Origin of the sequence: Nocardia fusca NBRC 14340, assembly GCF_001618425.1 — a bacterium.
Lineage (GTDB): Bacteria > Actinomycetota > Actinomycetes > Mycobacteriales > Mycobacteriaceae > Nocardia > Nocardia fusca.
This window is the reverse complement of the sequence record NZ_BDCU01000053.1, coordinates 57,672-115,342: the sequence shown is the minus strand read 5'-3', so window position 1 is coordinate 115,342 and position 57,671 is coordinate 57,672. Positions and strand designations below refer to the sequence as shown.

The following is a 57,671-nucleotide window of genomic DNA, read 5'->3' as shown; positions in this document are numbered from 1 at the left end:
CCGGGTATCCCTCACCGTTGTCGGACCGTTGCTGCCCGATATCGAGCGCACAACCGGCATGACTGCGATCTGGGGAGGCGCCCTGAGCACGTTGCCTCTCCTTACGTTCGCAGCGACCTCACCGTTCGTCGGCCGTGCTTCCCATCGGTTCGGGTCGGCTCGGGTACTGACCGTCTCGCTGGGGGTGCTCGCGATCGGCACGATTGTGCGGTCGATACCGTCGGCAGCCTGCCTGTTCCTGGGCACGGTAATCCTCGCCGCGGCGATCGCATTCGGTAATGTGCTGTTGCCCTCCGTGATTCGCCACCATGTGCCACCTGCGCACATTCATACCGTCAGCGCCCTCTATGTCACGGCTATGGGCCTTGTCGCCGCGATTTCTTCCGGTATCGCAGTCCCCTTGGCCGACGCATTGCCCGGCTCGTGGCGGAGCTCGCTCGCCTGGGGTGCCATTTTCGCCATCGCCGCTATCGCCGCATGGCTACCGCGCGTACGCGTCGACAGACCACACGCAGCCGGCGGCAACGCGCATCATCGGACCCCGTGGAGGTCCTGGCTGGCCTGGCAGGTCAGCGTCTTCATGGGCTTTCAAGCCCTCTGCTTCTACACTGCTCTGGCCTGGCTACCCAGTATCCTCGCTCAGCAGGGCATGAGCACGACACAGGCCGGATGGATGCTCTTCATCTACCAGGTAGTTGCCCTGGTCTCGAGCCTCGCTCTTCCGCTCATGACAAGGGGGCGCCAGGACCAGCGCTACACGGCAGCCATCGCCTCGGCTCTCGTCGCCGGCGGATTTGCGCTGTTGCTCACCAGTTGGGGTTTGGCGATTCTCGCCTGCACGCTCATGGGTCTGGGCGGCGGCGCCCTGCTCGTCCTCGCCCTGAGTTTCCAGTCTCAACGCGCCAACGGTGCCGCGGAATCCGCAGCGCTGGCAGGTATGGCCCAGTCCATCGGCTACCTCATCGCCGCGGCCGGCCCGCTGCTGCTCGGAATTCTCCACGACACGACGCACAACTGGACCGCCTCCCTCGTGCTTCTCGTTGCCACGAGCCTTGCTATGGCCGCCTTCGGCTACGGCGCCGGCCGGAACAAGCACATCCAGAGCACACCCGCTGCAGCGCAGACGGGCTGATATGCCGCTCTTGAAATCCCTGGGTGATCGGCAGATTCGGCGACGGGTCGGTCGACTGCGGGCCCGCGGGTCGACAGTGGCCAGGACGCCGCATCGGGAGTTGTTGCCGGGTTGCGGGGGCGACGACATAGACGCAGGCCGGTGCGACGCCGGATCGCACCGGCCTGCGCCGTGCCGGGCGCGCTCGACACTCACGGTACGGCCGACGTCGGCGGGCCGACCGTGACGGTGCGCATGGGAAGGGGCAGGGTCATCGAGTCCGGGCAGGCCGGGCCGACCGGCGAACTACCGTTGCGGAGAGGTCAGCGCCTGAATTGCAGCCGTAGACATCGTTTTGACTATGGACTCCCGATCGAGGCCCTTGTTCAGGGTGGCCACGCCGTTCAGCATCGAGAATACCGAGTGCGTGAGTAGGCGTACCTCCGGCTCGGAAAGGTCCACCCTCAATTGGGAAACCGTAGAAATCCACTCTTCTGCATACAAATTCATCTCTCGCCGGATACGCCGGCGATCCAATTCGGGAAAGGCGTGCTCGTTCTTGAGGAAGATCAGCGGTGTGGGAGGCGAATCGATGACCGACTTGATATGGAAGTCGATCATCGTTTCCAGTGCCGCCCGTGGGTCGGGTTCGGCTTCCACAGTTCTGCGAGCGAACCGGTGAAGTGACTGCAACCCCTCCTCCACCACCGCGATGAGCAGGGCCTGCTTGTTCTGGAAATGGCGGTAGAGACCCGGACCCGATATGCCCGCCTTCGCGCAGACCATCTCCACCGTCACCGAGTCATAGGGATGGTGCAGGAACAAATCGGCAGCGACCGTCAACAGCAATTCGCGACGCGAGACCCGAGTGTCCGGGGTCTCCAGTTGCACCTTGCCAGTCGTCATGACTCTCTACGATACCGCACCGAAGGTGCCCGAATGCCCGGCCGGGGCGCGGGCAACCTGCCTCGCCCAAGTGGAGATCCAGAGCTTCACGCGATCCGGGCTAGTTAATACAGATTAACGAATCTGCCACCCGCTGGGCGGATGGAGCTCCTTGCTGAGTGCACGTCCCACAGGGGGGTGGTCTTCGCTAACCGGCCTGAACTGTGGATTTAAGGAATCTCGCCCCCCGGTCCGGTGGGCTTGACGGGCTGTTGACAACGTCACATCGGCTGTCTAGGTTAATGACCACTCACATATTGAAGGGCTGTGACTATGCGATTCATCTTCATGAGCGAGGGCGAGACGGCTCCAGGCCATACCTACGAGCACCGCTACCGCGAGCTCGTCGACGAGGTCCTTCTCGCCGAAGAGGTGGGGTTCGATGCGTTCGGGACGTCGGAACAGCACGTGGCGGTCGGTACGGCGACAACCTCCGCGCCGGAGGTCCTCTACCCCTATCTGATGGCCCTCACCAACCGCATCCGGTTCGTCCATCTCGTCACTCTGCTGCCGACACGGATCAATCACGCGCTCCGGGTGGCCGAACGGCTGGCCACGGAGGACATCTTGTCCAATGGCCGAGTGGAACTCGGCGTGGGCCGCGGCAACACCACCCTCGCTCTGCGCGCCTTCGAGGTTTCGCCGGCAGAGAACAAGGCGCAGCAGATCGAAGGACTCGAAGTCATCCGCCGCGCACTGCACAACGATGTCTTCTCGTTTGTCGGTGAGCACTACAAGATCCCGCCACGAAGCCTGGTGCCCAAAGGAATCCAAACGCCGTATCCGCCGATCTACATGGCAACGGGAAGCCCGGAATCGGTGCGTTCGGCAGCAGAACTGGGTGTCGGTGCGATCGTAGGGGGCTTCTACCTCGGCTTCGAGTTCCTCGAGAACATGTTGCGCATCTACGACGAGGCACTCGAAGGGGCGACCCATACCTATCCGGTTCAGGCGCAAAAGCTCGTCGCAGTGGGCGGTGGCATGCATTGCGCCGAAACGCGCGAGGAGGCGGTCTCCTGGGCACGGCATCTCACCGAAACGGTCGCGCTTTCGACGGACGCCTACCAGCGGCTGTCGAAGCTCTCCAGCGACTACCAGTACATGGGCGCGGTCGAACATCTGAACTTCAGCGATGAGCGTTACATGTTGGAGGACTCGTCCGGATTCATCGTGGGTGATCCGGACGACTGTGTCGCACAAGTGCAGCGTTTCGCCGATCTGGGTGTCGATGCCCTCGTCATGCGAATCGATGGACTGCCTCATAAGGAGCTCATGAAGTCGATCGAACTCTTCGGTAAGTACGTAATCCCCAAGTTCAAGAATCCCCGCGCCGTCGTGCGTAGCCCGGAAGAGATTCTGAACGATATACGCGCCGCGCGCCCCGCTCACTATGCCGAGCTCGAAGCGTTTACGGGTGCGGCGTCTCGAGCAGCAGTAGTCAACAGCAGCACTAAGTAGGAGAAGCAATGAGCACACTCGCGGCCGACGACATTTTCGCACGCTATCCCGACGAGATCCTGGTCGAGCGGAAACCGAACGGGGTACTTCTCATCACCCTGAACCGTCCCGATCAACTGAACTCTCTGACCCCGCCGATGTTCGAGCACATGTCCGAAATCTGGGTGGACATCGATCGTGATCCACAGACGCGGGTGGCTGTCGTCACGGGCGCCGGCCGTGGATTCTGCACGGGCATGGACGTAGCACAGCCCGACCCGACTCTCGATGACGCGATTGCGCTCATGGAGATCGAACGGCGTCGAATCACTGCCCTGCTGAACATGGACAAGCCGCTCATCTCGGCAATCAACGGCCCCGCAGTCGGCTGGGGGCTGTCGCTGGCGCTCTTGGCAGATATCAGCGTTGCGGCCGAGGATGCAGTGCTCATGGACGGCCATACCCGAGTCGGAGTAGTTGCCGGGGACCATTCCTCGTTGATATGGCCGCTGCTCGTCGGAATGGCCAAAGCCAAGTACTACCAGCTCACTTCAGCAAGGCTGACAGGAGCGGAAGCCGAACGAATCGGCCTGGTCAGTCTCACCGAACCGCGAGAATCTGTGCTCGAGCGCGCGTTGGGGATCGCAAACGACCTCGCGCAAGGTTCGCAACAAGCCATTCGGTGGACGAAACGGTCACTCAACACCGGCTGGCTGACGAACGCACTGCCCCAGCACGAACTATCGGCGGCATTGGAGACCTTGAACTTCGCGGGTGCCGACTATCTCGAGGCCAGGCAGGCCTTCCGCGAGGGCCGGGAGCCACACTTCCCTTCCGCACATGACGAAGGCCACTCCGTCGTGCGCTCTTCGTCACGGCAAGAAGCTCGGGTGCACTCGTGACGGAACTTCACACCTCCCAGTACCCGGGGATGACGGTCGCCGATCGCACCGGCGTACTTGTGGTCACCCTTGACCGGCCGCCGGCGAATGCACTGAACCGCGCGCTCATCAGGTCGTTGACAGGTCTGTTCGCCGGCTTCGCCGCCGAGCCCGATGCACCGCCGGTCATGCTTACCGGACACGGCGACCGATTCTTCACCGCCGGTGGCGATATCAAGGAGCTCGAGGGAGCGGCACACACAGAAATCGGCGCCAGGATGAGGGATTTCCATGCACTACTCGTAGCTATGGACAGATTCCCACGCCCAGTGGTGTGCGCTGTCAATGGTCACTGCGTAGGCGGCGGAATGGAGATCGCGCTCTTCGCCGACAGGGTGCTGGCCGTCGAGCATGCACAATTCGGCTTTCCCGAGATCAATCACGGCCTGCTTCCGGCCGACAAAGGTATCCAACGGGCCGGCCAGGTCCTCGGTACACGAAGGGCCGGGAAGATGCTGCTGTCCGGAGAGCTGTTCGATGCACATCGCGCACGCGAGATCGGCCTCGTGGACACGATAACCGGCCCTGGAGAACTTCTCGATCAAGCTGTCGCCTGTGCGCTTGCCGCCGGATCCAAGGCGCCGGTCCTGTACGGGGCACTGAAGCAGAGCCTGAATGCTCCGGACGATACTCGTGATGAGGCGTATTTGCATCGAACGATCGCCTCCGCTGCTGCATATTTCGACGACCCGGCCGCCCGTGAAAGGCGCGAGAACTGGAAGAAGAACTGACCAGTCGAGTCGAATGGCACGAGTAGAAAACCCGATGAACCATCACCATTGAGGATCGAGTTTCGCGGCGCAGTCCTGCGACCCGGATCCCCGGGCTTGCGCGCAAACTCATCAAGGACGAACGACATATTGGCTGAGGAATGGACTGACCAAGGTGGCAGGACAACCATCATCGACAAACTCGCCCAGCGGCGATAACGCAGAAACGATACCGGTGCTTCACAGCACGGCGGGATTCAGCGCGGTGGATCGAACTTTCGCCCAGATGCTGTGCGATCGTGCCGAGTACGAACCCGACACGGTGGCCTTCTACAGCTGGGAGGGCGGAGTTCAGCGCTCGACGAGCTGGCGTGAGTACGTGGAGGAAGTGAGAGAGGCCACTCTCGGTCTTCACAGTCTCGGTGTACTACCAGGCGACCGCGTCGGCATCATGTCATCATCACGCCGGGAGTGGATCATTGCCGCACTCGCGATCCTGAGCATGGACGGGGTGATCGTCGGGATCTTTCCGACGAGTTCGACCTCCGAACTCACACACTCACTCGAGAACAGCCAGGCGACAGCAGTCTTTGTCGAGACAGCTTCAGAGATCGCCAAGGTGACCTCTGCAGCGCTGGAACTACCGCAGCTTCGCGCGATCATCGGCTTCGACAGCCGGCCGACCAGTCATCCGGAATCCGTCACAGCAACGAGCTGGCGCTCACTTCGCGACGCCGGCGCCGAACGTGCAAAGTCCGAGCCCCGCCTGTTCACCGACCTGGTCGAGTCCGGCAACATCGACCATCCAGCGGCGCTGTTCTCCACATCAGGATCAACGGGCGCACCGAAGGGTGTGGTACACACCCACCGCACCCTCCAATACTCGGTCGACGCTTTCGCTATGTCATACCCCGAGATCGGCCGGAAGCGCCACGACCTGGTCGGCTTCCTCGGCCTTTCGCACGTCGCTCCCGCTCTCGTCGGCGTATTCGCGCCCATCATGACACGGCTCGTCATCACCTACTGCACTATGGATCAACGAGTCGAGGCACTCATCGGTGTGCGGCCCACAGCCGTGGTATGGCCGCCGCGGATGCACGAGAAGCTGGCAAGTGAAACCCTGCAGGCACTTTCCGAATCAAGTCGTGGATTCCGGTTCAAGTATTCGATTGCCATGAAGGTCGCCCGCAAGGTCAATGCCTTCCGATGGCGAGGACATACAGTCCCGAGGTATCTCGAGGCGCTCTATCGGCGCTGCTCGAGAGTTGTATTCCTCCCTCTTCGAGCGAAGGTGGGCATGGACCGTATCCAGGTCAGCTGGACTGCCTCGGGAAGTATGACGCCAGAGGTTGCCGCGTTGTGGCAGATGTGGGGCGTGGACCTTCGAGAGCTCTTCGGAACAACCGAGACCTGCGGCTCGGTGGTTGCCCAGTGGGATCGCCCCTTCCCGAAACCCGGAACCATCGGCAAATGTATGCCCGACCCCCGGTGGGCCGTCCGCGTCTCCCACGAGGGAGAGCTGCAATTGCGCAGCCCAGGTCTGTTCACCGGATACTGGCGCAACCCCGAAGCCACCTCAGCCGCCCTGAAAGATGGCTGGTACGGCACCGGGGACCTGGTCGAGCTCGCCCCTGACGGGGAGGTGAAGATCATCGGACGGATGAACGATGTCTTCAAGACCAGTGGCGGAAAAGCTGTCAGCCCTCAGCCGATCGAGGTCAAACTCAAATCGAGTCCACTTGTCGACGAGGCCATCGTGGTGGGCGACGGCCGCAAGTACCTCACCGTCCTGCTCGCGGCTGGCGACAAGGCACGAGAAATGGGTTCGGATGAACGGGACGCGGCCATCGCCCGGTGGATCGACGAGGTGAACTCCGAGCTCGCCCGGCCTCTGCAGGTAAAGAAATTCCGCGTTCTCCCACGCGAATTATCGGCAGCAGGAGGAGAACTGACTCTCAAGGCCACGATCCGCCGGGCCAACGTCCTGGCTTCGTTCTCCGATCTCGTCGACGAGATGTACGACGCCGACGAGTACGACCAGATCGCTCGTCACACACGGATTCCCGGGACCGGCCATGAATAGCCCAGCGCAGGCGGGCGGGTCTGTGAGCAACGAAATCCGAATCGAGTACATGACGAGCGCCGAGATCGGTGCTGCTATCGGTGGTGGCGCTCGGACGGCCGTCCTGCCTCTGGCGGCAATCGAACAGCACGGCCGGCACCTTCCCCTGTCGATGGATGCCGACCACGCAGACGAGCTCGCGGTGCGGATCGCGCGGCGCTTAGGAGGCGCTCTTGTTCTGCCGACCGTTCGTGTCGGCTACTCGCCGCATCATCTCCGATTCCCGGGAACGCTATCGCTTCGAGCATCGACTCTCGAAGCGACTTGCGAAGACTACGGTGCGAACCTCACCGCGGCCGGTTTCGAACGAATGGTCGTGTTCTCCGGCCACATCGGAAACTGCCCCGTCATGAGCGAATTCACGCCACGCCTGGAGCGGAAACTGAAACCGTTGTCGGTCATCGTCTTCACCGACGGTGAAGCCATCATCGGTGCGTGGCGTCGGGCCGCCGAAGACGTTGCCTCCCTCGGTAGCAATGTCGGTGGTCACGCGGACGTGGCCGAAACTTCGGTCATGCTGGTGCTACACCCCGACAAAGTACGCACTGACCACTTCACCCGCGGGTACACAGGCATTGTGGACAAGGAGCTGCTGGCTCGGACTTTCCACGATGGAATCGACTCGGTAACCCCGAACGGCATCCTCGGCGATCCGGAGGGCGCGTCCAAGGCGATCGGGGAAGCCTGCCTCGATGCTGTCACTTCCCTCATCGTCGACTATGCACAGACCAGGGGAGCATGAGATGAACAACATCAGTCACCACGAGGTGTGCGCTGTCGAGTGCACGAGTGACCGTTCCGGCAAAGGCGTTGCACGATGACAACGTTCACCCCGGTCAAAACCGGTAACACCGAGCACGATACCTCCAGGCTGCGCCGGCTTTACGGCCGCTACCCGACCGGCGTCGCAGCCCTGTGCGCGTTGCGGGCGGGCAAGCCCGTGGGCATCGTGGCCACCTCGTTCACACCGGTTTCGATAGAACCGCCGCTGGTGTCGATATGCGTCCAACACACCTCATCGACCTGGCCTCTGCTGTCGGAGATCGGTCACCTCGGTATCTCTGTCCTCGCGGAGGACCACGAATACGTGTCCCGGCAGCTCGCTGCCAAGAACGCGGATCGATTCGCCGAGGTCTCGTGGTTTGCGAGCGATTCCGATGCGGTATTCGTGGACGGCGCCGCAGCCTGGCTCGACTGCGCGATCTCACAGGCGATCCCCGCCGGTGATCACGACGTCGTTCTCCTGGAGGTCGGCAGCGCCGCCGTCAACGAGTCGGTCTCGCCGCTCGTATTCCACAATAGTATGTTTCGAACGCTCTCGATCGGTGTCTAGTGATGGCGGACATGCTGTGCAACGCGTTGTGCTCCGTCGAATTCGCCGCCGAGACCATAAACGCAGGCCGAGCGATACTGATCGTGAACGGCAATCACGGTCAGGAAGTGGCCGAAATTCTGATACCGGCTGCCTTGGCGGAGCCACTGTCCGTAAGTTGGGCAGTCAGACACACTTCGGGGTTCCTGTGTGCCGCGATGCGGTCAACACGCGCAGATGAACTGAACCTGCCCGACATGGTGAGACCCAGCAGCTCGAGCGCAGATGCACCGAGGTTCGGGGTAGGGGTGGACGCGGCCGTCGGAATCGGTACCGGTATCAGCGCAACTGACCGCGCCCACACAGCGAGGCTCCTGGCCGACGAGCTGACTCGCCCAGACGACCTGGTCCGCCCAGGGCATATCTTACCGCTGAGAATCGCTTCCGCGGGGGTGCTCGAGCGCCGAGCGACAGCTGAAGCGTCGGTGGACCTGTGCGAGATCGCCGGCCTTCCCCCGATCGCCATGGTCGCGACACTCCTCGCCGATGACGGTGATCTACTGCAGGGAGCTGCGTTGGCCGCATTCGTCCGGCATCACGACCTCGTGTCGATTCACGTTGACGATGTTCTGAATCACCGCCTGCACCATCATGGGCGGGTGGTGCGGGTATCGACGCGACTTGCCGAGGTCTCCGCCGAAGCGATGTCTGTCGTCGACTTCGCAGACAAGCTGACCGGCGCACAGCACACGATATTTGTCGGCTCGCCGGTGGACGCCGATCCATCGGCTGTGCATGTGATCACCGAATGTTCGCATCGCGATCCACGTGAACCGGCCTGTGAATGCCGGCAACAGTTCGAAGCCTGTCGATCGCTTGTTGCCGCAGAAGGCGGCGTAATCATCTACCTGCGGCCCAATCCTGTTGCGGGCAGCCGGTACACGGTGGACGACCGCGAGCTCCTGCGCGGATGCATCACCGCGATGCTCAGCCACCTCGGGCTCGACGACCTTCGAGTACCTTGTCCGCAGCTCGGGACCGGTTCGTCCGCTGTGCCATACCTGGCACCGAGACTTGTCGGTCTGACATTCGGAACCGCAGACCTTTCTCCGTAGCTTCGACTATCACCGTCTGCCGAAGCATGCCCGGCTTCTGTCCTTCCGTTTTCCTGGGACTGCCGCAATACGCACACACCCTGGGCAGCTGACGAGAGCACACCGGAATTTTTGAGATATCAAACGGTTCATCGGCGCATAGCGTCATCGATTTGGAGGTTAACCCCGTGACCGGTCTCGACGTCCCATTGACACCAGTCCGCTTCCTCGAGCGAGCGGTCGAAGTAATGCCGGAGAAAATAGCGATCATCGACGGCAATCGCCGATGGAGCTACAGCGAGTTCGGCGCGGCCGTGCAGACTCTGGCGCGAGCGCTGCGCGCGTCGGGAATCTCGGATGGTGAGAAGGTTGCTTACCTGGCGAGCAACTCCGCAGAGATGCTCATCGCGCATTTCGCGGTCCCACTGGCGCGCGGGGTCCTCGTCCCGATCAATACACGCCTGGCACCACCTGAGGTCGAATACATCTGTACGCATTCCGGCGCACGGATATTGTTCGGCGAGGCCGAGCTGCTGCAACCGCTTCGCAAGCCGGTCCTCGACTTTCCCGCGGTCGATGAGTGGATCGAATTGCCGACGATCGACGATCGATACGGGAACCAGGGTGAGTTCGTTTCCTATGAAACGTTTTTGACACGCGACCGGGGGCCGGACCTACTCTGGGAGATCGACGATGAGACACGGACGATCTCCATCAATTACACGTCGGGAACCACAGGTAAGCCGAAGGGGGTGATGTATTCCCATCGCGGGGCGTACCTCAGTGCCCTCGGCGGAGTGCATCATTCGAAGTTCGGGCAGGCCACCAAATACCTGTGGACACTTCCCATGTTCCACTGCAACGGATGGTGCACGACCTGGGCTGTTACCGCCTCGCTCGGCACACACGTCTGCCTTCGGTCGGTTCGTGCGGACAAAGTGTGGTCGATGATCGATGAGCATCAGATCTCGCACCTCAACGCAGCGCCGACAGTTCTAACCATGCTGGCCAACGCGGAGCAGGCACATACCGTCACCACCCCGCTGACCATCACCAATGGAGGGGCGCCTCCGAGTCCCACCATCATCGCCGCGGTCCAGGCCCTGGGCGCATCGCTCGTGCATGTCTACGGGCTTACGGAAACCTACGGCCCGTACGGCATCTGTGAACCGAAGCCGGAGTGGGCCGAGCTGGAAAGCGGGCAGCAGGCGAAGCTCATGGCGCGACAAGGCGTCGGCATCATCACGGTGGATCGCATGCGGGTAGTGCGCAACCAGCTTTCGCCGGCCGGAGTGTTGATCGATGTCGACGCAGACGGTGAAGAAATGGGTGAGATCGTCATGCGTGGTAATGGCGTGATGAAGGGGTATTACGAGGATGCGGAAGGGACGCAGAAAGCATTCGAAGGTGGTTGGTTCCACTCCGGCGATCTGGGCGTTATGCATCCTGACGGGTACGTGCAGCTACTCGACCGTGCAAAAGACGTCGTGATATCCGGCGGCGAGAACATCTCGACAATCGAAGTCGAACACGTCATCCTATCGCACCCGGACGTACTCGAAGTCGCCGTGGTCGGGATACCTGACGAAAAATGGGGGGAACGACCGAAAGCATTTGTTGTGCCCAAGGGTAAAAAGCGCATTGCCGAATCCGGGATCATCGCTCATGTTAAGTCACATATTGCATCCTACAAGGCCCCGGGTTCGGTCGAGTTCGTAGACGATCTTCCCAAGACATCTACCGGAAAGGTCAAAAAGAACGAGCTCAGGGATGCGGAATGGGCATTGCACAAAGCCAAGATAAATGGATGAACGGGTCGATTCACGCACTAGCATCCCGGATCGCCCGAGGGGGCTCGAACCGGTATATCAGACATAGAGGAACGGCAAAATGAAAAAAGCGGCAAGCCCAATCCCCGAGCGTCCGCATCGTCGGCGCGAGGCGTGGAGGGCAGGTGTTGTCGCGGCCGCGACAACATCGCTCGAATGGTATGACTTCTTTATCTATGCGACAGCGACCGCTGTGGTATTCAATGTGACATTCTTCGCGACCGAGGATCCCACCACGGCAACCATCAACTCTTTTGCGACGCTGGCCGTCGGCTCTGTGGCGCGTCCACTCGGCGGGATTGTGGCCGGCCACTTCGGCGATCGGGTCGGTCGCAAGCCGGTTCTTGTGGCGGGGACAATCCTGATGGGTGGCGCAACCACTCTGGTGGGCTTTGTGCCGAGCACTCAGATCGTCTGGTTGGCGCCGCTTATCTTGGTGGTCCTGCGTCTTTGTCAGGGGTTGGCGGTTGGCGCTCAGTGGGGCGGGGCCGTTCTGATGGCGACCGAGTACGCGCCTCCGAACCGACGTGGGCTCTACGGCAGCTTCGCTCAAATCGGTATACCCATCGGATTGGTTCTCGGCAATGCCGTGTTCATGATCGCCAGCAGTACTCTCGACCCTGATCAGTTCCTGAGTTGGGGATGGCGAATCCCCTTCTGGCTGAGTGCGCTTATTCTCGTCCTTGCCTACGGCATCCACCGATATATGGAGGACACACCCGAGTTCAGAAGCGTCGAGAGATCGCTTGCGCAGAAGCCGAGGCAGAAGTCGTCGGCTCTTCAGGTTCTCCGCAAGCACCCGATGCTCATCATCGCCGCCGCGGGAACCTACCTGGTGGGTATTGTCGTCTTTTATACAACTGTCACGTCCGCCTTGCAATACGCGACTGTAATTTGTGGCGTTGATCGAAGCACCGCCCTTCTCATCGTTCTCGTCTCGACAGCGGTTTGCATCCCGCTGACTCCACTCTGTGCCTATCTCTCCGACATCTATGGTCGGAAGCTGATCTACGGGATCGGAATCGTGGCGATGTCTGCGTGGGCAATTCCCGCATGGCTCCTACTGGCCCAATCGTCCCAGTCGAACCTCTGGCCCATGATCCTCGCAGTTGGAGTATCGACCGTCACGATGAGCTTCCAGCAAGGGACGCAGGCCGCGCTTTTCGCAGAACTATTCCCACCCGAGATTCGGTTCAGTGGTGCGACGATCGGCTATTCACTGGCATCCCTTCTCGGCGGCTTTTCTCCAATGGTCGCGGTCATCCTGGTAGACGGGCAACCTCAAAACGGCTGGCGAGTAGGGATATTCATCTCGGTGCTCGGAGTATTCGCTCTCGCCTGCCTCCGCGCCATATCGACCTTGCGCCAGGGCCGATTCGTGCCGGCTTCAACACCGAACATTTTTGATTCGCAACGGGTGTAGATCAGCCGACACGATATGCATCCTGGGCGGCGACGGGGGTAAGCAGATCTGCCATGCCGCTCAGGCCATATACGTGGAGTGGAAATTTGGCGAAGGTGAGCTGACCTGCCCTGACCCCGATGTTTCGGTTCGGGTGATGTGAGAGTCTGATTTCCCAGGGTTGGGGGGCGGGAAGGCTCGGATATGTTGGCGGAGAATCGTTCCGGAGGGATATGAATGGCCACGCTGGATCGCTGAGACCTCCGGCGGCGCGCGGACCGCCGGAGCGGCCGTCTTGGCTGAGCCGGGTTCTGCGCTGATCGGGTGGGTCGAAGCTGGCGGAATGGCGACCACCCTGGCAACTCACGGTGCGTCCGTGGCCGCGGTGGTGGCGCTGTGGTACTCGGGCCAGTCGCTGAAGATGTCCAATGACCAGCAATCCACGGCTCGGCAAACAGCGACACGCGGACCGTGGTTCTGCGCAGGGCCCCTGCGCATCAGCCGGTCCGGTCCGGCTCTCGACGGAGTGCTCGCCTTCGGCTGCTGACATGGTCTGTCGGACCAGCGACGCGGCCTCATGCCCGAGCGTGATTTCGGGTCCAGACTCCAGGCGGACACCCGGTGTCGGGCGTCGTAAAGCCATCGCCGCGATAACGAGACCGGCCTGATTCCGGTCACCGAGACTGTCCAGGCGGGGCAGCAACCGTTCGACCGTGCCGATATCGTCGAGCTTGCCCTGCTCACGCAGCCAATTCTCAACGCCCACCAGGGAGAAATGCGGACCGACATCCGTTCCTCCGATTGGGGTCCGCGTCTAGGTGTGGGCGCACCGGCCGTAACTTGTCGGCCACATCGGCGGGATCGCGGCAGTGGGGCGAAGCGGTTGCACAGAGCGGCGACGTTCGCACTTACAGGGGACGGCAGGTCCTGAGGTAGCTGAGGAACGATGCCTGCAGGCCGGTCACGTGCGTTTCGTGCAGGATCTCGCTGGTGACGGCTCGGCTGCGTGAGGTGAGGCGATGAAGGACCGTAGCCGTGTTCTTCGCGAGGTTTTGGTAGATGGCCAGGCCTCCGAGAAGCTCTCGGTCGTTGAAGGTCACGTGAAGCTTGGCGGCATGCTGGCAGTCGCCCATCGCTTGGAGCTGGGCGAAGACCTGGCTGTCTTCAGCGACGACGCCGGGGCTGCCCGCGCCGATGCTCTCGAATGGCGTGGCGCCGGTGAGCCAGGTGTAGAGGCTGAAAAGTCCGCCGTAGGAGTAGCCGAAGAGTCCGTGACCGCTCGCGGCTGTGCTGTAGTCGCGTTCGATCCGCGGGTGCAGTTCCGTGGTAAGGAAACTCAGGAAGGCATCGGCGTGGGTGTCGCGTAATTCGGTGAGGTAGGCGTCGGCTTCTTTGCGTGTCCTCGCGCCCGCTTGCACTCCCATCTCCACGGCATCGACGAGTTCCTTGGCGATAGGCTCGCCGGGTGGCACGAAGTCTCTGTTGCGCAGCCGATCCCAGTCTTGTGCCTCCTCGCCCGCGTAACCGACGCTGACTTGGATGTAGGGCTGGATCCGTTGCATGGGGTCCATCTGCGTGACGATGAGCGGAGCCGTCATGCCCACAGCCCAGTTCCCGTCGAGCACATACACGGCAGGTGCTTGCGTCGTGGCGCGGTTGTAGCCCGGCGGCGTGGTAACCCAGATACCGTAGTCGCGCCCACCGCTGGAGCGAATCTCGAAGTAGTCGGTGTCGGCGAGACAGCCTTGCCACATGGCGCTCATCGGAGGTCCTTCACAACTCGGCCGGCCTCGCAGCACGGCGCCGTCAATAGTTCTTTTCCAATGGATAAACTGTGGGAGTGATCTTGTCAAACACGGGACGCAAAGGCGCCGCACGCGAGCGTCTCCTGGCTCGGCTTCTCGACGCCTACGAGGAGGCCCTTCCCTCGCCGGAAGTGTCGCTGCGTGAGGTCGCCGCCCGGGCCGAGACCAGCCACGCTCTCCTGCGGTACCACTTCGGGTCACTCTCGGGCGTCTTGGCGGCCATGCTCGAGGTGCAGCGAGCTCGTGACAACGAGGTGCTTTTCAAGACCGCCCAGCAGGGCACCTTTGACGACCTCGTTGTGGCGATCTGGCGGGCCTACACCCGACCGGAGCAGCTTTCGCGTGCCCGCGGCTTCTTTCACGTCGTAGGACTGGCCGCGTACAGCCCGGGGGACTTTCGTGAGTTCATCGACTCGCTCGATGACCTGACCACGATGCTGGCCTCGCTAGCGGAAAGAGAAGGGCACGACACCAAGGAAGCGCTGAGCATGGCCACCGTCGCCATTGCCGCGATTCGTGGCCTGCTCTTGCAAGAAGTTCTGACTCCGGCAGTCCACTCGCAGGACGCGGTCGCCTTGATCCTGCGCATGAGCAAAGGCGGATGCGCTCCACGCACATGTCCGGAGCCTTGAGCAAGCCGCCTATGGCCACCACACCAGTCGCGGATTGCGGCGGTTTACATTTTGCGGCCGCAGGCGTCGCAGCGGATCAATCCGCAGAGCAGGTAGTCGCGGGTTGTCGATGTGCGGGTTCGGTCGAGGCGGCTGCGTGCGCGGTTGCTGCTTCCGGCTCGTCGGCGGCGCAAGAGTTGTGCTTCGGTGAATCGTTCGACCGACACGATTGCCGGGTGGGCGGGTTTTTTTGGAGCGCAGCCCCTGACAACGCGGGGACCGATGAAACACCCACCGGCTCTTACGCGAATATCTACCCAAGAGCGCGGACCTGCGCCGATTCGACCAAGCCGACCTCGATGCGATCGCCTGCGAACTGAAACCGCCCCCGCAGGACTTATGGATACCGCAGCCCCGCCAAGGTTTACGCTGAACACCTGAGCAGCGGTGATGACCTGCCCCTTTGAAACCGCCATGCATTATCGGACACCGGTGAGCTTTATCATCGCTGGTCAACGATCATCGACGGGACGGTCCCTCTTGCCACGATGCCGGCGTGGGCGTGCGGCCGAGCTGATCGCCGCGGTCACGGCCGCAGCTGCCGAACTACCACGTCGGCGCAACACCCGATCTGCATAGTCGTGGTCTGTAAGGAATTTTTTCGTGGAGGCTCGGTTGACCCCGGAGTCGGTTGTACGCGACGGATGTCGCGGATCGCGTACCGGCTCGATCAGAAGGCAGAGAATGAAATTCGCCGTCAGCTATAGCACCGCTCACCTCGGGACCGACCCCGACCGGATCGCGGACTACGCGCGGCACGCCGAGGCGTGCGGGTTCGAGGGGCTGTACCTGCCCGAGCACCTGGTGCTGCATCCGGGAGCGCAGCTGCACGGCTTCGAGGTCCCGCCCACACTGCCGTTCCTCGATCCGCTCGATACGCTCGCCTATGTCGCCGCGGCCACCGATCGGCTGCTGCTGGGCACCGGCGTCCTGCTGCTGCCCTACCGGAACCCCGTCGTACTGGCCAAACAGCTGGCGACCATCGACGTCCTGTCCAAGGGACGGATGCGTTTGCTGACCGTGGGGCTGGGCGCTCTCCCGGCCGAGGCCGTGGCCACCGGAGTCGACTTCCGGACCCGGGGCCGGCGGGCCGATGAGGCCATCGATATCTTGCGGCTGCTGTGGTCGGGCAGCGAAGAGGGCGTGTCCTTCCATGGCGAGTTCTTCGCCTTCGACAACCTCGTCCAGTTCCCGAAACCGTATCGGGACACCACGCTTCCGATTCATATCGGCGGCTCGAGCCGGGCGGCGGCACGGCGCACCGGATCGCGCGGCGATGGGTACTTCGCCGGTGGTGCCCTGCTCCCGGATGAGCGCATGTCCCAGTGGGAGCTGGCGCGGGCGGCCGCCATTGACGCCGGACGGGACCCGGACCGCCTCGAATACACCCGCTGGAGTGGGTTCGATATGACCGACGAGCGGCTCGCCGCCTTCGCTGCGCAGGGCGTGGACCGGGTGGTGATGAGCGCCGGCTCGCCGGACCCGAACGAGCAGCGCGACGAACTGTCCCAGTTCGCCGAACGGTTCCTCACCGCTCACCGGTGAGGTCGGCAGGGCTCTCGCCGCCTGAAAGGTTTCTACGGCGCGTCGGCCCATCCCGGGATCCCCGCCGCGCCGGACAGAGAGCGCATCCTGACCAGCGAGTGACAACCCTTGGTCCCCGCAGGTGGCGGTCGCCTCGGCGGTCATCGGAATGTTTCCGGCACTACTAGAAAAGATATATAGACTGGTCTACTCATTGCCTTATGAGTGCCACAACAAAGGGAGCGCAGACAAGCGGACGCATGGTGCAGTCGATGCTGGAGCTGATCCAGACTCACGGCTACAGCGGCACCGGCCTGCCCCTCGACCGAGTGCGCGCGCAACTGTCCGGCCCCCAGGTCGGTACCCGCCTTTCGCTTACCGGGACCCTGGTCGTCGCACGCGATCTCGCACACGCCAGGATCAAGGCCGAACTCGATGCCGGCGAGCCCCTTCCCGACTACCTGCGCAACCATCCCGTCTACTACGCCGGGCCGGCGAAGACACCCGAGGGCTACCCGGCGGGGTCCTTCGGGCCCACCACAGCCGGACGCATGGATTCCTACGTCGAGCAGTTCCAGGCCGCGGGCGGCTCCTTGATCATGCTTGCGAAAGGAAACCGCAGCGCTGACGTTGCCCGATCGCGAACACGGCGGGTTCTATCTGGGCTCGATCGGGGGCCCGGCCGCACGTCTGGCCCACGACTGCATCAAGCGCATCGAAGTGCTCGAGTACGGCCAACTCGGTATGGAAGCGGTGCACCGCATCGAAGTCGAGAACTTTCCCGCCTTCATCGTCATCGACGACCGGGGAAACGACTTCTATGCCGGCGATCAGTGGCCACTCCTCAGGATCGGTCGCCCGCCGATGACCGCACCGCACATCTGAGGTTGCCGGAGGGAGGCGCGCACCGCTGTGGTTTCACCGCGTGGTCGTTCGCGCTGCGCCGCACAGACGCTGGTCGCCTGGCGACCAGCAGGGTACGGGTGACGACTTGGTCGACCGTGAGTTCAACTTTCCTGCAGCGTCGGGGGCGGAATCATCAAGGGGGATAGCGGAAGCGCTTTCGGAATCAGCTTTTATCATGAAAGCGTTGCACAATTTTCCTGCGAATCCGTGCAGGGGTTCCGCTGCCCCTTTTTTTGCTCCGGTAGCAAGCGCCGATTGTTCGCGGGCGGCCTCTTCCGCCGGTGACTCTCGGTCCCGGCGTCAGTGTGCCGCCGGTGTCCGACCGAGGAAGCTTCATCCGTCGTCCTGCTGCCGGTCGGTGATACGCAGGGGTGCACCGACGTGGTGCAGGTGTTTCAGCGCCTCGCGGTAGGAGGAGATCAGCCCGGTCTCGTGGTAGGGCACCCCGATCTCGGCGCAGTAGTCACGGACGATCACCTGGGCGTGCCGCAGATTCGGTGTCGGCATACTCGGAAACAAGTGGTGCTCGATCTGGTAGTTGAGCCCGCCGAGCACGAAATCGATCAGCACCCCACCGCGCACATTACGAGAGGTCAGTACCTGCCGGCGCAGGAAGTCGGGGCGGTTCTCCCCGGTCAGGGTCGGCATGCCCTTGTGGTTCGGAGCGAAGATGCAGCCCATGTACACGCCGAACAGCGCCTGATGCACAGCCAGGAACGCCAACGCTTTATCGGCGGGCAGCACCGCGAACACCACCGCCAGGTACGCGGTGAAGTGACCGCAGAGCAGCGCGCCCTCCCACCGGCGATGTTTGACCGATCGATTCCTCAGCGCCCGCACCCCTGCCGCGTGCAGGTTCACACCTTCCAGCAGCAGTAGCGGGAAGAACAGGAACGCCTGGGCCCGCCCGATCAGACGCGCGGCACCACGGCTGGCCCGGGCCTGCCGTTGCGACCACACCAGAATGTCCGGGGCGACATCGGGATCGAGTTCTTCGTGGTTCGGGTTGGCGTGATGGCGGGTGTGCTTGTCCTGCCACCAGCCGTAACCGAGCCCGATCCCGGCGTTGCCGACGACCCGGCCCATGATCTCGGTGGGCAGCCGCAGCCGGAAGACCTGCCGGTGGGCGACATCGTGCATGACCAGAGCGACCTGAGCGAACGTCACCGCAAGCAACGCCGCGACCGCGAGGGTCCACCACGAATCACCGACCAGGACGAACGCCGCCCAACCGGCCACGAACGCGACCCCGACCAAGCCGAGCCGGACGGTGTAATAGCCGGGGCGCCGGTTCATCAGACCGGCATCGGAGATCCGGCGCAGCAGACGGGCGTAATCACCCTCGGCGCCGCTGCGCCGTGGTGCACGTGGGGGTGACTCTGGGATCAAGGCCAATGTCGTCATAGATCTTCCTGAGAGTTGGGAGGGAACCCGCCTCCACCCGTTCGGCAGACGGGCCGGCGATGTCGATCGGAGATCCGATTCGGCGGCGGCGGTGAGGCGCCTCGGGGTGGGCGGCTTATTTCGCCCGCTGGACCGGGAGCTGCCGCCGCGATTACTCCATATCCGACTCCGGTCAGTGTTTGTGATGGTGCGACATCATCGGTCGCGAGCGTCGACCAAGCCCTGGATATCGATCTTGGTCATGGCATGTACCGCCTGCAGGATTCGTTCGGCCGCCTCTGGATCGGCCTGCGCCAGCAGTTCGGCCAAGGCTTTGGGCACAACCTGCCAGGTGACCCCGAACCGGTCGGTGAGTGAACCACCCTGGCCCTCCTTACCGCCCTCGGTGAGGGCTGCCCAGGCGGTGTCCACTTCCTGCTGAGTGTCGCAGTCGAGGTACAGCGAGACCGCACCGGTGAAGGTGAACTGTGGTCCGCCGTTGTACGCGATGTAGCGCTGTCCGGCCAGCTCGAAGGTGACGGTGGTGACGCGGCCGGCGGCGTCGTATTGCCGGTCGAGTACCGCCGAGCCGGCGACGAGGCTTGTGTAGTGGTCGGCGGCTTCCTCGGCGTGGCCGTCGAACCACAGGAAGGTGCTCGCTTGCATGGTCTTTCTCCTCTGTGTCGGGTTTCTCAGGGTTGTCAGTGGTGTGCGGGGATTCGGTATTCGTCGAGTTCGACTGTGTCGGCTACTTTTTCCATGCCGCGTCGGACGAGGCGTTTCGGGAGGAACCGCAGCGTCCGGATGGTCTGGTTGCGCATCCGCATCTGCCGATGGGTTTCGGGCATGAGGCCGCCGTCGCCGGCGCTGCGGGCGAATTCCTGGGCCCGGTCCACGAACAGGCGCATCTTCTGCTGGTAGGTGGCGTAGGCGCGCGTGTGGTCACCGTCGGCGGCGGCGAGTTCACCCGCCAGAATGTAGGCGCCGACGAGAGCGAGGCTGGTGCCGATACCCGACATGGGTGACGCGCAATAGCTCGCATCCCCGAGCAGCACGGTTCGGTCGCGCGACCAGGTGTCCATCTCGACCTGCAATGTTCTGTCGAAGTAGAAATCGGGCGCGTCCCAAATGGCCTCCAGCATGGCTGGGACCTGCCATCCGTCTTCTTCGAAGGCGCCGATCACGATCCGCTTCTGCGCGTCGATATCGCCCCGGGCGTAGGGCAGTGGCGCCGAGCGCACGAAGAACCCGGTCAGTGCGGTGCCCGGCTCGAGCTGCGGATAGAGGGCCGCGGTCCGGCCGGGCCGGCCGTTGCCCGCGGGCACGGTATACATCAACCGCCACCCGTCGTAACCCAACTCGGTGGGTGCGGTGTACAGCGCCATATAGGAGCCGAGATCGCGCAGGTACCGTTCCTCGGGCCCGAACACCAGCTGCCGGACATTGGATCGCACGCCGTCCGCGCCGACCAGTAGATCGAACCTGCTGGGTTCGCCGTTTTCGAACCGGGCGAGGACACCGTCGCCGTCCTGTTCCACTGCGGTGACGGCATCGCCGAATACGTACTCGACGTCGTCGCGGGTGGCGTCGTGGATGATCCGCGCCAGATCCGTGCGGCGGATGGACCATTCGGCCACCGGGCCCCCCGAATGCCCGAACACGTCGGTGCCCATCCGCGCGACCCGCTTGCCCGCACCGTCGACGAACGCCATACCCCGGGCCCCGGTGCCGGCCGCCCGGACCCGCTCGACGATCCCCATCCGCGCGGCCACCTCCCGCGCTGTGCCACGGATATCGACCGCGTGGCCGCCACTGCGGGGCCCGGGGGCGCGTTCCACCACCGTCGGGTCGAAGCCGTACTGGTGCAGCCAGTACGCCAGGGCCGGGCCGGCGATACCTGCACCGGAAATCAGAATGCGCCGGTTCTTCATTGGTTCTCCTGTTGTCCTCGTCGAGGCCGATGACCCGTCCCGACGGGGTGCCGGCGAGCGGGGATGTGTAGTGGCGGACGGCCACACGGAGGTGGACGCGTACGGTGTATTCCACCCGCCGATCAGAGTAGGCATATTCATTGTGAATCACCAGTTCTGAAGACAAATAGTGCACTAGTGTACTGGCGTCGGTGAACTAGTGCACGAGCCCAATACGTCGACCGTGTCGAAGAATCGGAGGGGCAATGTCCGCCCAGGCGCAACGTCCGGGTCCGCCGGATCAGGTGATCGCCGCGCAGATTCGTGCCCGGATCGTGAGTGGCGACCTGCGGCCCGGGGACCGGGTGCCTTCCATCCGGCAGATAGCCGAGCGGTGGGGGGGTCGCGGTCGCGACCGCGATGGGCGCATGGATCCACGGCCGCCTGCCATGACCACTGCCCGCACCTGGAACCGACTCGGTCGGCTGCGTCGTCGCCCGCGTCGCGGAAGCGTGGGCATGCGCACTTTGGACGCTGCATCACGGCCGTGACGAAGTGGAACGCCACAAAGCCGGGGAGCACTTGGCCGAGATGCGGCAGGGCTACGAGGGCCTGATCCGACCGGCGCTCGAGGGGTTGATCATCTGCCGGAGTCGTGGCGGGGGATCGGGTGGCCTGGTTCGGTCCCAGGTCGCCGCCGCCACTGACTCTCCGCGAAGAAATAAACGAGTGATTTCGGCCTTCCCGGCGTTTTCGAATCCGCGTCGCCCGCTGTCGCGGCATCGGTCTCGATGTCCGGACTGTCGCTTTCGGTGGTCCTGTGGAACATCGGAGAGGCCTGTCCAGGGTGCTCGGCGGCCGTCTTCTCGAGGTCCGGTCCCGGGGTTGTCGGCGTCATTTCCGTGACGTCTGCGCCACCAGGACGGCGAACCCGTCGAGGTGGCGAGCGAGTCCGTACTCGAACAGTTCGTCCAAGTTCGCAGCAGTATCGCCCGGAACCGCTGCCAAAAGGGGAAATCGCCCGCTGTCGAGAAGGTCGCGGGCGCGGGCACGCTGCGCCACCTGCCACCCGTTGTGGGAGACGCCGGTATTCTGCTCCGCTTCGACTTCCTCGGCCACCGACATCGCCATGGTGAGGACCAGCGCATGCAGGGTGAGTGCTTCGCGCATCCGGACTGTCAAGGGCAACCCCAGTCCGTCCAGTGCGCGGAGCACCCACTCCGTCTGCGCCATCATATTGGGCGCGAACACGGGGCGGGTGAACGAGACGGTTCTGGGCAGCCAGAGATGCCGTCGGCACAGCTGCCATTGTTGCCGGGCGTGGAGTTCGAGCTCAGCGCGCCATCCACGCGAACCGGGCTCGGGTAGATCGAGTTCGCTGAAGGCTTCGTCGGCCATCCGGGTCAGCAGCTCGTCTTTGTTCGCCACATGCCGATACAGCGACATCGGGGCCGTACCCAGTGCGACCGCCAGACGCCGCATCGACACCGCATCGAGGCCCTCGAGATCGGCTACCTCGATGGCCTTGCGCAGCACCTGTTTCCGGTGCAAAGCCCCCTCCGCGGAAACAGGCCGCCGGGGCTCGGGCGACGGCCTCGCTACCGCTGCCCGTTTCCGGTTGCCGGGTGTGCTGACCACGGTGCCCGACCCGACCTTCGTCTCGACCAGACCCTCGTCGCGCAGGGTCGCCGTCACCCTGGTCGCGGTCGCTACCGCGACACCCCAGCGCTGCACGATCTGCCGGATAGAGGGCGCCCGATCTCCGGGGCGCAGCTCGCCGCTGGTGATCCGCGCACGGATTTCCGCGGCGATCACCAGGTACGGCGAGTCCGGACGTTCTGACGACGACATATTCCTCCGATCCGCCGAACGGCGGCGTGCTCAGCCGGCGAGTGTACTAGTTGTATCGGTTGGCGAACCAGCGCACTCGTTCCGATAAGGCAGTGTTATTGAGCAGTGTCTTTCGCTGGGTGGGTGCGTACCGGTACACCGTACGCGAGTCCCGCGCTCGAAGTTCTGATCGGACAAGAGGGCGGATCCGGACCCGGCGATATCGGAGGCGTCGAAGGCGAACTGGGGACAACTCTTCATCCCCCCGTACCCAGGGGCGGACGAGAACGCTGCCGAAACACAGCATCGGCCCCGCCCACCGCAAGGTGAGCGAGCGGCTTTGTCTGCTTGCGCACTGTTCAGGGCGCGGTGGCCAGCGCTTGGGGGTCGACTCCAGCTTCGATCGCGGCGAGGTGTCGATCGAAACGGGCTCGAGCGTCGCTGACTTGTTGGTGAAGCAACGCGCGTTGGGTGTCGTGATCGCCGCTGTCCTGGAAGTGGAGCAACGTGGCCACGGTGTAATCGGCGGCGGCTTGCATTTTTCGGCCGCAGGTGTAGCAGCGGAGCAGGTAGCAGGCGGTCGTCGTCGACGATGTCGTGGCTGCGATGACCGAGCTGGCCCGCACGGGGTCGTCGCGACGCGGTGCTCGTCCAACAACCTTCGGCCTCGACTGCATCCTCGACGGTGTGACCGCCCGGGGCCGTTCCCCAGAGCAGTACTGCACTCTGGCAACCACTTCCGTCCCGGCCTACCGTGGAAGACGATCGCCTCAGCTCGCCGCCCGGACAAGCAGGCTACGCCGCAACCTGTCCAATTATCGGATCTTGGGTTCAATCGATCACCGAATCACCGCGTGGATGATCATGTCGGCGTGGAGGGCTCGAGGCGGGACTACGGGATGCTGCCACGACGTGGCCGACCGTCAGGCGCGGGTGCCGCAGGCGGTCGGCGTTACCGGCAGCGGACAGCCGGCCCTGTCTGTTCGGCTCACAAGGGACGCTCGCGCAGGTCGGGGTGTGATGGGAAACGGCAGGACACGCAGCGAGCCGAAATCCGCTCGAGAAGGCCGAAACCGCCCGCCGAGCCGAGCTTGCCCGCCCGCGATGACCCGCAGCAATCTGTCGAGCACTCGACGAACACGGTCGTGGGCGTTGCAGGGTGGAGGGGCACGATGGGGTTGATCCCGGCTCGATCTATCCGGAATCTCCATTCCTTGTGCGGCAACCACTTTGATTTGGGCTGAACAGTGGTTTAACATGCTGAACATATGTTCAAGCAATGCTCTCCCCGGTGATAAGAAGATCAGTGTCGCGCTCACCGGTGCGCCGCAGACGATGCTTGCGACGCTGTATGCCAAGGCGCTCGATGCGGACGCCGAAAACTCGCTCCTGGGTGATGTATTGGCCAGAGATGCGGTGCGTCGCATCGATTACGACTGGCGCAGAACCAGCGTCACGCCCGGCAACGCGGCCGGGGTGACAAATCGTACGGTTCACTTCGACAAGTGGGCGCGTGAATTCCTTGCCCGACACGACCGTGCCACGGTATTGCACATCGGTTGCGGGCTGGACAGTCGAGCATTCCGCCTTGAACCCGGCCCCGGGATCGAGTGGTAGGACGTCGATTACCCCGCGGTGATGGAGCTGCACGAACAGCTCTATCCGTATCGTGCGCACCACCACCGCATTGCCGCGTCGGTAACGGATCCGGCGTGGTTGCGAGCGATTCCCGCCGACCGTCCCGTGCTCATGATCGCCGAGGGGCTGACCATGTACCTCACTGAAGACGCAGGCGTCGCGCTACTGCGCCGAATCGTCGAGCACTTCCCGTCCGGTGAACTGCAATTCGACGCATTCAACACCGTGGGCATCAAGATGCAAAAGGCCAACGCGGTCGTGCGCCGCTCCGGTTCGACGCTTCACTGGGCGATCAACCGCCCCGAGGACATCGTCTCGGCGGTGCCCGGAGTCCGGAAGGTCAGCGCGCTGTCGGTGTTCGAGGCTGATGCATTCCAGCAAGTGTCCAAAGGTTACAAACTGATGGGCAAGGCTATCTCCGTGATTCCGGCGATGCGGACAATTGCCCAGTTTCACCGCTACGCCTTCTGAACCCGCTCATATACGCGGCCTGCGTGACCGTTTCTGGGCACATGCCGCGCGGAACGCAGCATCGACGGCAGGTGCGAACAGTCGGGAATCAGCAGGCATCGGACGACTCCGTGGACGCGTACACCCGTGAGAGCAACGCGCGCAATTGCTCCCGTTCACCGGAATCGAGTGCGATGAACAAGCGGTCTTCGGCGTCGAGCTGGGCCGTTCGGGTTCAGCAAGACGCACTTCACGGAGTTCTGTCAGGGTGATGACGTGCCGCCGCCGGTCCAGGGGTTACGGGTTCGTACGATCAATCCGTCTGCTATCGGGCAGATCGTCGGGAATCAGGACTGAAGTCGACGCCGGTGCGTGTCCCGCTGCTGACGAACGGCCCGAGGACCTCCACGATCAAGATACGCGCGATCGGTGACAAGGGCGGCACGCGCCTCTCCCGTGCGAACGCTGCCACATTTGTTCTCCAGCAGGCCGCCGACCCTGCCCAGATCGGCCGAGCGCCCTTCATCAGCGATAAATAGACCGGAAACTTATGTATGCCAGTCGCTCGGAGGCCGGGACCCGCGAGTTCTACTGCGCGACGGCACCGAAGCCGTGGCCAGGCTGTCCTGGCCGGAGCTGGACGGGCACGGCAAGACCATGAGCTCTCACCTGTTGAGCCTGTCACTTCGACCGTCGCGAGGCAGTGACGGCCGGCAGCGCTCACGTTCGAGCCATCGTTCTGTTCTTCCGCCGACGCCTGGGCCATCGACGAAGCTGCTGCAGCCCGACGCCAGAGAGGTGGCGGTGCCGCCGGAGGGAAGAGCGCCGCTCGGGCCGACCGCCGACATCTCTGGCCGAACCCGAGGGTTCGTCGCATCATGGCGCGGGCCGGGTCATGGCCCCTCCCGGGTTGGCAGCACCCCCAACTGCTGCAACAGTCCGAGGGTATCCTTGTCGGACCACTTTTCAGCGATCTTTCCGTCCTCGATCCGGTGGATCACGGTGCCGGTCATCGTCAATTCACGACCGGTTGCCGGAATCCCTGGTAGGTCTCCGGTGTGACATCCGTGGGCGGTGAGCCGGGTAACGACCCGGTCGCCCTCGGCGATCTGATCTTCGATCTCGTGCCGCCCCGGGGTGGCATCCCAGAACATACGGAACGCCTGCTCGAGGCCCTCCCGCCCCGGACCGATGCCGGGAAAGGGGGGAGGCGAGTGGTCGAGGTAGTCCTCGGCGACGAGTTCCTCCATCGCGTCGATGTTTCCCGTGTCGATTTCGTGATAGAACCGGCGGATCAGGGCCTTGTTGGCTTCTGGCGACACGATCGACCTTCCTCCTCGATTGCCCGGCGGACAGTGGTGCCAACGGTGGCGGTTCGCTCGGACGTCGCCTATCGAAGGTCGCAACGGAACGGCAACAGTCATATCAGCGCTGCGGCGTCGCGTCCGAGTTGCTCAGGGAAACCAGTGCGTGAGAGAAGTAGAGGCTCATCGAAATTTCCACCAGCATATTACAGATGTCCAGCACAGCGAGGGACTTCGAGGTCGCGCCGAGTGCAATCCTTCCGCACTTCTTTTCGGTGATGCCAATTCGGCCCAACAATCCTCGATGACTTCGCAGAACGGCGGAGAGAAAGGTCGGCCCGCCTGAAGAAACACCGTCTACTCCGCCGAATCGTCGGTAGGACCCCGTGTTCCCGCCCTTCGCGCAACGCCGCTGGGCGTCGGGGAACCTGATTCGGCATCGGTAGCCGATTAGTGTCTGGAACGGATATCAACCGAGCAGGAACGACCGAGGAGACGCATGTTCACCCGATATCGTCTGGCCGGAGCCGTGGTTCTCACGACTGCTTCGCTCGGGATAATCCCGTTCGCCGCACCGGGCATCGCCGCACCGCCCGGTACCGAAGCCGTGGACCCGGCCATCACCTGCACCGAAAACGGCACAGTCACCTGGGCTGGTGCCGGATTGGGCGAGAGGCCGTCGAAGGTGGAATGGACGGCTACCACCGAATTCACCGAGTGTAGGGGACCCGCGGTCGACAAGGGCGAGCCGTACCCCGTCAGTATGGATGAGGATGGCACCGAAGTCGCCTCGTGTGACGGTAAGGTCAACGTTCACCAGGGCACTGGCACCATCACCTGGTCCGATGGCAGCACCAGCAGAATCAGCAGCAAGTCCGCGGGCAATCAGAGCAAGTCCAAGGGGTCCGGTCCGGCTACCTTCCCGATCATCATCGAGTCCGGCACCTACGCCGGGCATACCGCGTCGGACGACAACACGGTGAGCACCGAGCAGTCCTGCCCCGGCGTGACCGAGGCGTCGCTCACCGGCACATTCACCGTCAACTGATTTTCCGAGACATACCTCCGATGGTTTCAACTGTCAAGCTGCGGCGGGTTCCGGCCTGGGTGTGGTGGGTCGGCCGAAGGCTTTGACAGAGGGCGAGAGCCGCCGAACCCGAGCTCGGCGGCTCTTTGTCATGCGGTAACCAGGACCGCGATATCTAGTGCGCGCCTCGGCAGCGGCTGTCCTGAAATCTCTCGGTTGACGCTGCACCGACCTGCTCGGGCCAGTCGATCGAGCGCGGTGCGGCGAGGGTATCCGCACACTGGCTCAACAGCGTCCACGCGGTGGCCACATGCTCCTGGCGAGTGGCGGTGCCGCCGATGGCCAACCGGAGTGCGAATTTCCCGCGAACCTCGGTGTGTGACAGAAAAACTCGTCCCGTCGCATTGATCGCGTCCAACAGTGCCCGATTCGACTCGTCACCGCCGCGCAATCGAAAACAGATCAGCGACAGTGGATGCGGGGCCAGCACTTCGAAGCGATCGTCCGCGCCGACCCATGAGGCGAACTGCTGGGCCAGTGCGACGCTGCGCCGGATATGTTCGCGCAGCCCGGCCGCGCCGTACCAGCGAATCACCGCCCACAGTTTCAACGCCCGGAACCGGCGTCCCACCGGCACCTGCCAATCCCGGTAATCCACCACAGCGCCGGATTCGCTCGCGCTGTTGCGCAGGTATTCCGGCAACACCGCCAGTGCACCGGTCAGCGCACTACGATCGGCGATGTAGCAGGCGTCGAAGTCCAGCGCGGTGAGCAGCCATTTGTGCGGATTGGTCGCATAGGAATCGGCGAACTCGGCCACGCCCGCATGGATCCACCGCAGCTCCGGACATATCGCGGCGACCCCCGCATACGCCGCGTCCACATGCAACCAGGCACCGTATTCACGGCAGACCGGGCCGATGAGCTGCACCGGATCGACCGCGCCGGTCGACGTCGTGCCCACCGTCGCCATCACCAGGGCAGGGGTTCGCCCGCAGGCCACATCCTGCTCTATCGCCGTCCGCAGCGCCTTCGGGTCCATCCCCAGGTCGTCGCGGGTGTCGATGAAACGCACGGCCGAGGAGCCGAGACCCGTGTCTCGCACGACCTTTTCGAAACCGCAATTGGCTTCGGTCGAGGTGTAGACGACGTAGCGCCCTCGATCGACACCGTCACGAGCCACTTGTCCATCCGAGGCTCGGTGCAGCGCAGCGAGCAGCGTGACAAGCATCGCGCTGGAGGCGGAGTCCTGAACCACACCGCCACCGCTGCCCGCGAAAGTGAAGCGTTCGGGCAGGCCGATCAACCCGGCAAGCCAGTCCAGGACATGCTGTTCCAGCTCGGTACAGGCCGGGGCGGTCTGCCAGAGCATCCCCTGTACACCCAATCCGGACGACAGCAGATCGGCCAGCGCTGCGGGCCCCGACGCACCCGTCGGGTAGTAGGCGAAGAACCCGGGATGCTGCCAATGCGTCAGACCGGGAACGATGATGCGATCCATATCATCGAGCAGGGCGGCGAACGGCTCGCCGACCTCGGGCGGCGACGACGGCAGTTGTGCGCGCACCGCACCGGGGGCCACCCTCGACAGCACCGGCAGCGACTCCACCCGCTCCCAGTAGTCCGCCACCCAATCCACCACGGCGCGACCGTGTTCCCGGAATTGTGCCGCCGTCATATGCTGAGGAACCGGCGCGTCTTCCACCGGCTGCGTACCTGGGCAACTCGGCGCGCTCACGTCGTGGTGGGATAGAGCAGCTCGAGGGGTGATCGCCACTGGTACAGGGTAGAGACCCGGTGCGCCGATCAGCTCGCCGATGCGGCGGCGTGTCGCTCTTCATTGCCCCTGCGGGGGACTTACCGCGCAGCAGAAGCCGGCTCGGCGGTCGGGTAGTGGTAGATCTCACGACGCAAGCGTTCCAAGTCCGGTGCTGCGTAAGCGGAGGTTTGCGTGTACCGCTCGGTCTCACGTGCCCAGAGCGCCGCGCTCGTCATGTTCCTGTACATCTCCGCGTAGTCCTTCCCTTGGTCCGATAGGCCGGGAAGCACGCGGATGAGCGCAGGTAGTCGGCGGTGGGAGGGATGTAGCCGTCGATGCGATGGTGCGCTTCGCGTTCGGCGGCTTCGAACCACGCCTCGAGGCCGTCGAGGAACCGTTCCTGCCAGCGGGTACTCCGGTTCTCGCGCAGTCGCGGCCACAGACTCGCCCACGCCGTCGGGATCGCGCCGTGCATCTCCGGATCCTGGCGCAGCGTTGCCACCAGGCCACGTCTCAGCGCGGTGACGGCTTCCGGATCTTTCAGCTGCGGATCCTCGAAGAGGTCGTCCCACACGAGGGCCAGCACCGCCATGGCGTAGGTGGTTTGTTCCCGGACCGCGTCCGCGGGGGCTACGGCCTGTGCCGGTAGCTGGATCGCTCTTATCCACCGGTGGTAGTCGGCCTCGGCGGGGGAGACCACAAGGCCGGTGTCTACCAGCCAGCCCCTCAAACCATTGCGCGACATGCGGCGGGAGACCGTCACCGTGAGCTCGGGGTGGCTGTATCGGCTGTCCGGGGACCGCGGGACCAGGGGTCCGCCGGTCGAGGATGGAGCGGGCATAGTTGGTCATCGCGTGGCCGGCACGCGGGTCGACGGGCAGAGCAGCGAGCTGCCCGGCAGCCTGGTTCATGAAGTCATCGGCTCTCGCCTGTGCTTCGTCCACGGCGCCGGAGGCGATGACGAGCTCGCGGGCACGGGCGGCTTGCTCACTCGTCATTGCTCTGCCCAGCAGGTTGGTGAGATTCCGGTCGCGGGCCGCGGCGCGGATCACGGGAAGTGTGTAGATGCCCTCGGGTAGATCCGCATTGACGGGTTTGCCCATTTCCTCGGCAGTCGAGGTCAGATCGAGGATGTCGTCATACAGCTGGTAGGCCAGCCCGAAGTGCCGGCCGAACAGGGCCAACGCCTCCGCGTCGGCCTCGGGGCGGCCGGCCTGCATCGCGCCCACCCGGCACGCCAGCGAGAGCACCGCCGCCGTTTTGCCGTCGATCGCGTCCAGGTAGGCCTGCTCGCTGCGGGAGGCCACATACTGGTCGGCGGCCTCGATCACCATGCCCGCGCACATCTGCTCACTCGCGATCGATCCCGCGAGAACTTCGCGTAGGCCGAGTTCGGCCATCAAGCGCCCGCCCGCGACCGTCACGCAGTCTCCACCCAGGACGGCCATATGCGAACCCCACACCGCATTGACACTGGGGCGGCCTCGACGCTCGTAGGCGTGATCGATGACGTCGTCATGGTAGAGCGAGCCCAGGTGCACCAACTCGACGGCAGCGGCGGCGCGGACTGCCCGGTCGTCGGCCGGGGTCGCGGGATCGGTGAGCAAGTAGTACGACAGCAATGTCAAGGTGGGGCGAACCAGGCGACGGGAGGGGGCGGGCCCTTCGTCGGTGAGTGCGGTCAGTTCGGGCCTGCCCCGAAACTGTACGGGTCCGAGAACGTCCCGGACGCGGTCCAGGTCCGCATCCAGATGTGGGAAGACAGCCGAATCGATTTGACGTGGCACGCGCACTCCTGACTGGTTACGTCCGTCATCTACAACATCACCGATCAATGGCAATTTGACACCACCATCACGCGGAAAATGTTGGTATCGGCGGATTTTGATGCATCCACCGCGCGGGTGGTGTCGGTTGACGAGTGCCGATGAGCGCTCCTCACCCGCCGATCGGATCGGGAGCATCGCCGTCGAGGAAAGCGGATCGAGCGCATCCGAGCAGTCCGGCGCGAGATCGTCCAGTAGCGGGTCCCGCCGCCCCGTCGACAAATATCCATTAGGCATAATGTATTTTTGGGTGCATGATCGTGCGACCCGCACCCGGGCTCGGTGAACTCCTCCGCTACGTCGGTGAACTGGTCGACCGTGGGGCCGGGGAGATGTACGAGTCCCTGGGTATTTCATACCGACCGCGATACACGCCGGTGTTGCGGGCGATGAGTGCGGGTGCCGCGACGGTCACCGACATCACGGCGCTGACCCATGTCACGCAGGGTGCGGTCAGCCAGGCCGTCGGGCAGATGGTGGCCGACGGCCTGGTTGTACGTGAGCAACTCCCGGACGGTCGTAAGAGCGGCATACGCCTGACCGCGGAGGGCAGGGAGCTCCTCGAGTCGTTGAAGCCGCACTGGGAAGCCACATTTACTGCGGTCGTGGGGTTGGAGCGGGAAATCGGGTTCCCGATCCGGCGAGCTCTCGCCGATACCGCGAACGCATTGGAAGGCAAGGGTTTCGCGGCCAGGGTTCGAGACGCGCGCGGACATGTGGTCGAGCGGGATATCTCGCCGGGCGGCGATGGGGCACCGGCAGGTAACTGGTTCGAGCACGGCGGGGAGGCGTACGCGCGTTTTCGTCCCGAATACCCGGGCCGGCTGTCGATGTTTCTGGCATCACTGGCTCCCTCCACGGATCTCGCCGTCGATGTCGGTTGTGGCAGCGGGCAGTTGACCACTCAACTTGCCTCGTATTTCGATACCACGATCGGAGTCGATCCCAGTGACGACCAGATCGCGAACGCACGGCCGCGGGAACGGGTTCGTTATCTGCGAGCTCCTGCCGAGAACCTGCCGCTGCCCGATCGCAGCGCGACCCTGATCACCGCGGCCCAGGCCGCGCACTGGTTCGACCGGCCGGCCTTCTACGCCGAAGTCCGCCGGATCGCGGTCGATGGCGCGGTGATCGCAATGATCAGCTATGGCGTGATGCACCTGGAATCCGCTGTCGGACAACGGTTCGATCATTTCTACCGCAACGAAGTCGGACCCTACTGGCCGCCGGAACGTAGACTCGTCGACACCGGGTACGCCGATATCGAGTTCCCGTTCGAGGAATACCCGGCACCGTCCATGCGCATCCGGAAAGACTGGAACCTGACCGAACTGCTGGGCTATGTGTCCACATGGTCGGCGGTCCGCCGGGCCGAGCAGGCCGGCGCGACCGAGATACTGCATTCGTTCGCCGCTGACCTGTCCGAGCTGTGGGGCGATCCCACGTCGACCCGGCCGGTCAGCTGGCCTGTCGTCATGCGATTGGGAATTCTGTGACAGCATCAGAACCGGCATCCGCGCCCGACCGGGCCTGGTACATCGGGAAAGTATGATCGTGGCCGCGCCACACCGTCCCCGCGTGGAATCCGAGTGTCCCAGGGTTCACGGACATGCCGCCGGTATTCGCGGCCGCGACCGGCTTCATCGAGCAGACCTGAATCAGCGCGCTCCGGCCCTACCTGTCCGATTACCGAATGCCAGGGCCCCGATCCATCGTTTACGGTCCCGGATGCGGTAGTGGGTCCGGCCTGTGGGGAGTCGCCGTGCCACCGCCGCCCCCGAGCTGGACAGGCGCCGGCCAGTTCTGCGGAAACGCGTACGACACTGTGCCCCAATGTGTCACGCTGCCCGACATGGCTTTCTCGCAGGCAGAGCGCATGCGTGTACTGGTGACCGTCAACCAGTTCGAATCCCACTTCCGTGGACTGGTCACCCTGGCCGACGCGATAAGCAGGCATGGCCACGATGTCCGCGTCGCGGCCCCCCGGAAGTGGGGCGCCTGGTTGCACGACAACTACGGCGTCGAGACCGTAGACGTGGGAATACGTTGGGCTGATCGCGAGTTCGATGCCGCTATCTTCGGGCTTCTGCTCGACCGGGACATAGACGCGTTCGACCGGATGTACATGACGGAGTTTCTCGGCGACCGGATCGCCCTGCGTGTCGCGGAAGACGTATTGAGCCTCGCCGAACGGTGGCGGCCCGATGTCGTCCTGCACGAGTGCTCGGAATTCGGCGGTTACCTGGCCGCGGAGGTCCTCGGAACTGCGCGAACAAGGGAGCGCGACTGCTGCACATCTCGACCGCGTACGTCTTCGACGGGTCGGCGTCGAATCCATGGGAGACCTGGTCACCGACCGCGCCGTTGAGCGTGTACGGAAGATCCAAGTTGGCAGGTGAGGAGGCCGCCCGAGCCGCGTTTCCCGATACGCGGATCGTCCGCACCGTGTGGCTGTACTCGGGGACCGAACGAGACTTCCCGGCCGCCCTCGTCCGGAGATGCTCCCGGGGCGAGCACGTCGCGGTCGTCACCGACCAGATTGCCTCCCCGACCTACGTCGACGATCTCGTATCCGCTCTGTTCGACCTCGTTGCGCACCCGAATCCACCCCGGCTGCTCCACGCGACCGGCGGCGGCGCCGCATCCAAATTTCGATTCGCACGTGCGATCATCGAAGCGGCGGGGCTCGATGTGAACTTGCTGAGGCCTTGCGGGACATCGGATTTTCGAGATGCCGCAACGCGGCCCCGGAATGCGGTTCTGTCGAATTCATCGTGGATCGACTGCGGCCTCACGCCACTACCACACTGGCGTGACGGACTGCGCCGCGCTGTCAGACCTGCAGTTCGGGACACCCGGCCGTGAACGGAGCGAACCGATGACCCAGCCCACGGTGTCCGCGTACCGTGGGTCTCGGTGTGACCTCGCTGCCCAGCGGCGACGCCCTGGAGTCCGACGTCGGACGGCGGGTCTACATGTCTCGAGGCAGCGTTGGAAAGGTTCCGGTCGCCTGTCATGAGCAACACATTCGAGATCCGGCGACGTGCACCGAGAAATCAAGATCGTCGTCAGCGTGGAACACCGCACCGGGTTACACCACGGTATCGCGACGACATCCCCGGACGCGATGCCGATGTCGTGGTCGCCGATCCGATCTATTCCCTTTCCCTGGTAAGCGGCGCAGTCCGCAGATCCAGTACGACGAACGGAGGTTCCGGCATCCCGACAGGTCTCGGAACTTCACAACGAAGGCTCGGCATCACGTTACGGTCACAGTGACCCGTAGGCGATCGAGGTTTCTCATTGCAGCTTGCGGCTGAGGACCTCGGCCAGTTCGCGGATGCTGTCGGCTTCCAGGGGTGGGGGACGGTGACAGCACAGCCGTGGTCACGGCGTAGCCGGTCGCGGACGTCGGTTGCCATGAGCGAGTCCAGGCCGAGGTGGTTGGTCGGATGGTCGCGGTCGATCTCGGACGGCGGAAGGTCCATCACCCGGGCGATGTGTTCGACGAGATACTGCTCGAGTTCTTCGCTGGTGGTCGCTGCTTCACCGGTTTCTCTCTGCTGATCCCGATGACCATTACCATCCGCCGTATCAGTGCCGGGCCCACGTCCTGCTGTGTCGGTGGCTCCTCGGGTTCGGGTGATTCCGGTTGCAGGGGTGGTTCAGGCACGACCGCACTGTCGGTGCACACCGGGACGGGCGTGCCGCCGAGACTCATCGGTCGCGCGACGGGTGGTCCGGATGTTGCGACCACGGCGTGGCCTTGGGCGGCCGGTCCTCTCGACTGTCGATATCTCGATCGCCGTTGCCGTCGGCGTATCGCCCGCGCTCGGAGTCGATGGGTCGCGCGACCACCCCGCCGCCAGCTCGGCGGCGATCCACCGAAGCGACGGTGTCGCCGCGTCCTGCGGTGATTTGCGCGACGTTGGCCAGCGCCTCGGTGGGCAGCCCGGTCGCCGGGTCGCGGTGCAGATACCCCTGATGCGTGGCCTCGACGCCGGCGAAGTTCGGCGAGTCGGGGAACTCGGCGGGAATTCGTTTGCCGCCGAATGCCTCGGTGGCGGGATCGATGCCGAGGCCGAGCCACGGGTTGAGGCGGCTCCACGCTCCGGGTTCGTCCGCTCCGAACATGGTCACCAGATCGCGCCACGATGCGGCGACATAGACATTGTCGGCGCCGATGCCCAGCTCTGCGGCATGGCGAACCGAGGCCGCTCCCGGTGAGCCCGCGGCGGTTGCCGAGCGGACCAAGCCGGCGAACCTGCCGTACCTGCCCGCATAGAACATCGTGACCGAACCGTAGCTGTGCCCGTAGATCCGGATGGCAAGCTGGTCGGCGGCGGCGGTTCCGGCGAGACTTCTGGTGGCGTGGAATGCCGCGACGGCGCACAGCAACCGGTCCCCGCCGACGCGTGCGCGGCGTCGGAAGGCAGCCTTCGCATAACCGGTGTTCACAGGGCCGGCCGGCGCGTCGTATCCGATCCAGATGATCGACGCCAGCTCGAGCGACGGATCGACCCGCAGTGTCTCCTCATACAGGTTACGCAGCGGCTTGAACTGGTAGGCCAGCGAGGAGGACGTCGTATTCGTACCCGGCACATGCCAGTTCACCGTGTGCGCGGTGTCCACATTGCCGAGCGCGACGACGGCCTTCCCTTTGCCGTTGAAGGCGGCCGAGTCGTAGGACAGGACGTGCACCGGCGGACTGCCCGGTACCACCATGGCCTGTCGGTCCAACTCTTGCAAGTGATTCCGGGTACGGATCAGGTTTCCGAACTGCTTCCTCTCGGCGTCGGTGAGGCCGGTCCGAAACCAGTTGAGGAGCCGCTGGTCTGCTGGCTTGCGGGCTAGGAACTCGCCTAGATCGCGGCTGATCGACAGCCGGTTGGCGTGGTCGCGGATCGTGGCGGGAAGGCCGTCGGCGTTACCGATCTGGTGTGGGTAGACCTGGATGAGTGCCTGTTGCGAAGCGCTCAACGCACCTTGTTCGGCGGGGTCGCGCAGCGAGTTCCACCACGCGCCGTTCTCGGTCGCACGGCGTTGTGCGGACCGCGCCGACAGGCGATACCCCCAACGCTGCAACCTATCCGCATTGTCGAAGCCGCCCGCACTCAGCGCCTCGTCGGCCAGCCGCCGCTGTACGTCATCGATTCCGTGATCCGCAGGCAACGAGCGCCAGTAGTCGGGCACGGAGCCGGTGCTGTTGTTGTCCTCCGGATGCCCTGGCTTCTCGGACGAGGCGGTCTCTGAACGGGTGCCGCCGGGGACGACGGGGCCACCTCCACCTGGCTCGTCAGCAGGCGGCCCGTTCTGGTGCAATCGGCCGTCGGGTCGGTCCGTAGTCGCCGACGAGGCACCTCGACGGCCGGCCCTGAACCGTTCGCCCGACTCCGGTGGATCCTGCCGGTCCATCCATTCCAAGACGGCGTCCAGACATTCGTCCGCCGTGTACGTCTCGTATTCCACGAGATGCAGTCCGGGCTGGAATCCGCTTTCGTCGATACCGTTTTCGCCTACGGCCGGCGTTCCCGCACGGGTCGCGATCCGCCCCGCGACGTGCCGGACGATATCGTCCGCACGCAAGGCGCGCACGGAATCGTCGGGTTCGAAGGTGGCCAGCGACGTCGCCGGTGAGAACCGGTTGACCAGGAGTCGGCGTTCGGCGGCCGTGAGTTGGTCGAGTGCCGTGTGCAGGTCGGCGGGACTCGCCGCGGCCAGCGCGGTGGCCAGCACCGCGCGCGACCGGTCGTATACGGCCGCAAGGGCGCTCACCCATCGACGCGCGGCGATGAGCGCCATACTGCGAACCATCGGTGTATTCGCTCCCGCTCGCACCCGGTGTAGCGCTCCCCGATGAGCCGGGCTGAGGCCTCGGACAGCGCGTTCCATCTGCTCTGGGCTTGCCGCAGCCAGCAGTTCGCGCGGATCCGGCTGGGCGGCACCCGTCAAGGCGGCATACATGGCTGCTCGGAAACGGTCGGACTCCGATGTCGTGGACAGCAGGTCGGCAGGACGGCTCGCCGCCAACAGCCGTGCCCGCTGATTTCTGAGCTTGCGACGGACGCTCGCCAGGTGCGCCCGCACATCACGCACGGAGAAATCGAGTGCCGCCGCTATCTCGTTGTGTGTCATGCCTTGTCGCACCCGAGCGAGTACTTCGGTCTCGCGGGCGGTGAACGGGACCGGGCCCAGCGTGTTGTCGGCGGGCAACTCGGGGATCATGTGCGATGGTTGGTTGCGGAGTGGGTGGTCGGGGAGCGGTTCGTCGATCACCTCCCGCGACCAGGGCGTCGTCCCGCCCGGGATGGGGCTCCGTGGGATCTCGCCCGGTTCATGTGGTCTACTGCCGATCGAGTCGTCCGGGGTCGAACTGCCCTGGCCCCGCTCCGAGTCGCTGCTTCGCGCGAACCGTTCCGCGATACCGGATTCCAGGCCCGCCGGCACCAACTCCTCGAACCCGGGACCAGCAAATGCACGCTCACCAGGCGAATCCTCGAACGGCCTGCTGCCGATCAGCCCACCCTGACCGCCGGAATTCGGATGGCCCTCGTGCGCAGGGAGATCGACCTCGAGATCGGGCGTGACCCGGGGCAGCCGCCTAGTGGTCACGTACTCATGAATCGCCCACTGTGGCGTGCCGACCGCAACGCCGTGGATGTCCGCCTCGGCGAACCCGACGGCAAGCGCCTCTTCCACGTTGAGGTCCGACTCGGCTTCGTCGTGGAAGGCGTACCCAGGCAGTCGAGCGAGCCAGGTCTGTTCGGACTCTTCGATCAGGCCCGATTCCGACAGCTGTTCCCAGGTCTGGGACAAGGCCTGTCGCAGGTCCTTCGAGAGCCACTCCACGGCATCGATCGCGTGCACGAATTCGTGCACGGCGTCGTGGTGAAACGGTCTGTCACCGACAGGACTCCAGCCGAGTTCATGCGCCTGGATACCGAGTTCGACAGCGCGTGCTGGTCTGGCCACAGCGCCGAGGCTGAAGTGCATGCGCAGGGTTCGCCCCGCCGCGTCGCGGTGCCGGTGGTAGAGCGTCGCGGCGCTCATGTACTCCTCGCCGAGGTAGTCGATCCGCAGTTCGCGGATATTGGTCCGGTCCGGGAACCTGGTCAACATCTCGTCCAGCCCGCCGAGGATCTCCGCAACGACATGCGCGCGCACATCCGGATGATCGAACCCCCGCATCGTGACATGCGGATACTTCAGGCTGAACGCCTCGACCAACCGCGCCTTGTCCTGCGCTTCGACGTCCAGCCCCGCGCCATGCAGTATTTCGCCCGGATTGCGCACCGCGTGCCCTTCGATCTGCATCAGCGCCGCCTCGTACCCACGAACGATGCCGAGTAAGATATTTCGCTCTTCGTCGAGGATCTGCAGTTCCGAGGTCCATGATTCGAGGTACGTCACCTGCTCGCGAATGACCGCGAGCTCCGTACGCAGCATGGCGTGGTCCTGCCAGACTTCACGACCGTCGATACGCTGCACGAATATCGCCGCAAACATATCGACCGACGGGGAGTCGAAGTCGGGCTGGGAGCGTCCGCCCATCACCTCGTTGTCGGGGCCGATGCTCCACTGTCGCGCAGTCCGGTTCGTCCCTGTTACCGCGTCGAACAGGCCGAGTCGCCGGGCCGAGTCCGAGTTCAGAACGCCCGGGCTTACGATGCCGACGCTGTTCCCGGGTTGCCCAGGGGTGAGTTCCCGATAGACGGTGAAATCGTCCAGGATCAAAGTCGCGTGGGCGACCGGAGCGCGCATGATGGCGGCGACCCTGGTATTCAGCGCCTGGAGCAGCGCGCCGATCGGATCGGCATAGCTCTCCTTGAACACCTCCAGACCGGTGCCGAACGTCACCGATTCGACCAGCACCCCCGGCGCGTCCTCCACCATGAAGCATTCGGCCACGCCGGAATCCAGGCCGGCCTTCACCAACTCCCGGAACCCCGGACCGGCGAACACACGCTCAACGGGCCGGTGGCCGTCACCCGGCCTGCTACCGATCAGCCCATCCGGACCTCCGTCGCGGCCCGGCGTCGGTGGTTCGTCGGATCGCTCGCCGTCCCCGGTGCGCGATCGTGCGCCCGCGCCGCTGTCATCGACGGATTCCGTGCCCACGGTCAGCGGGTCCAGCGACGGTGCGAACTCGATACGGGTGCCGCTGATGACGGCCTCCCGCACCGCGCGATCGGATTCCATCGCATCGGCCACGGCCAGAATCCGCAGATAGTCTTCCTCCTCGCCGCGCGCCACCACCTGTCCGGCCACGAGCGACACCCGAGTCCGTGACGGCGGCATCGCCGGACGAGCGTGCGGGTGGGTGTTCCGTGCGGCGTGCACGAGCATCCTTGCGCTGTTTTCGCGGGTATACGGCCGCATCAGTCCCTGTAACCCGCGGGCCGCCGCCCACGCGCCGGGCAGATCGTCGAGTAGAGAGCCGAGTCCCGCTACCCAGTTGTCGATCGGCACATGGGCACCGAGAGACTGTTCGACCAGGTTGAATCGTTCCGCCAGGTCGCGGTAGTCCGCCAGTTCGGCAAGGAAACGGCCCACTCCGCTGGACGACGGAACCGCGACCGGCACACCTTGTTCGATCGCCTCGGCCGCGACCCCGCCGAATCCCTCAGCACGCGACGGCATCACCACGACGGTCGCCGTGCGGATATCGTGGCGCACCTTCACACGACTCGATGTATGCGGCCTCACCTCGACCGCATCCCGGTCGCCGACCAGTTCTGCCAGCGCGGCGTGGGCCGACTCGACGCCACGTTTCGGGTAGCCCCGCACCATCAGCCGCACGTCACGCCCCTGCGCGCGCAACCGCTTCACCACCTCGGCGGTCTCCGCAGCCCCCTTCAACTGGTCGTTCACCCGGCCGAACAGCAGAATCCACGCCGGGTCACCGGGTGCGGGCTCCGGTGGCTGCTCGGCGATCTCCAGACCCGGCTGCAGTTCGTGCACCGAGCCGTGCCCCGCCATGACAGCCGCCGACAGCGAGTCCGTCGCCAGTACCGGACCCAGACCAGTCACCAGATGAGCACGCCGCGCCAAGTAGATGTGGGACGCGACCTTGGCGCGACCGCGTTCCGGACTGTGCCTGAGGGTTTCCCACAGCATCGGTGTGAGGTGGTGGACACTCACGAGTTTCGCGGCGGGATACCGGGTCTCGGCCGCCAGCGCCGCACGGATGCCGCCGTCCTCGGCATGCACGATCACCAGATCCACCGACTGCGGCAAATCGTCCGCGTCCCCGTCGTACAGCTTCCGCCCAACCGGCCCAGCGACAGAGCCGCGGCCACCGTATATCTTCACACCCGGGATCCGGGAACCCTGTCCGACACCTCCAGTCCAGACGATCACTTCGTGCCCGGCCTCCGCCAGTCCCTGACACAGCGCCAGGTTCAACGTGGACATACCGGACCCGCCCATCCCCCAATAGGTGCAGCACACCAGAATTCGCTGCCTGGTGAGGTCGAGCCGAACCCGATGCCGGACCTGGCCATCCGGCAAGGGATCAGCGGTGTCGACCTCGATGCGGCCGTCCACATCGGACATCTCGCGGCGCAATTCCTCCGCGGTCACACCGGGGGCGGGATCGGTGGCGTCCGGTCGGGTGTAGTCCAGCTGGGCGAGCAATCGGCGCCGGCCGTCGACATCCTGGGACGAGGTCACGACGAACACGGCATCGCCCCCGGCACGGGGCAGGGCGAGTTCCACGAGACGCGCCACCGAATCGATGAGGTCCTCGTGCGCCCGCGCGGGGCCCGATTCCGGCAGTCGTGTGGCGACGGTGTCAGCGAGGGTGCCGGGGTCCGATGCGTCAGCGCCCGGCCCGACGACCAACTGCCAGCGGAAACCGCTGTACTCCTCCCGCATCTCGGCCGCGTGCAGCCGAGCGTCACGATAAGCATCCAGCGGCGAATATCTCGGGTCGATCACCAACCGCTCGGCGATCTCCCGTGCCTTCGCGGCGTGGTCGCGGCGCATGTCCCGGTTCGCCAGCAGCCACCCGTCCGGCGGCCGGTATCCGCTGTCGGGGTGAGCGAAGCCGGCGCGGTCACGCAGGCGGTCGATGAGGGCCTGACGCTCGGCGACATCATTGCCCCAGTCGGGCAGGACCCATTGAACGACCGCGTCCGGTTCCGACAAGGTCTGCAGGTCCGCGGCGGCGACCCACCTGGCAACGCGCATCGCCGTCCCGAACTCGCCGACGGTGATCACCCCCCAGCGCTGCCGCAGCTCATCCACGGCCGCGGGCGACGCGATGCTCTGGGTCCCGGTCCGCGCATCGAACCCGATGCCGCTCACCGCGAATCCGAGCACCCGGGCGGTGCTCGCGGCACAGCCGTGCGCCAGGGCGCGGGCGTGCAGCAGTTCTGCCGACCGCACCGTTTCCCGGCGCCGCGGATTGTCGCCGTGCCGCCCGCCGCGGCCGGCGAGATCGCTCCAGGCGTCTGCGACCATCGCCGCCACGATCTCGCCGAGGTCGGCACCCTGCAGCAGGCCGTTGTCCAGGATGCGGCGCAAGCCCTCGGCGACCCGCGTCCCGTCGCCATGCCTGTTCGCCGCGCCGGGCTTCCGCAGCTCGACGGTGGCGTCGTGGCGGGCGGCGTCGTTGATGTCATCCGCGCGACCGGTATCCGGCCCGCTGTACAGCCTCCGGTTGATGAACAGTCCCTCGGCCGCCAACCGCAACCCGCGCCGGACTTCCGGATCAGCGAGCTGTTCCGGCGGCACCCGCGAGCCGAGGATCTCGGTCAATTCATCGATCTCGCGCCCGATCACCTCCGCGGCCAACGGCCGAGACGCCGGACTCAGTAGGTGAAGGGCCTCCGGCGTGGCCGAGAGCGTCTCTGGTTCCTGCCCGGTTTCGGGTACGGGCTCGGTCGGGTCCGGGGTGTTCTGCGGGCGGCTGCCGGTGCGGGCTGGTTCGGCCGACCTGGAAATATCCGACTTGTCGGGCGTGTCCGCGTCGGTCCTCGACGGCAGATCACGTGTGCCGTAGTGGTTTACCGGCCGGCCCGGCTGTATCGAGTTGATTTCCTGCACCAGTTCCGCACTGACCTCGACGTCCTGGGACGGGGGCCGGGTTTCGGCGGCGGGTGCATCGCGGTGCGACCTGGCGACGAGGTGGCCGCCGGCGTCGAAGTCGATGGTCTCGAATCTGCGTTGGTCAGGGGACAGTCTGTCGATGAACTTTTGCTGTTCGTCTCGCCAGATGTCGAACGGGACGGCCTTGTTCAGCAGCGTGCGGCGGTTCCGGAGGTCTTTCGGGCCGTAGTCGGTGTCGGTTCGGCCGTCTCGGGAGGCCGCCAGGTCGACCACGACCAGTGCCGGCCGTTCACCCGGCTTGCTGTCGTTGACCAGCAGCACCATGTGGTTGTCGGCGGCGGCGCTGCCTTTGTCCTGGGTGTCCTTCCATTTGTAGACCAGGACTGCGATGCCTCCCGGCCGGGCTCTCAGCGATTCGGCCACCTCGTCCAGTGATCCGGCATTCTCGAGTGCGGCGCCGAACACCTCCTCGACAACGTCACGGCCGTGGCCGGCCAGTTCGTTGGAGAGCAGCTCGAAGCGGCGTGCGGTCAATACCCGCATGCCGGTCACGGCGTTGTTGACGCAGCTGTTGGGGCTGCGGCGGTGGACCTGCACGACAAGGTCGAGCAGGGCCGCAATGGCCAGATAGTGCGACGCTGCGGCGAGAACGTCCTCGGCTACCGGGTTCTCTGCTACTCCATTCACCGACACGGGGTGCACCGATACAGGCGCGGCATCGTCGCGAGAGGCCGGTTGGTGGGCGCCTGCGGCGGGCAGGTGGTGGCTGACCGCTTCGCCCAGGATGTCGCGCGCTATAGCGGGGGTGATGTCGGAGACGGGATAACCCAGTGCTTTCGCGAGGTTGTTTCTGGCCTCGGTCAGCGCGGGGTCGATCATGCGCATACCTTCGGCGCCTTCGATGGCCTCGGTGGCCCAGCCGAGTTCGCCGGCCAGCCGGTCCCGCTGCGGCACCAACTGGTCCAGCGCCTGCTCGTCGGTGAGTCGCGCGTACTGCGCAGCCGCCGCGGGTGCGGTCGCTTCGACCTGCTGGCGCAACGCCTCCACCGCGGCGGGTGGCAGGCCCGTCTGTTCCAGCAGTCCGCCCAGCGGGTCGACAGCGCCGTCCTGTTCGAGCGCGGCGACGGTCTCGGCGAGGGCTGAGGCCCGGATCCCCAGCAACCCGGCCAGGCGCGCGGCCTGGTCCGGCGACTGGTGCGGCTGACCGATGTCTGTGCTGTCCTGGTAGCGGAACGTCTCGGCGGCGGCGAGAACGGCGGCCGGATTGTCGGTGATGTACGCGTGGTGGCGGATGAAGTCGGCGGTGGCGTGGCGGAGAGCACGCGCTTGCAGTTCGGGCACCAACGAGCGGAGAGTGTGGCCGGCCTCGACGAGGTTGTCGTGATTTACCGGGGTGGGGTCGGTGCGGTGGGCTTCGGCGACTTGTTCGTAGCGGACCGCCGCCGCGCGTACCTCGTTCAGGTGCATGGCCTTGCGGATCAGCGCGTCCTGCGGCGATATCAGCGCCTGCGCGGCCCCGCGGTCGCCGTTCCGGGCGGTACGGTTCTTGGCCTGCTCATGGATGTAGGACTGCTCGGGGACTTCGGTCATCCAAATGAACATGCCGCCCTTGGCCTGCACCGCCTCCGCCACCGAGATATCGACACCACGCTGTCCCTGGCGGTTGATCACCAGGATCTTGCCCTGCTCACCAGCGGCATCGAAGATCTTCTGCAACTCGCCTTCCCACCCCGCGCCCCACCCCGCGATCCGGTCGGCGTCGACCGCCTCGATCGCCTCCCTGGGCACCCCCTGGCGCACCAACGCCTGCACCTGCCTGTCGACCAGGTCGTTGCGATGACACAAGATTTCCTGGGACCTGCCCTGGCCCCCCTGCCACACTCTGTGCGCGCCTTCGGCGATCGCACTCAGCTTGGCGCGGGTGTTCGCCACCACCTCGGGGGCGCCCTCCATCAATCGCTGTTCCCGAGACCGGTCGACTTGGTGCGCTTCTTCCAGACCGTAGATCTTTTCCAGCACGGGGTTGAGGTCCGCGAGCGTGCCCGAGGCGCCGGTGACCTCATCGAAGAACCGGTCCTGCGGGCGGCCCCCCGTGCGATAGATTTCTACCGCGTTGATGCTCTTGGCCGAGTCGGCGTCGGCGCGCACTACGATCTGATGCTGCTCGGCGCTCATCCTGATGGCTTCGGCCGACCGGATCTCCTTGGCCTCGACGGCCTGAGCCAGGCTCGCCCGGCCCTGCTCGGCGCTCCACCGTGATTCGCTCGAGGTCTTCGGGTTGCGTTGCAGACCGTGTTCGCCCTGATCGATGATGACGATCTTGCCCGCGTCCATCACGTAGTGGGTGCTCTTGCGGCAGGTGAACTCGGCGGCAGCGGCCGTCTCGAGCCGGGACAACCCCAACCCTTCCAACCACTGTTTCCCGCCTGGAAGCGCCTCGACCTTCTCCCGTCCCCCCGGCGTCAACTCCGCCCGACCGTCGTACCAGAACTCGACCTCGGGGGTTCCGTCCGGGTACAGGCCGACTTCTTCGATGATCCGCGTGAGACCGAAATCCTCATGCGATAACGCCCCCTTCTCCAGCGCGTCGGCGAGGAAATCGTGGGCGGCGAACACCTCGCGCGCCGTCGCCACCGGCGCGGCATGCTCCACCCCTTCCGACCGGAGAAACTGCCTTTCACCACGGTCGATGATGCCGTCCATCTCATCGATCAACGCGTGGCGCGGCGGTCGGTGACCGGCGTTGCACAGATGCCCGACCGTTTCGCCGGTGGCCACCACGACCGCCGGCCGACCGCCGGTGACCGGCCCGAAACCCTGCTGCTGGTCGGCCCGGAACACGTCGATCCCGAAATCGGTCAACAGCTGTCGATACCTGGTGAATTCCCGGTGGGCCAGCCCATCGGTCGTCGTCACCAGAAGACACTCACCGTGACGCACCGCCCGCTGCATCGCCGCCGCCATGAACATCAGCGACTTGCCCTCGCCCGGTTTCATCTCCACCGGACGCTTGTCCAGCGCGTACACCCCCTCCGCCTGCTCGACCCGCAAGACCATCCCCCCTGGCACAGCGTCGCTGATCGTGCCGCGCCGGATGATCTCCGTCGTCGCGATCATCGACTTCTGCGCGTCGGTGTCGAACAATCCGGCCTTCAACACCTCGTCCGGAAGGTTGCACAGCCGCAGCTGTTCCGGAACCTGATCACCGGAACCGGCGTGGAAATCGGCCAACAGCTCGACTGCCTGATCACGAGCGCTCAGCGCCGGCGAACCGGCACTCTCGACCGAATCCGCAGCCGGGCCTGCCGACACCTTGTCACCCGTTTCACCCGCCAGGACGCTCGGCTCCGCCCCGGCAACGTGCTCCTCGATTCCCGCGGGAGCGTGCTCCGCATTCCCCGGCAGCCGGTGTTCACCGGCGGCAGGCGTTTCGGGCCCGTCGCCGGTACCAGTGGCCGGGCGGGCGTCAACCGGGGTCTCGTGGCGGGTTTCATCTGCCGCGACACTCACCTTCCCGGTGTTGCCGTGCTCGTGATTTCCTGGTGATCGGTGTTCACCGGCGGCAGGTGTTTCGGGCCCGGTGCCGACCTGACGGGCCGGGGTGCTCGTCGCAACCTTCGGCGGCGCCGACGTTTCCCCACCGGCCTCGACCGGTCGTGGCGCTGTCGCATTCGGGCGGACAACCGGTTCGCCCCGCTGCGGGCCCGCCACCTGCGGACCAGCCTCCGGACGCCCCACCGACCGGGCCGCGGAGTCGAACCCGACCGGAGCACGGCCGGTCGCGTCATTGTGTGGCGTCGAGCGCGATGCCGCGGGCGACCGCGATTCGCCGGACTCGACCGGCGCGGTGTTTCCGTGCGCTCCGACCGCGGGTACCTCCGCCCGCTCGCCCCCGGCAGCCACGGTATCCGGAGCCGCCGCCCACGCCGCCTTCGCCGCCGCCCACGCCTGCTGCGATTCCGCGGACACCTCGACCGGTGGGAGTGCTGGTGTCGGCGCCGTGGTTTTCTCGCTGCGCGTGGCGGCGGGCAGGTCGGGCCAGGTGAAGGCCCCACCGCCGTCGGCCACCGCTCCCGCCGGCGCACCCGACCCGGGGCGAGCGGCGGCGTGCGCGTGAACTGCCCCGGCGAAACCGCCATTGAGCAACGGTGCCAGCACATGATCGAAATGTTCCGGCCAACCGGTCACCAACGTCGCCGCCCCCAAACCCGCCACCGCGCCCGCAGTGCCATGCACCAACCCGAGCGCCAACCGGCTACCCTCGATCCGGGGAAACACCTTCGGCGCGACCCGGCCTGCGACCATGCCGCCCACCGCACCACCCACACCCGACAAGGCCGCGACTTCGATCGATGTCAGATCGATACCAGTGGGATTCTCACCGTCCGGTCCGATCACGGCGAAAGTTCGATCACCGGATACGGTCTGCAGCGCCTGCACGCCCGCGTCGACACCCACCGGCAGCGCGGCGGCCTTACCCAACGTGACGGGCAACCGGAGCGATCCCAGCGCCGACAGCCGGGCGGCCATCCGCGTCGCGCCCGCCCTGAACGCCTGCTCCAGGCCCGCACGCATCGCCGCGACTCTGGCGCGCCCATCGACCAGCATCGACTCCACCACCGGCACCGCCGCCACTTCCCCGGCAGGCCCGGCCGCGGCAGCACCGGAGAGCACACCGAAGATCCGCCATGCCAACTCGATTCCGAAGACGAACATCACGCACAGCGTCTTCTCCGCGTCGTTGGCCGCCGCCTGCACCTGATCGGCGAGGGCCAGTGCGTCGTCACCGAGCCTGGCCGCCCCATCCCGGTGCAAACCCAACGTATCGCGCAGCCGGTCGCCGAGCGTGCCAACCGAATCCTCTTGTGCCAGTAGCTCGTTCGCGTCCTCCGAATGAGCCCTCAGCGCGGCTGCCTGTGCACGGAACTCCGCAGCCATCCGACGCATGGCGGAAATATCGGCACGCGGCAGCTCTCCGCCGAACACCACCATCTCGATCGGACGCCGTAGCACAGCAGGCAAACCCTCGAACGCTTTCCGCAGCTCCACGACCGGGTTCAGTGACCACGAATCGTCCACCGGCACCGCCTACCCCGGCCGTGAGGCCGCGGCGACCAGCAGCGCATGCAGTGTTTTCGCTTGGACCCCCGCTTCGTTACCTCGCAGCACTACCTCGGCGAAGGCGGCACCGAGGGCCCGACTCACGTCGAATCCGCTCGGGGCCGTGGCATCCCCGGTCAACTCGGCACGCCAGTGCCGGTAACCGCGCACCACCTCGGCGAGTGTGCGGGGTTGTCCCGGCTCCCGACGCAGGTACTCCGCGATCAGGACGCGCTGCGCCTGCCTGCGCGCGAGACCACCACCGGCGCCATCGAGCGCCCGGCCGAATTCACAGAGCGTGGCCGCGTAGATACCCCGCTCGGCGTCGGTTTCCGCGGCTCCGGTGTCTTCCCCCGGCTCCTGCGCGGTCCGCTCGTCGAGAGTGATCGAGCGAGCCGTGCCCCGGGAGTCGTGCGGTTCGGCACTCCACCGCACCAGGCCCGATTCGGCGCCGAGTGCTGCTACCGCGACGATATCCAGGACGATCACCGAGTAGTCGGTAAGCACCCGATCCACCGCGGCCACGAACTCCCGCACCGCCGACACCTGCAGGCCGGGCGTATCGAATCCGGCCACACGCACACCGTGGTGCTCGGCCAACCTCCGCGCCAGCCACCCGACCACGGGATCGGAAACCGGTCGCCCGTCGGAACCGCGCCGATCACGCCCGCGCTGCGGTTCGTCGGCGGGCTTGTTCGATCGCTGCGGGGAACCGTACCGAGGGCTCGGGGGACTCGGCTGGGCACTCGCAGGCGGGCCGGGTGTCCGGGGCCGTTGCCCGGCCCACGGGGTGTCTCGCCGACCCACATCGACCGCTGGCCGCGGTCCGGACGCCCTGCCCGGCAACCGGTCCGCATTCCGCGTGCCGGCCGGGGGCGACACCGGGGAGGTCGGGGGCGACACCGGGGAGGACAGGGGCGACACCGGGGAGGACAGGGGCGACACGGGGAAGGACGACGGCCGGCGACCGGAGTCCCCGACCGGGTTGCCGGATTTGCCACTGTTCTTTCGGCCTGCCCGCTCCGACCCCAGATCTGTCCGATCCGAAGGAGCCGGGCGCCGCGGACCGTCCTGCGGCATCGACCGTCCCGTGGAAGCGTCCGGCGACCGCGGGCCGCCGGACGCGGATCGTTCGGCAGGCTGCGCCCGGTCCGTGGGATACGGCCGGCCTCCCGCTGCCGGAGATGTCGCCGCGGGGTCGTCGGTGACAGGTGAGTCCGTACCAGCGAGCGCAGGAGTGCCGCCGGAGGCGTCCGGCCGCTGCGGAGCCGCCTCCCCGATGTTCGGGCCCATGTCCCCGGCTGCGGCGCCTACCCGGCCGGCAAGGTAAGCGTCCTGCGCCTCGAATTGGCGTGCAGCGTCGATGATTCCGGCGGCTGTGCCGTGCAGGCTGTCCTCCATTGCCCGCACATTGCCCAGCAACTGATCGGCGTGCGGCCTGAACTCCCCGGCGAACGCGAGGCCGATATCGTCGTCGCCCCAGCTGCCGTCGGACTGTGCCAGGCAATCCCGCAAGCCCGCATAGGTCTGCCCCACCCTGTCACCGAGCTCGGCCAGCCGCGCTCCCCGATCTCGCAGACTATCCGGATCCCACCGAACTTCACCGCTCACGTCCCCACCCCGTCGGTCGGACTCGGCCGCCGTTACGCATCCGGAACCGTCGCTCGAAATCGGTGACAAACCACCGACAGCGGCACCGAAGAGGTTCTGTCCGCGTCGATGCGCACCAGCAACCGCCACCACGGCCCACATTCCGGACCCGCAGACAACCGCCGATGCCGGCGCACCATCTCCCACACCGCATCCGACACCTGGTACCGAATCGACTGGTTGCCATCGCCGACCACCAGCAGCGCCGATTCGGCGACCACGGTCATCGCGAACCACGCCTCCAACCGTTGCCACCCGGGCGGGGCAAGCCCGCGCAGCCCATCCGCGATCCGATCGGCCAACACCGCAAGATCCTCACCCCCCGAACTGCTCACCGCACACTCCGGCATGCTCGGAACCACGGGTTCTCCTCGCCCCGGCACTCCGCTTCGTGGGCGAGGTCAGCGTTCAACTCCGCCGCCTCCGCGGCGAGCTGGTGTAGCTCCAGTGTCAACGTGCGCAACTCATCGGGATCGACCCGCAACGGTAGACCCACATGATCTCCCTTCCGAACCTCTGCCCCGCGCGTGCTGTCGGCCAGCGATGTCAACATGTGTGGTTGGATGGCTCAAATTATCTTCACGTCAGTTGATAGCTGTGATTGCAGCACGCCCGGTGTTGTCTGTCAACGGTCGTCAAGAGATAATGGTTCGCAACCATTCCAGTTGACGGGAAGGCGATCGGTGGACGAAACAGCCTCAACGTTTGCGTCGAGATTGACCCATCTGTTCGACGTCGTGCGCAGGCCCGACGGTCGCGAGTTCAGCAACGAGGAGGTCGCCACCGCAATCGCCCGGCACCAAGGGGTGAAGATGTCAGGCTCCTACGTCTGGTATCTGCGTACCGGTCAACGAGACAATCCGACCTTTCGGCACTTGAGCGCGCTGGCTCGATTCTTCGGGGTTCCCCCTGCGTACTTCTTCGACGATGAGACCAGTCGCGAAGTCGACGCCGAACTGGGCCTGCTGACTGCCATGCGGGACGCGGGGGTGCGCGATGTGGCGCTGCGGGCCGCGGGCCTGTCCGCCGAAAGTCTGGCGGCAGTCACCGACGTGATCAACCGTTTTCGCCGATTGGAGCGGCTGCCCGGCGGTCCGTCCGGCGACCGGTAGCGCGAAGAACTTCGCTGCCATGCGGACTACGGATTTACGCAAGCGCTGCGAACGGCGCATCGACGTGCTCGGGCTACCGGTTCGTTTCGGTATCGGCGAGGTGTGCGAGCGTCTGGAGAGTCATGTGGGCAAACGGATCGAACTGATCCCGATGGCCCTGCCGCCCGCCAGTCCACTCGGGTTGCTGATCACCGACGAACACGGACATTCGGTCATCTACGAGGAGTCCGCCAGTCCGATTCACCGCCAGCAGATCATTTTCCACGAACTCGCGCATCTGCTCCTCGGTCACACGGGTCACCCGATCGGCGATGATCGACGGCACTGCATGTTCGTGCACATCGACCGTGAGATCCAGGGACAGGTTCTCGCCAGGTCCTGCGGATCGACCGAGCAAGAGACCGAGGCGGAGATGACGGCGACCTTGCTCCTGCAGCGCGCCCACCGGTCGAGCCGGCCGGTCACCGTCGCTGCCGATCCGGCGATCGCCGACATAGTCCGCCGTTTGGACAACTCACTGTGACCCCAGACCCGATTCTCCTGATCTTGCTCACGGCATTCGCCTGCGTCACAGTTCTGGCCATCAAGGCTCGCGACATCATCCGGGATTCGGACAATGGGATGCACCGTGCAAGTGCGCTTTTCGTCGGCGCGATCCTGGCGACCATGATGATCTGGCTCGAATCCGATGCCATCGACCGCCACACCCATGTTCCGAGAATCGGCATCTTGCTCAGTGATGTCGCGGCGATGCTCGCGGTGTGTGCGAGCCAGATATGGTTCGTGTACCTCACGACCCGGATCGAGATCGCGCGCCGCAGGTCACCGCTGTGCTACGCGGGATTCGCTGTTGTCGTCGTCGCGGCCGTCGCGCTGTTCGCCGCGTTCCCGCCGACGTCCGCGAACGATGCCCGGTATCGGTATCTGTTCATCTGCTACGTCGGTGTCAGCGCCGTGGCGGCGGTCGTGTTCGGGTTCCGCTACGCCGCACTCACCGCGAAGCCCTGGCTACGCATCGGATTCCGGGTCATCGCATCGGGCGGCATCGCCGTGATCGCGCGCCTGGCCTTCCTCGGCTACGTGCTCGTCGCCGCCGATCTCGGCCACCCACCTCGGCCGATATACGCCACCGTAGACGGCCTACTCACCGTGACCGGACTGCTCATCGTCATCACCGGTATGGCGCTGCCCTCGGGAGGCGAGTTTCTGGGGGCGCTGCTGCACGCTTACCGATGCCACCGAGCCGACCGCCAACTCAGCGCGCTGAGCCGGCACCTGACGTCGGCCACCGGCACGACGAGCGTTGTGCCCCTGCCCGCCGGTCGCGAATGGAATCCCTTGCGGGACGCCGAATTTCGGCTCTGTCGGCGGATCGTCGACATTCGGGACGCGCAACTGGCGTTGCGCGGGTATGCCGATCCACGGGCGCGGCAGCGCGCCGCCGAGCGGTTCGACGCGCTCGGTTTGCCGGATAATGAGCGTGGCCCGATGATCGAGGCGGCCGTCATCGCCGCGGCGATCCAGGCGAACCGAGCAGGCATACCGCCTCGGCACAACACGACGATGACCCTGTCCGCTGAACATGGTGGCGCTGACACGCTGCTCGACGAAGCCAGGTGGCTCGGACGTGTCAGCCGGGCCCTACGATCTTCCGAGATCGCAGGGCAGAACGCTGAGGTCTAACTGCCACGACAGCGACCGAGACCGATTAGCTCGAGTCGAATCCTGATGCAGTGCGAACAGCTCCCAGACCGATATCGCGAGGGCCGATGGGGACCACAGCAGCAGGCCGTTACGTAGCCGCGGATCCACGGGTAACGGCTCGTCAGGGCGTCGGAGGGCGCGCGCAAGCAGGAGAATCGACGGTGCCGCAACCAGTGCTGTCGCTGCCCAGCCGAACGGGCGGGTCTGGGCAGCGAGTGTGGCGAGGGCAAGACAGCTGACAACTGGCACGGCCCATCGGACGAACTGCCCGCGGGGTGCAGGGGTCGGCTCGGCCGTCACATCTCGCAGCCTAGGACCTGCGCCGCTGTCGATGCGGCTGCGGACCGGCGGGTTATGCGGTGCCCAGGTCACGGTCCCGGAATCTGCCGGGAGATGAGCAACATATTCATGGCTGCTGTGTTCGCTGTGCGGGCGCGGTCAGCGGTGGTGCCATCGGTGAGGGTGTCGTGTTGCACACCGGCCTGGTGCTCCAGCCCAAGAGCATGCTGCCCCGGCAGTGAGGGCCGGGGCAGCACAGTGATGGGTGCCCATCGGGTGTTCTCGGGTCCTGGGCGGGGGATGGGGAGCAGGGCGAGGACCCAGACGTGGTCGATGGTGTGGACCTTGCTCATGGTCATGGCGAACGAGAGCGGTTCTCCGGTTTCGGGGTGGCGGCGGTATAACAGGTCATCGGGGGCTCGGCCGATCACCGCGATGTGCGTAGGTGCCCTCGGCAGAATTCGAACCCGCTGTACTGGTGGGGGCACGACGGTTTCCGGTCGAATGGGCCTGATGTCGGTGGGTCCTTCTGGCGGCTCACGACCGGGGTATGGCCGGGTACCGGTGCGATTCAGTATTGGGCCTCGACCTCGGCGAGCCGACGCGCGAGGAAACGGCGGGTCTGATCGTTGCCGACCATCGTCAGCGCGGCTCGGTAGTGCTCAGCTGCCTCGCGTGGGCGGCCCGAGCGGCGCAGCAGGTCGGCTCGGGTGGCGCTGACCAGGTGCGTATCGGCCAGACGCGGATCTGCCGCGACTTCGTCGAGGGCCGCGAGCCCGGTCGCGAAGCCGTGCGCGAAACCGACGGCCACAGCCCGGTTCACGCGGACGACGGGCGACTCGATGTACCCGAGCAGTTCGTCGTAACCGGAAAGTACCGCCTGCCAATTCGTTTCGGTCCAACTCCGTGCCTTCGCGTGCGCGGCGGCGATACGTGCCTGCGCCAGATAGGGTCCGGCTCCGTCGCTGGCCGAGTCCAGGCAGGACAAACCAGCCGCGATGGCCGCATGGTCCCAGCCTGCCCGGTCCTGATCTTCCAAGGGGATCAACTCCTCTTCACCCGAACGCCGTTGGGTGCGCCTGCTGTCCTGTAGAAGCATCAGCGCGAGCAGCGCTCGTGCCTCCGTTTCGTCGGGCAGTAACCCGCACACCAGCCGGCCGAGCCGGATCGCTTCGTCGCACAGTTCGTCGCGCACGGCGGCCGGGCCCCTTGTCGCCGCGTAGCCTTCGGTGAACATCAGATACACGCATGCCAGCACCATCGGTACTCGGTCGGGCAGCAGGTGCGGTGGCGGCACTCGCAGCGGGATGCCGGCTTGGCGGATCTTGGCCTTCGCTCGGCTGAGTCGCTGCGCGACAGTGTGTTCTGGTTGCAGGAACAGGCGTGCGATCTCGGCGGTGCGCAGACCGCACACCAGACGCAGTGTCAACGCCACCTGGGACGGTGGTGAGAGCGCCGGATGGCAGCAGGTGAAGATCATCCGCAATTGGTCGTCGGTGACCGGTGACACCTCGGCCTCCTCGACCGGTGCGTGCAGCAGTGCCGCGCCATATTCTTTCTCCGCTCTCGCCGATTCGCGCCGCAGCCGGTCGAGGGCGCGATGGCGGGCCGCGGTGGTGATCCACGCGCCCGGATTCGCGGGCCACCCGCGTTCGGGCCAGGTGCGCACCGCGTCGGCGAAAGCCTCCTGCACCGCATCCTCGGCGAGTCCGATATCCCCGGTCAGCGCTGCCGCTGACGCCACGGCCCGGCCGAACTCCGCGCGGTAGACCGCGTCGATCGTCACGGTCGGGCCGGTACACACGTTCAGGCGTCCAGGTCGACGATCCGGCGGACCTCGGCGCGCCCATTCGCGCCGAGCGGGATAGCAGCGGCGATCTCGGCGGCCCGGTCACGCCCCTCGGCGGCGAACAGGTAGAACCCGTCGACCACCTCGGCGAACTCGGGATAGGGGCCGTCGGTCAGCAGGAGCTGTCCGTCGCGCACCCGCACCGTGGTCGCGGTGGATGGCGGTCGCAGTGCGCCGCCGCCACGCAGAGCCTCGGCGTACTTCTCGCCGAACCGCGCGTGCTCGACCGCCATCGCGTTCCACTCCGGTGTGCCCGGCTCGACCACCGCCGCAGACGCTTCCCACAGCAGGGCCAGCCACCAGTCCGCTCCCGGGGAGTCGTGCGGTGACCACTCGACGAGCGGGCGCACCTCCACCGCGTCGCTCTCCACGGCGGGCAGCTGCCGCGCCAGGCGAATGGCCTCGTCCAGATCGGCGGCTTCGAACACATAGAACCCGCCCACCACCTCGGCCTGCTCGGTGAACGGGCCGTCGGTGACCATGGTCCGCCCGGCCGAGTGCCGTACCTGGATCGCGTCCGCCGACGGGAACAGCGCCGCGCCACCGGCGACGGCCGCGCCCTCTTTCTCCTCGAATTCCGCGTAACGCATGACCTCGGCGTCGAACTCGGGTGTACCGGGTCGTGCGGCCGGAGGGTCTTCGCGTCCTACCAACGTCACCAGATAATGCATGGTGTAACCCTTCCTCGATGTGAGGGGCTGATCACCCCTTCTACCAGGACGACGAACCGCAGAGGTGGTTCTCCACATCGGAGCCGGAGTATTTTTTCCGACGGTCACAACATTTGGTGGGGATCGGGCCGAGCAGCAGGTTCACCATGGCCCGCAGCAGGGCGGCTCGGCGGGTATGGGTGCTCGATTCGGGGCATGGGGCGGTTCGGTGCCGCCGAAGGTCGTGAACGAGGGCGGGGCCGGAGTGGATGGTGCGCCGATATCGTGCAGACCAGGGCCCTGAACTGCTCGGCTGCTGTGCCCTCGGCAGGACACGCAATACATACCGGCTGGCTACACACCTACAATCACTGTGAGTCCACCGCGGCCACACCGCACTCGTCGGACACCCATCAGCAGCCCGCGTCCCAGACCCAACCTCTCAGGTCAGTACACCTGTGGTGGATGACCTCGATGGTGTGTCTGCTGCGGTTGAGTCGGTGTCGTTCGGACTCGACGGGGTGGGCTATGAGATCGATCTCTCGGAGGCGAACGCGCGGGAGTTCCGGGCGGCGCTGGGCAAGTGGTTGCCGTTCGCGCGCAGGACTGGGGGACGGGCCCGCACCGCGGTGTCTGCCGTGGGGCGGTCGGAGGCGAGAGCGGTGCGGGAGTGTGCCCGGCGCAACGGCAGGTCGAGTTGACTGATCGTTGCCCGTCACGAGCTCAGTTGCCGAGAGGCTCGACATGACTGGGCGCTGCAACAGCATCGGTTTCTGCGAGCGGGATGTGTCGCGGCCGGCGCAGCGATGTGATGCCGAGTGCGGGTCCTGTCGGACCGGGTGTCCCGCAGGAATGCGTCGCAGTGTCTTCAGCGGGGGTGGTGGATTTTGGGTGGTGGAGGTGGTTGTTTGAATCCGACGCCGCCGAGGATCAGTCGTTGTTCGGGTGCTCGTGTCCGGGTTGGTGGCCCGGCGGGCCACCAGTCGTCGAGTTCGGTCAGACCGGGTGCGATGAGTTGTAGTCCGTCGAAGTACTCGAGTTGCTGTTCGCGGGTGCGGTACCGAGCCGTGCCCAGACCGCTTGCGGTGAAGGCGTGTTCGAGTTGTGTGGCGAGCGTGTGTAGTTCGGGGTCTTCGCCGGCAGGGCCCCAGAAGTTGGTGGTGGCGAGGAAGGATCCGCAGGGCAGGCGTGTGGTGTATTCGCGTACCACTGTGGCGGGGTCGAGGTGGTCGTCGAGGTGGTGCAGCAGCGCGCAGGTGAGGACGGCGATCGGGCGGTCGGGGTCGAGGTAGCGGGTGACTTCCGGGTTTTCGAGGAGGGTGCCGGGCTCGAGGAGGTCGCCGCGGAGATAGTGGGTGTTGTCGTTCTGGGCGAGCAGTGCGCTGCCGTGCACGGCGCAGAGAGGATCGTTGTCGACGTACACCACTCGGGCGTGGCGGTTTTCGTATTGCGCGATCTGATGGGTGTTGAGCGCTGTCGGTAGCCCGGCGCCGATGTCGAGGAACTGATCGATTCCGGCCGTACCGGCGAGGTAGCGGACCACCCGCGACAGCCAGCGGCGGTTCATCAGGGCGAGATCACCATATCGCGGCGCAATACGTTCGATGTGCCTGTACGCGGTGCGGTCGACCTCGTAATTGTCCTTGCCGCCGAGGCTGTAGTCGTAGACGCGGGCGATGCTCGGGCGGGTAGTGTCCACACCGACCGGACCGCGGGCGCGAGCCCGTGGTTGTGCTGGCAGGGCGGGAATAGTCATAGTCTCACTCACGTGGCTGTGAACTGCAGGATGCAGGGGTAGCGGTCCGGACGAATGAACGCGCGCTGCCAGATCAGTGTCCCGGGGGCGGACTCGAGTCGGGCCTCGATACAAAAGGTGGCGCTGCCGGCGGGGATCCCGAGAAGTTCACAGACTGCGGGGTCCGGGACGGTGGGCACCGTGGCCTGACTGACGACAGTGATCTGACCGGATTGGTGGGCGGAGCCGTCGAGCAGCAGATCGGCGAGTTCGCGGGGCGCCGAATCCGCTGTGTCGGACCAGATCTGTAGGCAGATCAGTGGCGCCCCGTCCGCGCGCAGCACGCCGGTGTGGACGGTGAGTAGGGTGTGCGGGTTGCGGTCGAGCCGCTCGGCGATTTCCGCCGAGCGACGTTCACTCGCCGTGGTTTCGCTGGTGGCGGTTCGCACGCCGAGCGCGGTGAGGGTGTCGAGTAGCCGGCGCAGCACCGTGGGCGGGGGCGTCACCCGACCGCCCACCCGTGGGCGGCGCTCGATCCCCTCCAAATGCCGGACCGCTTCTCGGACAGTATGTCTGCTCACACCGTAGTGCTCCATGAGCTCCCGATCGCCGGGAAACCGCTCCGCGAACTCGCCCGCCGCCAACCGTGTCCGCAGGTCGGCCAGCACTGTGGACCACAGACTCCGCCCCTGCCTCGAATCAGTCGGCATCGCAACTCCTCTCATCCGCCCGGGCTGCTGGCAACAGGCAGCGGTGCGGGTTCCGATCAGCCATACTTGGCAAGGCCAATAGTCCGTACGATACGGCAATAGTCCGGACAATTCACACTTCTCGACGAGATACGGGGAAACCATGACGAAGGCTCAATCGCTCGACATCTCGGCCTACGAGGCCACCAAGGCCGCGGTGGCCGATGACGCGAGTGCGGGCACCGGCGCGTTCCGCACGGTGACGACCTGGACCGAAGGCGCGCAAGCGCGGACCACCGCCCGGTCGTTCACCCTGGAAACTGACGAGCCCGCGCCCTTGGGTGGTACCGACAAGGCCATTGATCCGATGGAGTTGGTCCTGGCCGCGGTTGGCACCTGTCTGACCATCGGCTGGGTCACCCAAGCCGTCCAACGCGGGGTCGAGTACCGCAATCTGCGGATCGAAGTCACCGGCGACTACGATCTGCGCGGCTACCTCGCGCTGGATCAGCAAGTCCGACCCGGGTTCAGCAGCGTGAACTATGTGGTGCATGTCGACACCGACGCCCCCTCCGAGGTCCTCGAAGAGATCCGGGCGGCTGCCGAAGCGACCTCGCCGATGTTCGACAACGTCAAGAACGCCACACCCTTGCAGGGGGTTATCGAACAAGCCTGACAGCTTCCCCGAGCGGACCCGTGTCGATTTCCCCGGGAGAATTCCTGCCCCCGGTGTCCGAGCGCTGAGCCGAATGCGATTCAGACAATTCCACCGACTCGGTGCAGCAGGGATTCCCTGGGTCCGCGCGATGGCCGAACGAACGCTGCCCGCGTCACCGCGCGGATCACTGTCCTGCAGGCCGCTCGCACCGAACGAGTGGCCGCGGGGGTGGCAGCGGGTCGGATCAAACCGCTCGA

The 57,671-nt window shown here is 65.4% G+C and carries 41 protein-coding genes and 4 pseudogenes (1 of these 45 only partly in view); 24 read left to right on the top strand and 21 right to left on the bottom strand.

All coding sequences use genetic code 11. The features are described 5' to 3' along the window. Nucleotides 1-1,132, top strand: the 3' portion of a protein-coding gene (locus tag NF4_RS31200; RefSeq protein WP_063130979.1) for a CynX/NimT family MFS transporter. The gene continues 98 nt to the left of window position 1, outside the view; 1,132 of the gene's 1,230 nt are visible here — the last part of the coding sequence; the start codon falls outside the window, past its left edge; it ends in the stop codon at nt 1,130-1,132. 285 nt (nt 1,133-1,417) lie between these two features. Here the strand turns inward: NF4_RS31200 and NF4_RS31195 are convergent, their stop codons facing one another. Then, on the bottom strand, nt 1,418-2,017 hold the full coding sequence (locus tag NF4_RS31195) for a TetR/AcrR family transcriptional regulator (protein WP_063130978.1): 600 nt from the start codon (nt 2,015-2,017) through the stop codon (nt 1,418-1,420). A 312-nt stretch (nt 2,018-2,329) separates the two neighbouring features. Here NF4_RS31195 and NF4_RS31190 point away from each other — a divergent pair, with 312 nt between their 5' ends. From NF4_RS31190 to NF4_RS31145, 10 genes are all read left to right on the top strand, one after another. Further along, nucleotides 2,330-3,514: an LLM class flavin-dependent oxidoreductase gene (locus NF4_RS31190; protein WP_063130977.1), complete on the top strand. Its 1,185-nt coding sequence runs from the start codon at nt 2,330-2,332 to the stop codon at nt 3,512-3,514. A gap of 8 nt (nt 3,515-3,522) precedes the next feature. Continuing rightward, nucleotides 3,523-4,395, top strand: a complete 873-nt coding sequence (locus NF4_RS31185) for an enoyl-CoA hydratase/isomerase family protein (protein ID WP_063130976.1) — start codon at nt 3,523-3,525, stop codon at nt 4,393-4,395. 29 nt (nt 4,396-4,424) lie between these two features. Next, nucleotides 4,425-5,165 carry an enoyl-CoA hydratase/isomerase family protein gene (locus NF4_RS31180; RefSeq protein WP_063814760.1) on the top strand — a complete coding sequence of 247 codons (741 nt, stop codon included), beginning with the start codon at nt 4,425-4,427 and terminating at the stop codon, nt 5,163-5,165. A gap of 154 nt (nt 5,166-5,319) precedes the next feature. After that, complete coding sequence (locus tag NF4_RS31175) at nt 5,320-7,227, top strand: AMP-dependent synthetase/ligase (protein WP_063130974.1); 1,908 nt, start codon at nt 5,320-5,322, stop codon at nt 7,225-7,227. A gap of 49 nt (nt 7,228-7,276) precedes the next feature. Then, nucleotides 7,277-8,008, top strand: coding sequence for a creatininase family protein (locus tag NF4_RS31170; RefSeq protein ID WP_232330727.1), 732 nt, complete (start codon nt 7,277-7,279; stop codon nt 8,006-8,008). A 75-nt stretch (nt 8,009-8,083) separates the two neighbouring features. After that, a complete protein-coding gene (locus NF4_RS31165) occupies nt 8,084-8,599 on the top strand; it encodes a flavin reductase family protein (RefSeq protein ID WP_063130973.1) in 516 nt (171 codons plus the stop codon). Nucleotides 8,600-8,601: 2 nt separating this feature from the next. After that, nucleotides 8,602-9,693, top strand: coding sequence for a 3,4-dihydroxy-2-butanone-4-phosphate synthase (locus NF4_RS31160; protein ID WP_063130972.1), 1,092 nt, complete (start codon nt 8,602-8,604; stop codon nt 9,691-9,693). A 167-nt stretch (nt 9,694-9,860) separates the two neighbouring features. Further along, complete coding sequence (locus tag NF4_RS31155; RefSeq protein ID WP_063130971.1) at nt 9,861-11,483, top strand: AMP-binding protein; 1,623 nt, start codon at nt 9,861-9,863, stop codon at nt 11,481-11,483. 79 nt (nt 11,484-11,562) lie between these two features. After that, nucleotides 11,563-12,924 (top strand): MFS transporter, encoded by a 1,362-nt coding sequence (locus NF4_RS31150; protein ID WP_063130970.1) that lies wholly within the window; start codon nt 11,563-11,565, stop codon nt 12,922-12,924. A gap of 322 nt (nt 12,925-13,246) precedes the next feature. After that, nucleotides 13,247-13,450 carry a hypothetical protein gene (locus NF4_RS31145; protein ID WP_063130969.1) on the top strand — a complete coding sequence of 68 codons (204 nt, stop codon included), beginning with the start codon at nt 13,247-13,249 and terminating at the stop codon, nt 13,448-13,450. A 361-nt stretch (nt 13,451-13,811) separates the two neighbouring features. Here the strand turns inward: NF4_RS31145 and NF4_RS31140 are convergent, their stop codons facing one another. Beyond that, a complete protein-coding gene (locus NF4_RS31140) occupies nt 13,812-14,666 on the bottom strand; it encodes an alpha/beta hydrolase (RefSeq protein ID WP_063130968.1) in 855 nt (284 codons plus the stop codon). A gap of 71 nt (nt 14,667-14,737) precedes the next feature. Here NF4_RS31140 and NF4_RS31135 point away from each other — a divergent pair, with 71 nt between their 5' ends. The 3 genes and pseudogenes from NF4_RS31135 to NF4_RS37145 form a co-directional block, all read left to right on the top strand. Further along, the gene (locus NF4_RS31135) at nt 14,738-15,340 is read left to right on the top strand and encodes a TetR/AcrR family transcriptional regulator (RefSeq protein WP_232330726.1); all 603 of its coding nucleotides are present in this window, start codon (nt 14,738-14,740) and stop codon (nt 15,338-15,340) included. Nucleotides 15,341-16,063: 723 nt separating this feature from the next. Continuing rightward, nucleotides 16,064-16,924 carry a TIGR03619 family F420-dependent LLM class oxidoreductase gene (locus tag NF4_RS31130; RefSeq protein WP_063130966.1) on the top strand — a complete coding sequence of 287 codons (861 nt, stop codon included), beginning with the start codon at nt 16,064-16,066 and terminating at the stop codon, nt 16,922-16,924. Between the two features lie 296 nt (nt 16,925-17,220). After that, nucleotides 17,221-17,788 (top strand): annotated as a pseudogene (locus NF4_RS37145) (FumA C-terminus/TtdB family hydratase beta subunit); the annotation flags it as partial. A 354-nt stretch (nt 17,789-18,142) separates the two neighbouring features. Here the strand turns inward: NF4_RS37145 and NF4_RS31120 are convergent. The 3 genes from NF4_RS31120 to NF4_RS31110 all read right to left on the bottom strand — a co-directional run bounded on the left by NF4_RS31120 (nt 18,143) and on the right by NF4_RS31110 (nt 21,123). Then, the gene (locus tag NF4_RS31120) at nt 18,143-19,213 is read right to left on the bottom strand and encodes a fatty acid desaturase family protein (RefSeq protein ID WP_063130964.1); all 1,071 of its coding nucleotides are present in this window, start codon (nt 19,211-19,213) and stop codon (nt 18,143-18,145) included. 195 nt (nt 19,214-19,408) lie between these two features. Continuing rightward, nucleotides 19,409-19,858, bottom strand: coding sequence for a VOC family protein (locus NF4_RS31115; protein ID WP_063130963.1), 450 nt, complete (start codon nt 19,856-19,858; stop codon nt 19,409-19,411). 35 nt (nt 19,859-19,893) lie between these two features. Then, nucleotides 19,894-21,123: an FAD-dependent monooxygenase gene (locus NF4_RS31110; RefSeq protein ID WP_063130962.1), complete on the bottom strand. Its 1,230-nt coding sequence runs from the start codon at nt 21,121-21,123 to the stop codon at nt 19,894-19,896. 245 nt (nt 21,124-21,368) lie between these two features. On the opposite strand from NF4_RS31110, the gene NF4_RS40180 reads away from it, so the two are divergent. Beyond that, nucleotides 21,369-21,653, top strand: coding sequence for a GntR family transcriptional regulator (locus tag NF4_RS40180; protein ID WP_084533695.1), 285 nt, complete (start codon nt 21,369-21,371; stop codon nt 21,651-21,653). 343 nt (nt 21,654-21,996) lie between these two features. Here NF4_RS40180 and NF4_RS31105 read toward each other — a convergent pair whose 3' ends face one another. Then, the gene (locus NF4_RS31105; RefSeq protein WP_063130961.1) at nt 21,997-22,953 is read right to left on the bottom strand and encodes a TetR/AcrR family transcriptional regulator C-terminal domain-containing protein; all 957 of its coding nucleotides are present in this window, start codon (nt 22,951-22,953) and stop codon (nt 21,997-21,999) included. Between the two features lie 1,236 nt (nt 22,954-24,189). Here NF4_RS31105 and NF4_RS31095 point away from each other — a divergent pair. After that, nucleotides 24,190-25,041 (top strand): annotated as a pseudogene (locus NF4_RS31095) (class I SAM-dependent methyltransferase). An 872-nt stretch (nt 25,042-25,913) separates the two neighbouring features. On the opposite strand, the gene NF4_RS31090 reads toward NF4_RS31095, so the two are convergent. Further along, on the bottom strand, nt 25,914-26,342 hold the full coding sequence (locus NF4_RS31090) for an ester cyclase (protein WP_063130959.1): 429 nt from the start codon (nt 26,340-26,342) through the stop codon (nt 25,914-25,916). Nucleotides 26,343-26,823: 481 nt separating this feature from the next. Here NF4_RS31090 and NF4_RS31085 point away from each other — a divergent pair, with 481 nt between their 5' ends. Further along, nucleotides 26,824-27,372: a hypothetical protein gene (locus NF4_RS31085; RefSeq protein WP_063130958.1), complete on the top strand. Its 549-nt coding sequence runs from the start codon at nt 26,824-26,826 to the stop codon at nt 27,370-27,372. A gap of 154 nt (nt 27,373-27,526) precedes the next feature. Here the strand turns inward: NF4_RS31085 and NF4_RS31080 are convergent, their stop codons facing one another. From NF4_RS31080 to NF4_RS40175, 3 genes and pseudogenes are all read right to left on the bottom strand, one after another. Beyond that, nucleotides 27,527-29,029, bottom strand: a complete 1,503-nt coding sequence (locus NF4_RS31080; RefSeq protein WP_063814758.1) for an aminotransferase class V-fold PLP-dependent enzyme — start codon at nt 29,027-29,029, stop codon at nt 27,527-27,529. Between the two features lie 313 nt (nt 29,030-29,342). Beyond that, nucleotides 29,343-29,951 carry a terpene synthase family protein gene (locus NF4_RS39615; protein WP_232330725.1) on the bottom strand — a complete coding sequence of 203 codons (609 nt, stop codon included), beginning with the start codon at nt 29,949-29,951 and terminating at the stop codon, nt 29,343-29,345. Between the two features lie 154 nt (nt 29,952-30,105). Continuing rightward, a pseudogene (locus NF4_RS40175) lies at nt 30,106-31,074 on the bottom strand (polyprenyl synthetase family protein); the annotation flags it as partial. Between the two features lie 116 nt (nt 31,075-31,190). On the opposite strand from NF4_RS40175, the gene NF4_RS37130 reads away from it, so the two are divergent. Beyond that, entirely contained in the window at nt 31,191-32,432 is a 1,242-nt protein-coding gene (locus NF4_RS37130; RefSeq protein ID WP_084533694.1) for a methyltransferase domain-containing protein, read from the top strand. Between the two features lie 5 nt (nt 32,433-32,437). Here NF4_RS37130 and NF4_RS39610 read toward each other — a convergent pair whose 3' ends face one another. After that, the gene (locus NF4_RS39610) at nt 32,438-33,154 is read right to left on the bottom strand and encodes a hypothetical protein (protein WP_232330724.1); all 717 of its coding nucleotides are present in this window, start codon (nt 33,152-33,154) and stop codon (nt 32,438-32,440) included. Nucleotides 33,155-33,222: 68 nt separating this feature from the next. Between NF4_RS39610 and NF4_RS37125 the strand changes: the two genes are divergently transcribed. Continuing rightward, nucleotides 33,223-33,801, top strand: a complete 579-nt coding sequence (locus NF4_RS37125) for an SDR family oxidoreductase (RefSeq protein WP_232330732.1) — start codon at nt 33,223-33,225, stop codon at nt 33,799-33,801. Between the two features lie 290 nt (nt 33,802-34,091). Here NF4_RS37125 and NF4_RS40170 read toward each other — a convergent pair whose 3' ends face one another. The 5 genes from NF4_RS40170 to NF4_RS38240 all read right to left on the bottom strand — a co-directional run bounded on the left by NF4_RS40170 (nt 34,092) and on the right by NF4_RS38240 (nt 49,234). Further along, nucleotides 34,092-34,583 (bottom strand): acyl carrier protein, encoded by a 492-nt coding sequence (locus NF4_RS40170; RefSeq protein WP_369690960.1) that lies wholly within the window; start codon nt 34,581-34,583, stop codon nt 34,092-34,094. A gap of 70 nt (nt 34,584-34,653) precedes the next feature. Next, the gene (locus NF4_RS31035; protein ID WP_157120699.1) at nt 34,654-47,067 is read right to left on the bottom strand and encodes an alpha/beta hydrolase; all 12,414 of its coding nucleotides are present in this window, start codon (nt 47,065-47,067) and stop codon (nt 34,654-34,656) included. 9 nt (nt 47,068-47,076) lie between these two features. Next, complete coding sequence (locus NF4_RS31030; RefSeq protein WP_157120698.1) at nt 47,077-47,664, bottom strand: hypothetical protein; 588 nt, start codon at nt 47,662-47,664, stop codon at nt 47,077-47,079. A gap of 1,067 nt (nt 47,665-48,731) precedes the next feature. Further along, on the bottom strand, nt 48,732-49,073 hold the full coding sequence (locus NF4_RS31025) for a hypothetical protein (protein WP_063130948.1): 342 nt from the start codon (nt 49,071-49,073) through the stop codon (nt 48,732-48,734). Then, the gene (locus NF4_RS38240) at nt 49,070-49,234 is read right to left on the bottom strand and encodes a hypothetical protein (RefSeq protein ID WP_157120697.1); all 165 of its coding nucleotides are present in this window, start codon (nt 49,232-49,234) and stop codon (nt 49,070-49,072) included. Before NF4_RS38240 ends, NF4_RS31025 begins: the two co-directional genes overlap by 4 nt. 241 nt (nt 49,235-49,475) lie before the next feature. Here NF4_RS38240 and NF4_RS31020 point away from each other — a divergent pair, with 241 nt between their 5' ends. The 3 genes from NF4_RS31020 to NF4_RS31010 are packed head-to-tail and all read left to right on the top strand — an operon-like array spanning nt 49,476 to nt 51,533. Next, the gene (locus NF4_RS31020) at nt 49,476-49,850 is read left to right on the top strand and encodes an XRE family transcriptional regulator (protein ID WP_232330723.1); all 375 of its coding nucleotides are present in this window, start codon (nt 49,476-49,478) and stop codon (nt 49,848-49,850) included. Nucleotides 49,851-49,869: 19 nt separating this feature from the next. Continuing rightward, nucleotides 49,870-50,373, top strand: a complete 504-nt coding sequence (locus NF4_RS31015; protein ID WP_063130946.1) for a hypothetical protein — start codon at nt 49,870-49,872, stop codon at nt 50,371-50,373. A gap of 23 nt (nt 50,374-50,396) precedes the next feature. Then, the gene (locus NF4_RS31010) at nt 50,397-51,533 is read left to right on the top strand and encodes an MAB_1171c family putative transporter (RefSeq protein ID WP_157120696.1); all 1,137 of its coding nucleotides are present in this window, start codon (nt 50,397-50,399) and stop codon (nt 51,531-51,533) included. A 389-nt stretch (nt 51,534-51,922) separates the two neighbouring features. Here the strand turns inward: NF4_RS31010 and NF4_RS31005 are convergent, their stop codons facing one another. The 3 genes from NF4_RS31005 to NF4_RS30995 form a co-directional block, all read right to left on the bottom strand. After that, entirely contained in the window at nt 51,923-52,192 is a 270-nt protein-coding gene (locus tag NF4_RS31005; protein WP_232330722.1) for a hypothetical protein, read from the bottom strand. Nucleotides 52,193-52,404: 212 nt separating this feature from the next. Continuing rightward, nucleotides 52,405-53,619 carry an RNA polymerase sigma factor gene (locus NF4_RS31000; RefSeq protein WP_063131004.1) on the bottom strand — a complete coding sequence of 405 codons (1,215 nt, stop codon included), beginning with the start codon at nt 53,617-53,619 and terminating at the stop codon, nt 52,405-52,407. A 20-nt stretch (nt 53,620-53,639) separates the two neighbouring features. Further along, complete coding sequence (locus NF4_RS30995) at nt 53,640-54,353, bottom strand: YciI family protein (RefSeq protein WP_063130943.1); 714 nt, start codon at nt 54,351-54,353, stop codon at nt 53,640-53,642. A gap of 434 nt (nt 54,354-54,787) precedes the next feature. Here NF4_RS30995 and NF4_RS30990 point away from each other — a divergent pair. Then, a pseudogene (locus NF4_RS30990) lies at nt 54,788-55,033 on the top strand (histone-like nucleoid-structuring protein Lsr2); the annotation flags it as partial. Nucleotides 55,034-55,200: 167 nt separating this feature from the next. Here NF4_RS30990 and NF4_RS30985 read toward each other — a convergent pair. Further along, the gene (locus NF4_RS30985; protein WP_232330721.1) at nt 55,201-56,031 is read right to left on the bottom strand and encodes an SAM-dependent methyltransferase; all 831 of its coding nucleotides are present in this window, start codon (nt 56,029-56,031) and stop codon (nt 55,201-55,203) included. Between the two features lie 65 nt (nt 56,032-56,096). Further along, the gene (locus tag NF4_RS30980) at nt 56,097-56,777 is read right to left on the bottom strand and encodes a GntR family transcriptional regulator (RefSeq protein WP_198165536.1); all 681 of its coding nucleotides are present in this window, start codon (nt 56,775-56,777) and stop codon (nt 56,097-56,099) included. 142 nt (nt 56,778-56,919) lie between these two features. On the opposite strand from NF4_RS30980, the gene NF4_RS30975 reads away from it, so the two are divergent. After that, entirely contained in the window at nt 56,920-57,432 is a 513-nt protein-coding gene (locus NF4_RS30975) for an OsmC family protein (RefSeq protein WP_063130940.1), read from the top strand. Nucleotides 57,433-57,671: the final 239 nt, after the last annotated feature.

Coding starts and splice junctions, on each gene's coding strand:
- NF4_RS31195 (WP_063130978.1), bottom strand. CDS start 2,017: ATGACGACTGGCAAGGTGCAACTGGAGACCCCGGACACTCGGGTCTCG.
- NF4_RS31170 (WP_232330727.1), top strand. CDS start 7,277: ATGACGAGCGCCGAGATCGGTGCTGCTATCGGTGGTGGCGCTCGGACG.
- NF4_RS31105 (WP_063130961.1), bottom strand. CDS start 22,953: ATGTCGTCGTCAGAACGTCCGGACTCGCCGTACCTGGTGATCGCCGCG.
- NF4_RS31015 (WP_063130946.1), top strand. CDS start 49,870: ATGCGGACTACGGATTTACGCAAGCGCTGCGAACGGCGCATCGACGTG.
- NF4_RS31115 (WP_063130963.1), bottom strand. CDS start 19,858: ATGCAAGCGAGCACCTTCCTGTGGTTCGACGGCCACGCCGAGGAAGCC.
- NF4_RS31140 (WP_063130968.1), bottom strand. CDS start 14,666: ATGAGCGCCATGTGGCAAGGCTGTCTCGCCGACACCGACTACTTCGAG.
- NF4_RS37130 (WP_084533694.1), top strand. CDS start 31,191: ATGATCGTGCGACCCGCACCCGGGCTCGGTGAACTCCTCCGCTACGTC.
- NF4_RS31190 (WP_063130977.1), top strand. CDS start 2,330: ATGCGATTCATCTTCATGAGCGAGGGCGAGACGGCTCCAGGCCATACC.
- NF4_RS31110 (WP_063130962.1), bottom strand. CDS start 21,123: ATGAAGAACCGGCGCATTCTGATTTCCGGTGCAGGTATCGCCGGCCCG.
- NF4_RS30975 (WP_063130940.1), top strand. CDS start 56,920: ATGACGAAGGCTCAATCGCTCGACATCTCGGCCTACGAGGCCACCAAG.
- NF4_RS31130 (WP_063130966.1), top strand. CDS start 16,064: ATGAAATTCGCCGTCAGCTATAGCACCGCTCACCTCGGGACCGACCCC.
- NF4_RS31080 (WP_063814758.1), bottom strand. CDS start 29,029: ATGACGGCGGCACAATTCCGGGAACACGGTCGCGCCGTGGTGGATTGG.
- NF4_RS40180 (WP_084533695.1), top strand. CDS start 21,369: ATGTCCGCCCAGGCGCAACGTCCGGGTCCGCCGGATCAGGTGATCGCC.
- NF4_RS31005 (WP_232330722.1), bottom strand. CDS start 52,192: ATGACCATGAGCAAGGTCCACACCATCGACCACGTCTGGGTCCTCGCC.
- NF4_RS30995 (WP_063130943.1), bottom strand. CDS start 54,353: ATGCATTATCTGGTGACGTTGGTAGGACGCGAAGACCCTCCGGCCGCA.
- NF4_RS30980 (WP_198165536.1), bottom strand. CDS start 56,777: ATGCCGACTGATTCGAGGCAGGGGCGGAGTCTGTGGTCCACAGTGCTG.
- NF4_RS31150 (WP_063130970.1), top strand. CDS start 11,563: ATGAAAAAAGCGGCAAGCCCAATCCCCGAGCGTCCGCATCGTCGGCGC.
- NF4_RS31165 (WP_063130973.1), top strand. CDS start 8,084: ATGACAACGTTCACCCCGGTCAAAACCGGTAACACCGAGCACGATACC.
- NF4_RS39615 (WP_232330725.1), bottom strand. CDS start 29,951: ATGCCCGCTCCATCCTCGACCGGCGGACCCCTGGTCCCGCGGTCCCCG.
- NF4_RS31085 (WP_063130958.1), top strand. CDS start 26,824: ATGTTCACCCGATATCGTCTGGCCGGAGCCGTGGTTCTCACGACTGCT.
- NF4_RS31145 (WP_063130969.1), top strand. CDS start 13,247: ATGGCGACCACCCTGGCAACTCACGGTGCGTCCGTGGCCGCGGTGGTG.
- NF4_RS31185 (WP_063130976.1), top strand. CDS start 3,523: ATGAGCACACTCGCGGCCGACGACATTTTCGCACGCTATCCCGACGAG.
- NF4_RS31180 (WP_063814760.1), top strand. CDS start 4,425: ATGACGGTCGCCGATCGCACCGGCGTACTTGTGGTCACCCTTGACCGG.
- NF4_RS31120 (WP_063130964.1), bottom strand. CDS start 19,213: ATGACGACATTGGCCTTGATCCCAGAGTCACCCCCACGTGCACCACGG.
- NF4_RS31160 (WP_063130972.1), top strand. CDS start 8,602: ATGGCGGACATGCTGTGCAACGCGTTGTGCTCCGTCGAATTCGCCGCC.